Below are 55195 nucleotides of genomic sequence, written 5' to 3'. Positions count from 1 at the left end.
CCTGCGCGGCGGCCGTCGTCCTCGCCGCGTCCGGCTGCGGCGGGGCGGCCGACGTCATCGGCGGTCCCGACGGCGTGGTGCGTTCCTCCTGGGGTGATCCGCAGAATCCGCTGGAGCCCTCGAACACCAACGAGGTCCAGGGCGGCAAGGTCCTCGACATGATCTTCCGGGGGCTCAAGCGCTACAACCCGAAGACCGGAAAGGCCGAGAACGCCCTCGCCGAGAAGATCGACACGACGGACTCGACGCACTTCGCCGTCACCGTCAAGGACGGCTGGACCTTCAGCGACGGCGAGAAGGTGACCGCGAAGTCGTTCGTGGACGCCTGGAACTACGGCGCGTACCTCGACAACAACCAGAAGAACGCCTACTTCTTCCAGTACATCGACGGATACGACACGGTCCACCCGGCCAAGGGGCAGCCCACCGCCCGGACCCTGTCGGGGCTGCGGGTCACCGGCCCCAGGACGTTCACGGTCAGGCTGTCGCAGCGCTTCTCCACCTGGCCGGACACTCTGGGGTACCCGGCGTTCGCGCCGCTGCCCAGGGCGTTCTACGACCACCACGCCGCCTGGCTCGCCCGGCCCGTCGGCAACGGCCCCTACACGGTGCGGAACTACACCAAGGGCTCCCAGATGTCCCTGCGCACCTGGAAGGGGTACCGGGGCGCCGACAAGCCGCGCAACGGCGGCGTGGACCTCGTGGTCTACACGGACAACAACACCGCGTACACCGATCTGGTCGCGGGGAACCTCGATCTGGTCGACGACGTCCCCGCCTCACAGCTCAAGAACGTACGGTCCGACCTCGACGGGCGGTACATCAACAGCCCGGCCGGCATCATCCAGACCCTCGCCTTCCCGTACTACGACAAGGAGTGGAACACCCCGGGGGCCGCCCAGGTGCGCACCGGGCTCTCCATGGCGATCAACCGCAGGCAGATCACCGACACGATCTTCCGCGGGACCCGCACCCCGGCGACCGACTGGACCTCCCCGGTCCTCGGCGCGGACGGCGGCTACCGGGCGGGGCTGTGCGGCAGGGCCTGCGACTACGACCCGGCCGCGGCGAAGCGGCTGATCCGGCGGGGCGGCGGCATCCCGCGCGGCCGGCTGACCATCACGTACAACGCCGACTCCGGCTCCCACAAGGAGTGGGTCGACGCGGTCTGCAACAGCATCAACAACGCGCTGGGCAACGACAAGGCGTGTGCCGGCAGCCCGGTCGGCACCTTCGCGGACTTCCGCAACCGGATCGGCCAGCGGAAGCTGAGGGGGCCGTTCCGGGCGGGCTGGCAGATGGACTACCCGCTGATCCAGAACTTCCTTCAGCCGCTCTACTACACCAACGCCTCGTCCAACGACGGCAAGTGGAGCGACCCCCGGTTCGACCGGCTCGTCGACGAGGCCAACGCCGACGCGGACACGACGTCCGCGATCCGGAAGTTCCAGCAGGCGGAAGGCGTCGTACGGGACCGGATGGCGGCCATCCCGCTCTGGTACCAGAACGGCAGCGCCGGCTACTCGGACCGGGTCTCCCACGTCGAACTGAACCCCTTCAGCGTCCCGGTCTACGACGAGATCACGGTCAGCTGACGCCCGGGGCCCGCCCGCGCCCTCCCCCGAACCCCGGAGCCCTCCATGGGACGTTATGTGATCCGGCGTCTGCTGCAGATGATCCCCGTCTTCATCGGCGCCACCCTGCTGATCTTCCTGATGGTCAATGTGATGGGCGATCCCGTCGCGGGCCTCTGCGGCGAGCGGCAGTGCGATCCGGCCACCGAGGCCCGGCTGCGCCAGGAGTTCGGCCTCGACCAGCCGGTGTGGCAGCAGTACCTCACCTATATGGGACATGTCTTCTCCGGCGACTTCGGCACCGCCTTCAACGGCCAGAAGGTCATCGACCTGATGGCCTCGGCCTTCCCGGTCACCATCCGGCTCACGATCGTGGCCATCGTCTTCGAGATCATCATCGGGATCGCCTTCGGCGTGATCACCGGGCTGCGCCGGGGCCGCCCCGTCGACACCTCCGTGCTGCTGCTGACGCTGGTGGTCATCGCCGTACCGACGTTCGTCACCGGTCTGCTGGCGCAGCTCGTGTTCGGCGTGAACTGGCGGCTCATCAGGCCGTCGGTCTCCCCGGCGGCCCCGTTCGACGAGCTGATCCTGCCGGGGCTGGTGCTCGCGTCCGTCTCCCTGGCCTACGTCACCCGGCTGACCCGGACCTCGATCGCCGAGAACGCCCGCTCCGACTATGTCCGTACCGCCGTCGCCAAGGGCCTGCCACGACACCGGGTGATCACCCGGCATCTGCTGCGCAACTCGCTGATCCCCGTGGTCACGTTCATCGGTACGGACATCGGCGCCCTGATGGGCGGCGCGATCGTCACCGAGCGGATCTTCAATATCCATGGCGTCGGATTCCAGCTGTACCAGGGCATCCTGCGCCAGAACACCCAGACCGTCGTCGGCTTCGTGACCGTGCTGGTCATCGTCTTCCTGGTGGCGAATCTGCTGGTCGACCTCCTCTACGCCGTACTCGACCCGAGGATCCGCTATGCCTGAGCCGCAGTCCCCACGCCCCGACGACAACGGCGGAGCCATCGCCGCGACCGGGGCGGGCGGTGCGATGGACCTCGCCACCAGCGAGGGCGGCACCCTGGAGCGGCAGCGGGGAGGCCCGGACGGCGGACCCGACGGCGGACCCGACGGCGGGCACGGCGCCGGACCCGGGACCGGACCCGATGCCCGACCCGGCGGCGAGTCCACGGGGCGCCCGCGCAGCCTCTGGTCCGACGCCTGGCGCGATCTGCGCCGCAACCCCGTCTTCGTCCTCTCGGGGCTCGTCATCGTCTTCCTGGTCCTCATCTCCGTCTGGCCCTCGCTGATCGCCAGTGGCAACCCGCTCTCCTGCGATCTCGCCAGGGCCCAGGACGGCTCCCGGCCCGGCCACCCCTTCGGCTTCAACGGGCAGGGCTGCGACGTCTACACCCGTACCGTCCACGGCGCCAGGACGTCGGTCGTCGTCGGCGTCCTCGCCAGCCTCGGGGTCGCCGTCGTCGGCTCGGTCCTCGGCGGACTGGCCGGCTTCCACGGCGGATTCTGGGACGCGGCCCTCTCCCGGGTCACCGATATCTTCTTCGGCATCCCGGTGGTCCTCGGCGGTCTGGTGCTGCTGTCCGTGGTGACCAGCTCCACCGTCTGGCCGGTGATCGGCTTCATGGTGCTGCTCGGCTGGCCGCAGATCTCGCGGATCGCGCGCGGTTCCGTCATCACCGTCAAACAGAACGACTTCGTCCAGGCGGCGCGGGCGCTCGGCGCGTCCGGCCCCCGGCTGATGCTGCGCCACATCCTGCCCAACGCCGTCGCGCCGGTGATCGTCGTGGCGACCATCGCGCTCGGAACGTTCATCGCGCTGGAGGCGACCCTCTCGTACCTCGGCGTGGGCCTCAAACCGCCGACCGTCTCCTGGGGGATCGACATCTCCGACGCCTCGCCGTACATCCGCAACTCCCCGCACATGCTGCTCTGGCCGGCCGGAGCGCTGGCGATCACCGTGCTCGCGTTCATCATGCTCGGCGACGCGGTACGCGACGCCCTCGACCCCAAGCTGCGCTGAGGAGCCCGCCCATGTTGCTCGAAGTACGCGATCTACAGGTGGAGTTCCACACCCGGGACGGGGTCGCCAGGGCCGTCGACGGCGTCAGCTACTCCGTCGACGCCGGCGAGACACTGGCCGTACTGGGCGAATCGGGCTCCGGGAAGTCCGTCACCGCGCAGGCGGTCATGGGGATCCTCGACACGCCGCCCGGCCGGATCACCGGCGGTGAGGTGCTGTTCCGGGGGCGGGATCTGCTGAAGCTCAAGGAGGAGCAGCGGCGCAGGGTCAGGGGCGCCGAGATGGCGATGATCTTCCAGGACGCGCTGTCCTCGCTCAACCCGGTGCTCACCGTGGGCGCCCAGCTCGGCGAGATGTTCATCGTGCACCGGGGGATGTCCCGCAGACAGGCGCGGGCGAAGGCCGTCGAGCTGATGGAGCGGGTCAGGATCCCGGCGGCCGGGGAACGGGTCGACGACTATCCGCACCAGTTCTCCGGCGGGATGCGCCAGCGCATCATGATCGCGATGGCGCTCGCCCTGGAACCCTCGCTGATCATCGCCGACGAGCCGACCACCGCGCTCGACGTGACCGTCCAGGCCCAGGTGATGGATCTCCTCGCCGAGCTGCGGCGCGAGCTGAACATGGCGCTGATCCTGATCACCCACGACCTCGGGGTGGTCGCCGATGTCGCCGACCGGATCGCCGTGATGTACGCGGGCCGGATCGTGGAGACCGCGCCGGTGTACGAGATCTACCGGGCGCCCGCCCACCCGTACACCCGCGGTCTGCTCCGGTCGATCCCGCGTCTTGACCGGAAGGGCCGGGAGCTCTACGCGATCAAGGGCCTGCCGCCGAATCTGCTGCGCGTCCCGCCCGGCTGCGCCTTCAGCCCCCGCTGCCCGACCGCCCAGGACGTGTGCCGCCGGGAGGTGCCGCCGCTCTTCGAGGTGGGGGACGTGCCGGGGGCGGCCGAGGGGCGCCGGAGCGCCTGCTACTTCTGGGAGGAGACGCTCCATGGCTGAACCCCTACTGGAGGTCCGTGACCTGGTCAAGCACTACCCGCTGACCCGCGGCATCCTGTTCAGGAAGCAGATCGGGGCGGTACGGGCGGTCGACGGGGTCTCCTTCGCGCTGGCCGCCGGCGAGACCCTCGGCATCGTGGGGGAGTCGGGCTGCGGCAAGTCGACCGTCGCGAAGCTGGTGGTGAACCTGGAGCGGCCGACGTCCGGCGCGATCCGGTACAAGGGCGAGGACATCACCCGCCTGTCGGGCCGCGCGCTGAAGGCGGTGCGCCGCAACATCCAGATGGTGTTCCAGGACCCGTACACCTCGCTCAACCCCCGGATGACCGTCGGCGACATCATCGGGGAGCCGTACGAGATCCACCCGGAGGTGGCGCCGAAGGGCGACCGGCGGCGCAAGGTCCAGGAACTGCTGGATGTCGTGGGTCTCAACCCGGAGTACATCAACCGCTATCCGCACCAGTTCTCCGGCGGCCAGCGCCAGCGCATCGGCATCGCCCGGGGGCTGGCGCTCCGGCCCGAGATCATCGTCGCCGACGAGCCGGTGTCGGCCCTCGACGTCTCCGTCCAGGCGCAGGTCATCAATCTGATGGAGCGGCTCCAGGACGAGTTCGGCCTCTCGTACGTCTTCATCGCCCACGATCTGTCGATCGTCCGGCACATCTCCGACCGGGTCGGCGTGATGTATCTGGGGCGGCTGGCCGAGATCGGCTCGGACGCGGAGATCTACGAGCACCCCACGCATCCGTACACCCAGGCGCTGCTCTCGGCCGTGCCGCTGCCCGACCCCACGGCGCGCGAGCACCGCGACCGGATCATTCTGACCGGCGATGTGCCGTCCCCGGCGAACCCGCCGTCCGGCTGCCGGTTCCGTACGCGGTGCTGGAAGGCGCGGGAGCGGTGCGCGGTGGAGGTGCCGGAACTGGCGGTCCCGGAGGTCCTGCGCGGGCACCAGGGGCCCGCCGCGCACCTTTCCGCCTGCCACTTCGCGGAGGAACGGCGGATCGTGCCGGCCGGAGGCGGAGATATCCCGCAGGGTCGGGATTCGGGGGCCGAAGCGTAATAAAGCGCATCAATTTCGTTAACACGCAGGCAACTTCGCCGACCCGACACCGATATACGAACGCGTCAGGCTGGACAGCGTACGGCCGTGCGGGTGCCGTAGACCGGCCGGGACTCCCAGGGTCCCGGCCGGTCGCCCGTGCTCACTCCTCGCTCACTCCGGGCTCGGCCCGTCCTCTGCGCCTGCCTCTGCCTCTGCCCGGCTCATGCCCAGCGACCTCTTGAGGAAGTCGACCTGGAGCAGCAGCAGATTCTCGGCTACTTCCTCCTGCGGCGTCATATGGGTCACACCCGTGAGCGGCAGGACCTCATGGGGCCGTCCCGCCGCCAGCAGGGCCGCGGAGAGTCTGAGGGTGTGTGCCACGACCACATTGTCGTCCGCGAGCCCATGGATGATCATCAGAGGCCGCGCCGGACTCTCCGGCGCCGAGAGACCGTCGTCCGTGACCAGTGAGTGCCGGGCGTAGACCTCGGGGACCTCCTGCGGGCCGCCGCCGAAGTACCGCTCCTGGTAGTGGGTGTCGTAGAGCCGCAGATCGGTGACCGGAGCGCCGGAGACCGCCGCGTGGAAGACATCAGGGCGGCGCAGGACCGCGAGCCCGGCGAGATAGCCGCCGAAGGACCAGCCGCGCATCGCCACCCGCCCCAGATCGAGCGGGAACCGCTCGGCGAGCGCGTGCAGCGCCTCGATCTGGTCGTCCAGGCTGAGCAGCAGATTCTGCTTGACCGCCTTCTCCCAGGCCGGCGAACGGCCCGGAGTGCCCCGCCCGTCCGCGACGATCACCGCGAACCCCTGGTCGGCGAACCACTGCGAGGTGAGATACGCGTTCTGCGCGGCCACCACACGCTGCCCGTGCGGGCCCCCGTAGGGGTCCAGCAGCACCGGAAGCGGGCCGTCCGAGTCCTGGTAACCGGTCGGGAGCAGCACGGCGCTCGGAATCCGGTGCGCGCCCGCCTCGGTGAGCCGCGGCCGGGCGGTGAGCGACGGCCGCTCGGCGTACGACGCGACCGCGGCGAGCCGCTTGCCGTCCTTCAGGACCTGCGCGGACGTTCCGGGGGTGTCGGGCCGGGCCGACACCAGCACGGTCACCTCGCCGCTCCGTACGGCCGAGTGCACCCCCGCGCCCTCCGAGAGCCGCTCGACGCCCAGCTCGCTGACCCGGTACACATGGATCTCGCCGATCTCGGGATCGGCCGCCTCCTCGCCCGCCGACGCCGAGACCAGGACATCGTGCTCGCCGATGTCCAGCACGGCGCGTACATGCAACTGCGGCCCGGTCAGCGGCCGGTCGCCGACGACCAGGACCCGCGCGCCGCCCTCGTCGGCGATGCGTACCAGCCGTCCGTCCGGCGCCCAGGCGGGCAGCCCGGCGAAGAGCTCCAGCCAGGCCGGATCCTCGTCGCGGTGCACGGTCCGCGTCGCGCCGGTCGCCGTGTCCACCGCCAGATACAGCTGACCGCACTGGTCACGGCTCTGTACGAGCAGCAGGGGCGCGCCCGCGGCCGACCAGTGCACCCGGGCCAGATACGGGTAGCGTGCGCGGTCCCAGACGACCTCTGTACGCGCCCCACCGGGCCCCTCGGCGCCGTCCGCGCCCGCGGCCCCGCCGGACCCCTCCGCTCCCTCCACGTCGACCAGATAGAGCCGTACGTCCGCGTTGGGGGTGCCGGCCGCCGGGTAGGCGACTTCGACGGGCTCCCGCTCCGGGTGCGCGGGGTCGGAGATCCACCAGCGCCGTACCCGCGACGTGTCGGCACGGGCGACCAGCAGCCGGTCGGACTCGGGGGACCACCAGTAGCCGCGCGTGCGGCCCATCTCCTCGGCGGCGATGAACTCCGCCAGGCCGTAGGTGATGTCCTCGCCCTCGTCCGCCGAGCGCCCCGCCAGCACGCGGTCACGCTCCCCGTCCGCGCCGATCACGCGGAGGGCGCCGTCGGCCGCGTACGCGACATGGCGTCCGTCCGGTGAGGGCCGCGGGTCGATCACCGGGCCCCGTACGGGCAGTTCGCGGGTCGTCCCGGCGAGCAGCTCGGCGGTGAACAGCCGTCCGGAGAGCGCGAAGGCCGCCAGCTGCCCCGCACCGTCCAGCGCGTAGCCGACGATGCCTCCCGAGCCCTCACGGCTCCGCTCGCGCCGGGCCCGCTCCTCGGGGGAGAGCCGCTCGGCGGCGCCGCCCAGGAGCACGGCCGGATCCGCGGCGATCCGCTCACGGCCCTCGCCGGAACCGGCGGCGGAGTCCGCGAGATCCCGTACCCAGAGGCTGTTCACCCGGTCCGTGCCCGAGGCGGAGCGCAGGAAGATCACCCGCGCACCGTCGGGGGAGGCCGTGAACGCCCGTGGGGCGCCGAGGGTGAAGCGCTGGGTCCTGGCGTGCCGGCGCGGGAACGAGAGCTGTTGCCTCAAGGTCATGGAACGAACCTACTGGGCGATGGCCGTGCGCCCCCAGTGTGCTGCCGTGCACCGATCAATGCGTCCGCACGGATAGTTATGATCCGTAGCGTTAGGTGGGTATGAATCCGCCGGGCACATGCATGCTGCGATTTTCCGACTGAATATTTATGGAGGTGAACCGCCGTGGCACTCTCGATTTCGGCGGTGGTGCTGCTGGCGATCGTCGTCTTCCTGCTGATCCGGAAATCCGGACTGAAGGCCGGACACGCGGTGGTCTGCATGTTGCTCGGTTTCTACATCGCCAGTTCATCCATCGCTCCCACCATCAGCGAGCTGACCACGAACGTGGCAGGGATGATCGGCGGGATCAAGTTCTAGCCAACTTCCGCTCTCATCCGGTCAACTTCACCATGCCCTGAAGTCGGGCATATCCGGCGCTTTCCGCTGCCCGTCGCCCCTCGGCCGCCGTCGTCGCCCACTGGCCGAGGGGTTTCGGGTGCCGGCTCGTAGGCTGTCCCCATGACCGATCTACCCGCCCGCCGTCTGCTGCTGGTGCACGCGCACCCGGACGACGAGTCGATCAACAACGGCGCCACCATGGCCGCGTACGCGGCCGCGGGCGCCCTGGTCACGCTGGTGACCTGCACCCTCGGCGAGGAGGGAGAGGTCATCCCGCCCCGGCTCGCCCATCTGGCGGCCGACCGCGAGGACCGCCTCGGCGCCCATCGCGTCGGCGAACTCGCCGCGGCCATGAGGGAACTGGGCGTCACCGACCACCGCTTCCTCGGCGGCCCCGGCAGATTCCGGGACTCCGGGATGATGGGCCTGGAGCAGAACGAGCGCGAGGGTGCCTTCTGGCACACGCCCGTCGACGACGCCGCCGCGCACCTCGTCGAGGTGATCCGGGAGGTGCGTCCGCAGGTGCTGGTGACGTACGACCCGAACGGCGGTTACGGCCACCCCGACCACATCCAGGCCCACCGGGTCGCGATGCGCGGCGCGGCCCTGGCCGCCGAGCCCGGCTTCCGGCCCGGCCTCGGCGCCCCGCACGCCATCGACAAGATCTACTGGAACCGCGTACCGCGCTCGGTCGCCGAAGAGGGTTTCGCCCGGCTGCGGGCGGCCGGGGCCGGCTTCCCCGGTGTGGCCGCGATCGAGGACATTCCGGGAGTGATCGACGACGCGGAGATCACCGCCGTGATCGACGGCGCGCCGTACCGGGAGCGCAAGGCGGCGGCGATGCGCGCCCATGCCACCCAAATCGCCGTGGACGGGCCCTTCTTCGCGCTCTCCAACGATCTGGGGCAGCCCATCTTCGCGGCCGAGTACTACCAGTTGGCGCACGGCACGTCCGGGGCGCCCGCCGGGGAACGTGAGAACGATCTCTTCGCGGGAGTCGTCCAGGGGGACGGCGCGTACGGTGCGAACGGCGTGAACGGTACGAGTGGTGTGAATGGTACGAACGAGACGAATGACGTGAACGAGGCGAGCGGCGTGAACGAAGCGAACCACGTGAACGGGGCGAACGAATGAGCGGGCAGGGGCAGTCCGGCGGGATGTTCGCGAGCCGCCCCAGACCCGGACGCATCGCCGCGTACGTCGCGCTCTTCGTCCTCGGCGCACTCGTCGGAACGGCGGGTTCGCTCGTCCAGGGCGGCTGGGTCCCCGGCGGACTGCTGCTCGGCCTGCTCGCCACGGCCGGGCTCTTCTTCGGCGGGCTGTATCTCACCGGCACCCAACTGGGCGTGGGCGCACCCGCGGCCGGCTGGCTGCTCGCGGCCATCTTCCTGAGCCTGGGCCGCCCGGAGGGCGACGCGGTCTTCGCCGCGGGCATCGGACCGCTCGTCTTCCTCCTGGGCGGCATGTTGGTGGCTGTGATGTGTGCCACGATGACGCGGTTGCCGCAACCGGGCCCGAAGTCCGGCCGACTTGAGAAGTGACGCGCCCGGCTGCTGCTGAATTGACCACGTCCGTACGGTCGGCGGAGCATCGCTTCACATGGCCGTCGGGTGTCTGTCGGCCGAGGCCAGTATGGTGGTGCGCGCTCCGGGCCTTCCCCCCGCCTCCGGCATGGGGAACCTGAACAGTTTCGTACCAGTAAGAACGGGCGGCGGAGCCAACCGGGAGAACCTGCTTTGAGTCGTGAAACTGACAGTTCGTCCTCCGGGCCCCAGGGGCGCGGCGGAGCCGCGTACCCCTCGGGGACACCGCCGTACGGATCCCGCCAGTATCCGTCGCCGCACCCCCAGCAGGACGCTCCGGAGGAGACGGAGACCGCGCCCGTCCCACAGCCGGACGAGCCCAGAACCGAAACCACGCTGACCACGCGCATCAGGATCAACATCCCGGGCTCGCGGCCGATCCCGCCTGTCGTGATGCGTACGCCCATGGGCGAGGACAGCACCGACGGCCGGGGTGTCCCGGTCGGCGAGCGCACGGGCGGGATCCCCAGGCCCGACGCGTCCCAGGACGCCGCCGACGCGGCACCGGCCGGACAGGCCGAGGCGGCGGACGAGCCGCGGGCCGACGACAGGTCCACGAGCGACTGGTTCGCGCCACGCAAGTCGGCGACGTCGGGCACCGGTACGGCCGCGGGGATGAGCGCCGGTCTCGGCGCGGGCGCCGCTGCCTCGGGCGCCACCGCTCAGCGGCCGGCCGAGAGCGGCTCCCCGGAGTCGCCGTACTACCCGGGCGGCGGGCAGTCGCAGAACGGCGGCGGTCCGCGCAGCGCGCTCAGCGACCTCGCGTCCGGCGCCGGGTCCCAGAGCGCCGGCCCCCAGAGCGCCGGTCCTCAGGGATCCGGCTTCCAGGGCTCCGGCTCCACCGGCTTCGCGTCCGACGGTTCCGGTACGGACTTCACATCGGGCGGATCCGGCAGGGACTACACGCCGGGCGGTTCCGGTACGGACTTCGCGTCCGGCGGTCCCACCACACCGGCGCTCGGCATCCGGCCTCCCGGAGGCGGGCCCAGCGGTCCGACCAGCGGTCCGGTCACCGGCGGCGCGTCGCTCGGTACGCCGCCGTCGTCCCTGAGCACGCCGCCGTCGTCGCCCGGCACCCCGCCGGGGGCCGGCCGCGTCGGTCCGCCGCGGATGTCCGACGACACCGCCGTACTGACACCGCAGCAGCCCGCGCCCGAGCCCGGATCCGGCGGTCATGTCTCCGGGGACACGCTCACCAGCGGGATCCCCGTGGTGCCGCCGGAGCACCGCTCGCCCTTCCCCGGCTCGGGTCCGCAGGGCGGTCCGCACCCCGGGCCCGACGGCCCCGGCGCGCACGGCACCGGCCCGCTCGGCCAGGACCAGGACTTCTCGGCCCCCGACTTCCCCGGCCCCGTCGGCTCCCCGCAGGGAACCCCGCCGGCGGGCACGGCCCCGGCCCCGGAGCGTACGGCCGCCCCGGCCGCCAAGAAGAAGAAGGGCCGCTCCAAGCTCACGTCCCTCGCCGTCCTGATCGTCGTGGCCGCGGGCGGTGTCTACGGCGCCGGCCTTCTGATGAACTACTCCGATGTGCCGAAGGGCACCACGGTCCTCGGCGTCGACATTGGCGGCGGCACGCGCGACGAGGCGGTCAACAAGCTCGAGGCCGCCCTCGGCGAGAGGGCCTCCGCACCGCTGCGGCTCAGCATCGGCGGCAAGACCGAGGAACTCGCCCCGGACAAGGCCGGACTCAGTCTGGACACCCAGGCCACCGTCCGTGCCGCGGCCGGCAGCGACTACAACCCGGTGTCGGTGATCGGCTCGCTCTTCGGCGGCGCCAGGGTCGCCCAGCCGGTGATCCCCGTCGACGACGAGAAGCTGACCGCCGCGCTCACCGATCTGGCGGGCGTCTCGGGTTCGGCGAGCGAGGGCACGATCACGTTCGAGCCGGGCAAGGCCGTCGCCGTACCGGGCAAGGCCGGCAAGGCGCTGGACGTCAACCACTCGATCATCTCGACCCGGGACGCCTACCGCGCCCAGGTCCAGACGGGCAAGATCAACAACGTGGAACTGCCCGTCGTCACCCGCGAGCCGACGGTCGGTCAGGCAGAGCTGGACCGGGCGATGAACGAGTTCGCCAAGCCCGCGATGTCCGACCTGGTCACCATCAAGGCGGGCGGCAAGCAGATCCAGTTCGGCCCCGCCAAGTCGCTGCCCAAGATCCTCTCCATGAAGGCCGTCGACGGAAAGCTCATCGAGGTCTACGACAGGGCCGCCATCGACCAGCTGCTGGAAGGCGTCTTCGACGGCATCACGATCACGAAGGGCGACGGCAAGCAGTACCCCGTCTCCTCCGCCGACGTGGCGCAGGCCATGCAGACGGCGCTGCGCGGCAAGACCCCTGCCGAGCGCACCCAGGAGATCAACCTCAACCCCAGCTGACGCCCCTCCCGTCCCGGGGATGCCGCATCGCATCCCCGGGGCGGGAGGCACGTACGGGTCGGGTGGTACGTACGGGACAGGCAGGACGTACAGAACCGGCGCGGGCCGTCAGTTCAGCATCGCCCGTGCCGCCCGCGCCTTGCGCCGGATCGCCTCCGCCGTCGACGGCTCCACCGCGTCCACCACCTGGGCGTACTCGTCCATCTCCGCCGCCCCCCGCCGGAACTCCCCGCGCTGTACGAGCAGTTGGGCGCGGTCGTAGCGCAGTCTGGCCGGGTGCGAGGGCAGCAGCAGGGACAACTCGACCGCCCAGAGCGACACATCGGTGCGCTCCGGGCGGGTCGCGGCCCACGCGCGGATGTTGTTCAGTACGCGCAGGACGATGTCGAGCGGGTCGGCGGGGGCGAGCATGGCCGGTTCCAGTGCCTCGCCCGTCGTGCCGGTCACCAGCAACTCCGCGTCGGCGCCCGTCAGCAGCCGGCCACCGCCGAAGGGATCGGCGAGGACACGCTCCTCCGGGGCGCCGAAGCCGACCACGAAATGACCGGGCAGGGCCACCCCGTACACCGGCGCCCCCGCCCGTCGCGCGACCTCGATCCAGACCACCGAGAGCAGGATGGGGAGCCCGCGCCTGCGCCGCAGCACCACGGGCAGCAGCGAGGCGTCCAGCCGCTGGTACTCCGCGGGGGAGCCCTCGAAACCGCACCGCTCGGCCAGCAGCTCCGCCAGCGCGACGGCCCAGGCGCGTGCGCCGAGGACGCCGAAGGGCAGCATTCCGGCCAGCCGGTCCAGCTCGGCCTGGGCCGCGTCGATACCGGCCTCGCCCAGGGAGGGATCGGCTTCCGCGCCGACCAGCAGGCAGAGCGTGGCCAGGTCGGGGCGGTCCGCGCGGGCCTCCTCGGCGAACCGCCGGCGGATGTCGTCGGTTTCCCGGGGTTCCGGTTCTGGGGATTCCGGTCGCATATCGGCCTCGTACCCGCTCAGAGCGATCGGAAGTGGTGGTAGCGGTGGTGGACGGTGAAGCCCATCGCGTCGTACAGCGCCCGCGCGCCGTCGTTGTCCGACTCGACCTGGAGCCAGGCGGCGGACGCGCCCTCCTCCAGGGCACGCCGGGCGAGCGCGGTCATCACGGCGGTGGCCAGGCCCTGGCGGCGGCGGGCGGGGTCGACCTCCACCGCCATGAACCCCGCCCAGCGTCCGTCCACCACACACCGGCCGATCGCCGCCGGTACGCCGGGCTCGCCGCTCCCGCCGGGCTCTCCGGGCTCTCCGGGCACGGTGGCGAACCACACCGAAGGCCCGCTGTTCAGTACGTGGAGCACATGGGGGCCGGGCACACCGGACCGCTGGTAACGCCGGAGCCACGCCTCGTCGACGCCACGGCTGAGCACGACCCGGGAGACCTCGGCGTCCCGGTCCCCGAGCGGCGCGAGCGCGGCGATCCGTACCTCCGCCGTCACCTCCGACCGCCAGCCGCGCCGCTCCAGCTCCGCGCACAGCCGCTCCTGGGTGCCCTCCGCGCCGGTCGCGGTCTGGACGTACGGGGGCAGTCCCCGCTCCTCGTACCACCGCCGTACGCGCGTCAGCGCCTCGTCCAGCTCCACCCCGGGGTCCCCCAGGGGCAGCACGGAATTGGCCCGCCGCGTGAAGCCGGAGGCCGCTCTGAGCCGCCACTCTCCCAGCAGCTCGCTCTCCACCGGCTGCCAGGACCGGGCGCAGACCCCGGCCAGCTCCTCGAAGGACGCCGAGGGCCCCCGCCGCCTGGCCGGGGCGGCGGGCACCACCTTCCCCGCGACCAGGGCGGCCTCGGGGACGCGGACGCTCTCACCGGTGCGGCGTGTGATCAGCAGCACATCTCCGTCCCAGGATGTGAGAACGCCCACCGTGTCCGTGAACTTCTCGCCGCCGGCCCCGCTGCCGGTCAACTGTCTGACTGATACACGTTTGCCCACGTCAGCCCGTGTCAGACGGACCTCGAGCCGTCCGCCCGCAGTGAATTCCACAGCTCTGTACGCCCCTCCTGTTCGGATCGCGCCCAAGAACGGAGATACTAGATGCGGGCATCGACGACGCCGCGCTCCCGCGCGCCTGTGGACGGAGCCGCAGATCGGCCCGCCGCGCCCTATCGAGGAGGAACGACAGCGTGACCTACGTCATCGCGCAGCCTTGTGTCGACGTCAAGGACAAGGCGTGCATCGAGGAGTGCCCGGTCGACTGCATCTACGAGGGCTCCCGGTCCTTGTACATCCACCCGGACGAATGCGTCGACTGTGGAGCCTGTGAGCCGGTCTGCCCGGTCGAGGCCATCTTCTACGAGGACGACACCCCGGAGGAGTGGAAGGACTACTACAAGGCGAACGTCGAGTTCTTCGACGAGCTCGGTTCGCCCGGTGGCGCTTCCAAGCTCGGTCTGATCGAGCGGGACCATCCCTTCATCGCAGCGCTGCCGCCCCAGAACGGCTGACAGCGCGCCGCCCCGGTCCCGTACGGCCCGCCGCCGTACGGGACCGCGGTGTTTCGCCCGCGCGTCCGCACCGGGGGAACGAGCACCGTACGAGAGCATCCGTACGAGAGAGCAATCCGTACGAGAAAGAGTGAGCACGTGTCCGCAGTCTCTTCGCGTCTGCCCGTCTTTCCCTGGGACAAGCTGGAGCCCTACAAGGCCACGGCCGCGGCCCACCCGGACGGGATCGTGGACCTGTCCGTCGGGACCCCCGTCGACCCCGTCCCCGCGCTGATCCAGCGAGCGCTGGTCGAGGCCGCCGACTCGCCCGGGTATCCGACGGTGTGGGGGACGGCCGCGCTGCGGGACGCGCTGACCGGATGGGTGGAGCGGCGGCTCGGGGCGCGCGGCGTGACGCACGCGCACGTGCTGCCGGTGGTCGGCTCCAAGGAACTGGTCGCCTGGCTGCCGACGCAGCTCGGCCTCGGCGCGGGCGACCGCGTGGCCTTCCCGCGGCTCGCGTACCCGACGTACGAGGTGGGCGCGCGGCTCTGCGGCGCCGAGCCCGTCCCGTACGACCCGCGATCATTCGCGGCTGACGCCGGGGGGACGGACCTCGACCCCGCCGGTCTGAAGCTCCTCTGGCTCAACTCGCCGTCGAACCCGACCGGAGCCGTCCTGGCGCCGGACGAGCTGACCCGGATCGTCGCCTGGGCGCGCGAGCACGGCGTGCTGCTGTTCAGCGACGAGTGCTACCTGGAGCTGGGCTGGGAGGCCGAGCCCGTATCGGTGCTGCACCCGGACGTCTGCGGCGGTTCGTACGACGGGATCGTCGCCGTCCACTCGCTCTCCAAGCGCTCCAACCTGGCCGGCTACCGCGCGGCCTTCCTGGCGGGCGACGAGGCCGTCCTGGGCGAGCTGCTGAAGATCCGCAAGCACGGCGGGATGATGACCCCCGCGCCGGTGCAGGCGGCGACGGTCGCGGCGCTCGGCGACGACACGCACGTACGGGAACAGCGGGAGCGGTACGCGGCCCGCCGCGCCGCGCTGCGCGCCGCGCTGGAGGCGCACGGCTTCCGTATCGACCACAGCGAGGCGAGCCTCTATCTGTGGTCGACGCGGGACGAGCCGTGCTGGGACACCGTGGCGCACCTCGCGGAGCTGGGCATTCTGGTCGCGCCCGGCGACTTCTACGGTCCGGCGGGGGAGCGGCACGTACGGGTGGCGCTGACGGCCACCGACGAGCGCGTCGAGGCGGCGGTCAAGCGGCTGGGCTGAGGCCCGTGCCGCACGCGGATGGCATGGATGACACGGGAGGGGCCGGGAAGCGAGTGCTTCCCGGCCCCCTCGTCCGCGTCGCGACGCGGAGTGCGCCTGTGGCGGCGCAGGTCAGCCGAGCGGCAGCGACACCGGGAGCTTGCCGGTCGGCAGGCCGCCGCCGAGCGCGCCGGCCGGCGCGGCACCCTCGGTGGCGGAGGCGGCGGACGTGGCGGTGTCGCCCAGGAGCTGTCCGGCGCTGCCGGCGGCGGTCCCGGCCGTCTTCTGCGCGGCGGGCGCCGCCGTCTTGCCGACCTGGCCGACGGCCTTGCCCGCGGCCGGGACGCCCTTCTTGACGGCCTTGCTGCCCGCGTCGCCCACCACACCGGTCGTCGTCCGGGCGCCGTTGTCGACGGTGTCACCCAGGGCGGCGCCGTCCAGCGCGCTCACCGCACCCAGGTCGGTGGTCTGCGGGAGGGCGGCCGCGTTCGCCGCTCCGGCCGCACCGATCACCGGGGCCGCGCCCGCGGCGACGAGCAGGGCGGCACGGGCGATCCGACGGGTCAGGGGGAGGGACATGATGCTCCTTTGGAGGGAGAGAAACAGTGCTTGTCCGTCGATCGGACGTAGTGACAACCCCTCGAAGGGCGGCGGAGGTTGCGGCGGGCGAGGGTAAAGAGTTGGCAATCCGTCGCATTATCGGCTACGGATAAAAACGGGCAAACGGTCCCGTGGTGGCGAGCGTGGCGGTGCGTCCGCTGAACCGTTACTCCCCTTTGTTCCCAAGGGCCTTCCCAACGGAAGCGAGGGATCGGGGGTGCGCGGAACCATCATCGGAAGAAATGCGATGACGGGCGGCGCGGACTCGCCCGTCCGAGTGACGCCGCCGTACTACTGCGCAGTGCGAATTCGAACTTCCGCCAGACCTGAATCCGCGCCTGTCCACTCCGAGGCGCGGGTCCGCTGCCAGCCCTTGTTCGCCGTGCGCGTGTTCTGCGCGCTCCACACCCGGCCCGCGTAGCGCACCTCGTCGATCCGCAGGGCGGTGGACTGCGCCACGGCCCAGTGCGCCAGCTCCCAGCCGCGCAGCGACGAGGAGCCGTCGTTCTCCGAACCCCCGGTCGTGGCCGGTACCGGTACGGACACCTCCGCGGCCGTGCCCGAGGCTCCCGCCCGGCCCGCGGCGCCGACATCGGCGCCGGGCAGCACCCCGGCCCCGAAGTCCCGTACCAGCGCGGCCCGTACCTTCGCGGGGTCCCCGGGCTCGGTGCCGGTCGGCGCCGTACAGGTCAGCGTGGCGGCGGAGCGGCCGGTGAGGGCGGCGGCCAGCAGCGTGGCGTCCGGCTCGTGCTTCGCGTACGCCTGCGGGAAGCCGCTGCGCTGGACGCGCTGGGCCGCCTCGGTCAGCGGCAGCCGCGAGTAGCCCGGGACCTTGACGAGATGGTCGTAGAACTCGCCCGCCGAGTAGACCGGGTCCTGGATCTGCGCCTCGGTGCCCCAGCCCGTCGAGGGGCGCTGCTGGAACAGACCGAGCGAGTCGCGGTCGCCGTGGTTCAGATTGCGCAGCGCCGACTCCTGGAGGGCGGTGGCCAGCGCGATCGTGACGGCGCGCTCGGGCAGTCCCCGCGTGGTGCCCACCGCCGAGATCGTCGCGGCGTTCTCGGCCTGCTCCGGGGTCATCTCGTACGTGGGGCTGTCACCGCCCGACGCGTCCGAGGCGCGCACCAGGCAGCGCGGGGGGCCGCCGCCACCACTCACGTACTGGACCACCACGTACGCGGCCAGGGTCAGCAGCACGACGAGGGCGGCCCCGATACGCGGGCGACGACGGCCGCGACGGAGGGGAGAGGCGGTCTCGGACACGAGGCCACCGTACTGGAGAGGCCGATGACGGACGGCGCCGACGCCAGGGTCCCGGCCGTCGGCGCGGGGCCGGCCCTTCCGGCGCTCCCGGGTAGGGTCGAAACCATGTCTGAGAACGTGCTCGACCTCACTCTCGACGGCCCGGCGCTCACCGCACGCCTGGTCGACTTCCCCTCGGTCAGCGGCGAGGAGAAGCCGCTCGCCGACGCGATCGAGGAGGCGCTGCGGACGCTGCCGCATCTCACCGTCGACCGCCACGGCAACAACGTGGTGGCCAGGACGCGGCTGGGCCGCGGCGAGCGGATCGTGCTCGCGGGACATATCGACACCGTCCCGATCGCCGGCAACGTACCCTCCCGGCTGGACGACGACGGAGTGCTGTGGGGATGCGGTACGAGCGACATGAAGTCGGGTGTCGCCGTCCAGCTGCGGATCGCGGCGACCGTCCCCGAGCCCAACCGCGATCTCACCTTCGTCTTCTACGACAACGAAGAGGTCGCCGCACACCTGAACGGTCTCGGGCATGTGGCCGAGGCCCATCCGGACTGGCTGGAGGGTGACTTCGCGGTACTGCTGGAGCCCTCCGACGGCGAGGTGGAGGGCGGCTGCCAGGGCACGCTCCGGGTCTTCCTCCATACGACGGGCGAGCGGGCACACTCCGCGCGTGGCTGGATGGGGTCCAACGCCATTCACGCCGCCGCGCCGATCCTGGCCCGGCTCGCCGCGTACGAGCCGCGCCGGCCGGTCATCGACGGGCTGGAGTACCGCGAGGGCCTCAACGCCGTACGGATCGAGGCGGGCGTCGCCAACAACGTCATCCCGGACGCGTGCACGGTCGTCGTGAACTACCGCTACGCACCCGACCGCGGCGAGGAGGAGGCACTCGCCCACGTCCACGAGGTCTTCGCGGACTGCGGGGTGACGGAGTTCACCGTGGACGACCACTCGGGGGCGGCCCTGCCGGGTCTCTCGCACCCCGCCGCCGCCGCGTTCATGGCCGCCGTCGGCGGCACGGCACGGCCCAAGTTCGGCTGGACGGACGTGTCGCGTTTCGGCGCGCTCGGGGTGCCCGCGGTCAACTACGGCCCCGGGAACCCGCTACTCGCCCACAAGCGCGACGAGCGGGTGGCGGTCGAGCGGATCACCCACTGTGAGAACCGTCTCCGCGACTGGCTCACCGGCTGACGGACGCCGGGGCCGGGGCCCGCGGCGGTCCGTCTTCCCCCAAGTCCCGCCGGGCGTACGCGAGCGCGAGGCCGATGAGGCGGGAAACGGGACACCCGGCTGGTCGGGCCATGGACCTCAGACGCGGACCATGGTCATACCGCGGTTCGCGCCGCCCAAGACACCGACGAGGGCATCCGGTGCCTGCTCCAGCCCCTCGATGACGTGGTAGAAGGGCTTGATCCGGCCGTCTTCGAGCCAGGACGAGTAAGCGCGATCGGCTTCGCCGAACCGGTCCCCGTAGGTGCCGACGGCGAACCCCTTCATGGTGAGGTCCTTCAGGATCAGGGTGAGCGGCACTCCCTTGGGGCCGGTCATCGGCTTGTCGCTGTCGTACTGTGCCGTGTTGCCGCAGAGCACGATGCGGCCCCCGTTCTTCATGGCGTCCAGGGCGGCTTCGAGCACGGGCCCGCCCGTGTTGTCGAAGAACAGGTCGACGCCCTCCGGGCAGGTCCGCCGCAACTGCTCGGCCGGCTCGCCGGCCTTGTAGTCGATGGTCGCGTCCGCCCCGACCTCCTGTTCCAGCCACGCGCACTTCTCGGGTCCCCCCGCGATGCCGACCACGCGGCAGCCCGAGATCTTGCCGAGCTGGACGACCGCGGATCCGACGCCGCCCGCCGCCGCGGAGACCAGCAGCGTCTCGCCGGCGCGTGGCCGGCCGGCGTGGAGGAGCCCGAAGTAGGCCGTGTAGCCCGACTGGCCCAGCAGGCCGATGTAGTGCTCCACGGAATGAGCGCCGTCACGCTTGAAGAGGTTCTGGGCGGGCATGGCGACGTAGTCCTGCCACGCCGACATCGCCTGCACCACGTCTCCGGGTACGAATGCCGGATCGCTGGAACGGACGACCTCGCCCACGGCGGTGCTCATCATCGGCCTTCCCGCCTGGAGCCCGCTCGCCCCGTATATGGGGTTGGCGTGCATATAGGCCCTGTTGCCCGGCATGATGTTGAAGTACCGGTTGCGGACCAGGACCTCGCCGGGACCCGGCTCGGGGACGTCGGTCTTTCGCAACTCGAAGATGTCCGTCGTCAGCTTGCCTTCCGGCGCCGCTGTGTAGATCCACTGCCTGTTCATCGCTGTTCCTCCTGGTGACCTTGTGTGTGTGGCGCGCCGCTGAGGCGCGGTCTCCGCCGAGTCGACGGAAAGCCGGGACTTCGACCGGCTGAAGCGGTGGTGCGGCCGGGGAGGGGGTCAGCCGGCCTCGATCTGATCCGTGCCGTGCCCGATGTGAGCGGTGAGCAGGCCCTCGGTCTCGACGACCTCGACCCTTCCGGGGGCGGTCACCATGACGGCCCTCATCTCCGGCATCTCCGGCATCTCCTGAATCGGACAGGCGGCGCGTGCCGGGCGGGTAGTCCTCGGGGTTGGTCAGGTGGTGGCGGGGGCGTGGAAGTAGTGGCCCTTGGCGAGGTCTTCGAGCAGATCGGGGCGGGCGGGCCGCCAGTCGAGGAGTTCGCGGGTGAGGGCGTTCGACACCGGGACGTCGAGGCTCATGAAGGGGCTCAGCCAGGTGAAGTGCTCCTCCGCGGCCTCGGGGGACACGGAGATCACCGGTACGTCGAGGTGGCGGCCGATCACCTCGGCGATGTCGCGGAGCGCGACGCCCTCCTCCGCGACGCCGTGCAGCGCCGATCCGGCGGGCGCCTTCTCGACGGCCAGGCGGAACAGCCGTGCGATGTCGAGGCGGTGGACCGCCGGCCAGCGGTTGGCGCCGTCGCCGACGTAGGCGGATACGTTCCGGGCGCGGGCGGTGGCGACCAGGTGCGGCACCCAGCCGTAGTCCCCCTCGCCATGGACGGTCGGAGAGACCCGCACGACCGACGAGCGGACGCCACGCGAGGCGAACGCGAGCGCGGCCTGGGCGGTGGCCGACCGGATCACATGCGGCGAGCCGTCGAGGGTGGGCGTGTCCCGCTCGGTCACCGCGCGCTCCGTCGGGAAGCCGATGAAGCCGCTGGCGAGGACGAGCGGGTGATCAGTGGCGGCGAGCGCGTCGCCGAAGGTGTCGACGACGCGGCGATCGGCATCGGCGGCGCCCTGGTAATCGCCGGTGAACGCGCGCCCGCCGTCGAAAGCGAGGTGGATCACCCCGTCCGACGCGGCGGCCGTGTCCCGCAGGACCTCCAGGTCGTCGAGGGTGCCGCGGACGATCTCGACGCCGGCGGCGGTGAGCGCGGCGGCGGAGGCGTCGGAGCGGGCGAGCCCGACGACCTGGTGCCCCGCGCCGATGAGCTCGGGTACGACGGCGGAGCCGATGAAGCCGGACGCGCCGGTCACAAAGATGCGCATGAGGAACCCAACACTTGATTACAGCGACTGCAATCAACCGTAACATCTGATTGCAGTCGCTGTAATCACGTAGGATCCGCCCATGGGCAGATGGGAGCCGAACGCGCGCGGGCGCCTGGCGACAGCGGCGCTGGACCTCTACAGCGAGCGCGGATACGAGCAGACAACCGTGGCGGAGATCGCCAAACGCGCCGGGCTCACGGAGCGGACCTTCTTCAACCACTACGCCGACAAGCGCGAGGTACTGTTCGTCACCGCCGCCGAGTTCCAGGACCGGTTCGTGGGGACGGTCTCCGGGGCCCTCACGTCCGTCGCGCCGATCGACGCTCTGGCCGCGGGTCTCGACGCGATCGCCGACATGCTCGCCGGCCAACGCGACTTCGCACGCACTCGGCAGGCTGTGATCATGTCGAACCCCGAGCTCCAGGAGCGCGACCTGATCAAGCTCGCCTCGACGTCGACCGCGCTCGCCGACACCCTGCGCCGGCACGGCGTCACGGAACCGGAGGCGAGCCTGACCGCCGAGGCGGGGATCGCCCTCTTCAAAGTCGGCTTCCATCGCTGGATCGCGGCGGACGAGGAGCGCGAGCTGTCCGTGCTGTTGCGGGAGGCACTGGACGCGCTCAAGGCCGTGACCGCGGGCGGCTGAGGGCTGTCCGGCCGGTCCTCGCGGGCCCGCTACGCCGCCGTGACATCAGCCGCCGCCGCGGCGCACCCTCCGGTCCCGGCAGTTCCCTCACGGAGTGAGGGCCTGATCGACTGCCGGAATTTCGTCGTTTGTCACGTGCGTGGACCTACCCTTGCCCAGAACAAACGCACAGCAGCGGAGGGAGCAGCTCATGGGCATGCCTGACGGAGAGCGGAAGCCGGAGGAACAGCGGCTCGGACCGGTGATCCGCCGCCGGGAACAGGTGCAGGCGGGCACGACCGATCAGCGGCTGCTGGACACCGAGGGCGACTCGGAGTGGGTGCACACCGATCCCTGGCGGGTGATGCGCATCCAGTCGGAGTTCGTGGAGGGCTTCGGCGCCCTCGCCGAACTGCCCAGTGCCATCAGCGTCTTCGGCTCCGCGCGCACCCCGGCGGGCTCCGCCGAGTACGAGGCGGGCATCCGGATCGGCGGCGCGCTGGTCGACGCCGGATTCGCGGTGATCACCGGCGGCGGGCCCGGCGCCATGGAGGCGGCGAACCGGGGCGCGCGCGAGGCCCAGGGCGTCTCCGTCGGACTCGGCATCGAGCTGCCCTTCGAGCAGGGGCTCAACCCGCATGTCGACATCGGCGTGAACTTCCGCTACTTCTTCGTCCGCAAGACGATGTTCGTCAAGTACGCGCAGGGCTTCGTGGTCCTGCCGGGCGGTCTCGGCACGCTGGACGAGCTGTTCGAGGCGCTCACGCTGGTCCAGACGCGCAAGGTCACCCGCTTCCCGATCGTCCTGTTCGGTACGGCGTACTGGGGCGGTCTCGTCGACTGGCTGCGGGACACCGTCGTGGCCCAGGGCAAGGCGTCCGAGAAGGATCTGCTGCTCTTCCACGTCACGGACGACGTGGACGAGGCGGTCGCGCTCGTCACGAAGGAGACGCGCAACTGACCTGGGGGTCCGCCGACAGCTGCGACCGGAAAGCACTGACCATCTTTCCGGCGTGCAGCAGCCCGATCCGCGCCACCTCGCGCTCCAGACCGTCGAGATCACGCAGCGTCAGCGCCCGCGGCCGGTGCAGGAAGTGCCGGGACTTGACCAGACCCAGCCGGGACAGCACGGCGCCCCGCCGTTCGTCGATCGCCCGGAACTCCGCCAGCGCCCGCGCGTACATCCGCCGCGCGCTCGCGTACCGGGCCGCCCGGTAGAGGACATTGCCGCGCATCTTGTGGTTGTAGGCCAGGGCGCTCGCCAGATCCATACGGCGGCAGATCGCCTCCGCCTCGGACAGCAGCGTCAGGGCCCGTTCGGTGTGGCCCTGGGCGGAGAGGATGTCCGCGACACCGCGCAGTGACCAGGCACGGCCCCGGGCGTCGTCCGCGTCGGCGGCTATCCGTACCGACTCCTCGAACATCTCCAGGGCCGTGTCCAGCTCACCGGTGTTGCGGTGCATCTGCGCGATGCCGGACAGGGCCCAGACGATGTGCCGGGCCTCGCCGTGGGCCCTGGCCTCCGCGAGAAGCTCCTCGTGCAGACCGGCCACGGCCTCGTAGTCGCCCTGGATACGGCCGGTCTCGGCGAGGCCCGCCAGACAGTAGCCGCGCGCGATCCGGTCGCCGCTGCCGGCCGCGAGATCCGACGCGTGGGCCAGCAGCCGGCGCGCCAGCGGGAGCGTGCCGCACTGCCTGGCCAGGGTGCCGCCGCTCCACAGGGCCCACGCCATGGCGCCCGGTTCACCCGCCCGCCGCGCGCTGCGATAGCTCTCGCGCCAGGCCCCGCCCGCCTCGGCCACCCTGCCGAGCCGCCGGCTGGCCTCGGCCACGGCGAGCGAGGCGCGCGCCTCCTCCAGCGGGGTGGCGGCCGTACGCCGCAGCGCGCCCGCCGTGGCCAGCACCTCCTCGTACGAGGAATTCACCCCCAGCGCCGACTTCAACTCGCCCTGGTATTCGGGTGCGAACGCCTTGCCGTACATGTTCCCGCGGCCTCCTGATCATGTGCTGCCCTGATCACGAAGCTACGGCGGGGGGAGGGCGCGGCGAATCCAACGGCATGGGGGTTCTGGAGTCCGTCCGGAGGGCTACGCGGGAACCTCCGGTCATCACCGGGACGGACGGGCCGGGCCGGCCCTCAGGACGGACCAGGCCGGGCTTCAGGACGGGCCGGGCTTCAGCACGGACGGGTCAGGCCTCAGGACGGACGGGTCAGGCCAGGCCTCGGCGCGCCACCGCGGGGGGACGGTGGCCCGCGATGGCCGCCACCATGTCCAGGACCTGCTTCGTCTCCGCGACCTCATGGACGCGGTAGACCCGGGCCCCGAGCCACGCCGAGACGGCGGTCGTCGCCAGGGTGCCGGTCAGCCGCTCCTTGACCGGCTTGTCGAGCGTCTCGCCGACGAAGTCCTTGTTGGAGAGCGAGACCAGTACCGGCCAGCCCGTCTCCGCCATCTCGCCCAGCCTGCGGGTCGCTTCGAGGGAGTGCCGGGTGTTCTTGCCGAAGTCATGGCCGGGGTCGATCATGATCCGGTCCCGGCGGACGCCCAGCTCCAGGGCGCGCTCGGCCAGCCCGAGTGTCACGCGCAGGATGTCCGCCATCACGTCGTCGTACGCGATCCGGTGCGGCCGGGTCCTGGGCTCCGCCCCGCCCGCGTGCGTACAGACCAGACCCACGTCGTACCGCGCGGCGACCTCGGCCAGCCGGGGGTCCACCCCGCCCCACGCGTCATTGAGCAGATCCGCGCCCGCCTCGCAGACCGCCTCGCCCACGTCGTGCCGCCAGGTGTCGACGCTGATCACCACATCCGGATGACGGCGGCGCACCTCGGCGACGAAGCCGACCGTACGGCGGGCCTCCTCCTCGGCCGTGACCTCCTCGCCGGGCCCCGCCTTCACCCCGCCGATGTCGATGATGGCGGCCCCTTCGGACACCGCACGCTCCACCCGGTCGAGGGCGGGCTGATCGCGGAAGGTCGCGCCCTGGTCGTAGAAGGAATCCGGGGTCCGGTTGACGATCGCCATGATCACCGGCTCGCGCGCGTCGAATTCCCGACGTCCCAGCCGCAGAGTCCCGCTGCGCATCCCCTGATTCCTCCTCGTGTTCGTCCGCCTGTGACCTTAGGGCCTCTCGCCGTCGCGGAGCGGACGGCCCCGGCTGTCGGTGGGGCATGGCACGATCGGCACCGGACGTTTTCCTGCCCCGGGAGAAGCTCGTGTTCTTGTTCTTGCTCATCGCGATGGTCGTGGTCGTCGCCGCGGTCACGCTCGCGGTCGTCGGCGGCGGCGACCGCGAGGTCCTGCCGGAGGCCGCTCCGGAACGGCTGGTGGATCCCCTGCCGCTGACCCGCCCGGTCGGCCGTGCCGACGTCGAGGCGCTGCGGCTGCCGGTCGGGGTGCGCGGCTACCGGATGGCGGAGGTGGACGAGGTGCTCGGCCGGCTCGGCGCGGAGCTGGCGGAGCGGGACGTGCGGATCGCGGAGCTGGAGTCGGCGCTCGCCGGGGTCCAGGCCACCGCCGTCTCCTCGCCCGACCTCTTCAAGAAGCCCGGAGATCTCTTCGACAGCCCCGGAGACCTCTTCGACAAGCCCGGAGAGGAGACCGGCCGGTGAGTGACGGCTCGGTGGTGACGGGTCCCGACGGGAAGCCGCGTTGCCCCTGGGGCCTGTCGGCCGAGGACTACGTCGCGTACCACGATTCCGAGTGGGGCCGCCCGGTCCACGGCGACGACGCCCTCTTCGAGCGGCTGAGTCTGGAGGCGTTCCAGTCCGGGCTGTCCTGGATCACGATCCTGCGCAGGCGCGAGACCTTCCGCGACGCCTTCGGCTCGTTCAAGATCGCCTCGGTGGCGGAGTTCACCGACGCGGACAGGGAGCGGCTGCTCGCCGACCCCGGCATCATCCGCAACCGCGCCAAGGTCGATGCCACGCTGGCCAACGCGCGGGTTCTCGCCGACTGGTCCGCGGGCGAGCTGGACACGCTGATCTGGTCGTACGCACCGGACGCGGCGAAGCGCCCGGCCCCTCGGACGAACGCCGACGTCCCGGCGGTCACCGACGAGTCCACGGCGCTCGCCAAGGCCCTCAAGAAGGCCGGCATCCGCTTCGTCGGCCCCACGACCGCCTATGCCCTGATGCAGGCGTGCGGTCTGGTGAACGATCATCTGGCGGACTGCTTCGTACGGGACAGCGTCGCGGGCGCGGGGGCGGCGCGGGGCTGACGGGGCCGGGCCCTGTCACCAGCCGGGCACGGCCACCGACGCCCGCGACGGCTGACGCCCGGCGGCTAGCGTCCGACGTACCGCGGCTTCTCCTTCGCCAGGAACGCGCGCACCGCGATGGCGTGGTCCTCCGACGCGCCCGCCCGCGACTGGAGTCCGTCCTCCTTCTCCAGCGTCTCGGCCAGCGAGTGCCCCGCTCCGTACGCCAGTGACTCCTTGATCGCCGCGTACGCGAGCGTCGGACCCGAGGCCAGGGCGCGGGCCACGGCGGCGGACTCGGCCGCCAGGTCGGCGGCGGGCACCAGCCGGTTCACCAGGCCCCACTCCCGCGCCTCACGGGCCGGCACCGACCGCGGGAAGAGCAGCAGATCCGTCGCCCGGCTCCGGCCCACCAGCCGCGGCAGCGTCCAGGAGACCCCGGAGTCCGCGGTCAGCGCGACCCCCGCGAAGGACGTGTTGAACGCGGCCGTGTCCGCCACCACCCGGTAGTCCGCCGCGAGGACGAACCCGAGGCCCGCGCCCGCCGCGACCCCGTTGACACCGGCCACCACCGGCTTGGGCATCTCGGTGATCGCCCGCAGGATCGGGTTGTAGTGCTCGCGCACGGTGCTCATCGTGTCGCCGGTGCCCGCCGCCCGGTCCGCTTCGAGCAGCGCGGTGTGCTCCTTGAGGTCCTGTCCGACGCAGAACGCCCGGTCGCCCGAGGCGGTCAGCAGCACTCCCCGTACGGCCGGGTCGGCGGCGGACGCCTCCAGCGCGTCCCGGAGCGCGACCTTGGCGGCGATGTTCATCGCGTTCATGGCCTCGGGCCGGTTGATCGTGATCGTTGCGAGTCCGTCGTGCACCTCGTACAGCACGGTGTCGGCCATGATCGGTCCCCTTAGCGGCTCGGGCGGTCCTGTCCGGCCCCAGCATGGCGGAGATCGTCGGCGCCGGGCATGTGACCTGCGTCTAAGAAAGTCGGGCCCCTGTGGAGCGCGGGGCGGCGAAGTATCGCAGGCGGATCGCCGAATTGAGGGGTTTTGCGAGAGCGCGTTGCGCAAGCGATGCCGTCCGATGTTGGTCATCGGGTCCCGCCATGCGGGATAATGGGCTGGAAGCAATGTGTTCGATGCCGGTGACACAGCGCCTGTCATGGGGCCGCCGGCTGCGATGAGCTGGTTTCAGGAAGGGGAACGAGCATGGCGGCCATGAAGCCGCGAACGGGCGACGGCCCGCTCGAGGTGACCAAGGAGGGGCGGGGCATCGTCATGCGCGTTCCGCTCGAAGGCGGCGGTCGGCTTGTCGTCGAGCTGACTCCGGACGAGGCGGATGCGCTCGGCGACGCGCTGAAGAAGGTCGTCGGCTGAGCGGAGCGCTCACAGTCTCCGGGGTGTTCGGTCACCTCTGGACAGACGGAACTCTGCCCCGGTACGGACAGGTCCGTGCCGGGGCAGAGCTCTGTTCCGGGGAAATCACCACGTCGTGGGCACGTCAGCCGGATTCAGGGACGTCGGCGGCGCTCCGGGACGTCGGCGGCGCTCCGGGACGTCAGCCGCACTCCGGGACGTCAGCCGCACTCCGGACGTCAGCCGCACTCCGGACGTCGGCCGCGCTCCGGGACGTCAGCCCCGCCGCATCGCGCAGAGCAGTCCGTCGCCCACCGGCAGCAGCGTCGACTGGAGCTCCTGGCTCTCCCGTACGGTCCGCAGCAGCTCCCGCAGCCTCAGCACCTCCGCGGGCTGGGCCGCCGAGTCCACCGTCCGGCCGCCCGCGAAGACGCCTTCGAAACAGACCAGGCCACCGGGGCGCAGCAGCCGCAACGATTCAGCGAGATAGTCGAGGCACTCCAGCCGGTCGCCGTCACAGAAGACGAGGTCGTAACCGCCGTCCGCGAGCCGGGGCAGAACGTCCAGGGCGCCGCCGGGGATGAACCGCGCGCGGTTCCCCGCGAAGCCCGCGGCCCGGAAGGCCTGCCGGGCGAACTGCTGGCGCTCGGGCTCGGTGTCGACCGTGGTCAGGACGCCGTCCGGCCGCATGCCCTGGAGCAGATACGTACCCGAGACGCCGGTACCGGTGCCGATCTCGGCGACCGCCTTCGCGTCCAGGGTGGCGGCGAGCAGACGCAGCGCGGCGCCGGTGCCTGGTGACACCGAGCGGAGCCCTGTCTCCCGGGCCCGGTCACGGGCCCAGCGCAGTGCTTCGTCCTCGGCGACAAAGGCGTCGGCGAACGCCCAGCTCGTCTGCCGGTTGGCGGTAATGACCCTCTCCTTGTCCCCGTTGGCGGCGCAACGGTGACTGTATCCGCTGCGCCCGGGAACCCGCAGATGGGACCGGACGTTATGAAGAAGCGGGGAACACCCGGATCAAGACCTGCGACCGGGCCTAATTTGACGTAAAGATTCTTATCCGGAGCTAACGGGCGGAGTGGCTATGGTAGGGGCTCCACTGGACACCACCAGAGCCGATAGGGGAGGTGCGGCTGAGCCTGTGGATCGGGGAGGAGTGCTGACGCGCTTTCTCAGGTCGGCCGGCAAGCCGAAATCCGTGACCAACACCGCTGACCGTTCTCGCTCCACCGACTCCGCAGTTACCGCGACCTTCGCATCGGATGCGGAATCGCAGGCGTGGACGCCTCCCAGCTGGGAGGAGATCGTCAGCACGCACAGCGGACGTGTCTACCGCCTCGCCTACCGCCTCACGGGCAACCAGCACGACGCCGAGGACCTGACCCAGGAAGTCTTCGTCAGAGTCTTCCGCTCGCTGTCGACCTACACCCCCGGCACGTTCGAGGGCTGGCTGCACCGCATCACCACCAACCTCTTCCTCGACATGGTCCGCCGCAAGCAGCGGATCCGGTTCGACGCGCTCGGTGACGACGCGGCGGAGCGGCTGCCCAGCCGTGAGCCGTCGCCGCAGCAGGTCTTCCACGACACGCACTTCGACGCGGACGTCCAGCAGGCGCTGGACACCCTCGCGCCCGAATTCCGCGCGGCCGTGGTGCTCTGCGACATCGAGGGGCTCTCGTACGAGGAGATCGCGGCCACGCTCGGAGTCAAGCTCGGCACCGTGCGCAGCCGGATCCACCGCGGGCGCTCGCATCTGCGCAAGGCTCTCCAGCACCGTTCCCCCGAGGCAAGGGCCGAGCAGCGCGCCTTCGTGAGCGTGGCCGGGGAGGGCGGAGCGGCGTGAGTGGCACGAGCCCCACCCCCGCCGAGCAGCATCTGGGGGACAGACTCGCCGCCCTGGTGGACGGAGAGCTGGACCATGACGCGCGCGAGCGTGTGCTGGCCCATCTCGCCACCTGTGCCAAGTGCAAGGCGGAAGCCGACGCCCAGCGCCGGCTGAAAAGTGTGTTCGCCCAGTCCGCTCCGCCGCCGCCCTCCGCCGGTCTGCTCGCCAGACTGCAGGGGCTGCCGGGCGGCCTTCCCGGATCCGGGGGCGGTGACGACGACAACGGAAAAGGGCTCTTCGACGGGGGGCGCTTTGGTGAGGGCGTTTTCGGCGTCCGCACCGACGGCTTCGGTTATGTCCCGGCGGGCGCCCATGCCGCCGTACTGCCCAGCGGCTCCGGCTTCCGGATCCACGAGGTGGGACGCCAGGAGGCCGAGCGGTCGCCGTGGCGCGGCAAGCGGTTCGCCTTCGCCGCCGCCAGCGCGGTGTCGTTCGCCGCGATGGCCCTCGGCGGGACGATGCCGCTCGGTACGGCAGCCGACGCCCTGCCCCGGGGTGGCGCGGGCAACAACGTGACTCCCATGCGGGCCCCCGGCACCGCGGGCCCGTCGGCCGTCGGCGGTGAGTCCTCCCGGCGCCAGGGCGGCGGCAGCGGAGCGCTGTCACGGTCCGCCGACCGCCCGACCCCCGCGGCCCCTCCCGGCATGTTCCAGGCGCAGACGCTCTCGGAGCGCCCGTTCGCGCCGGGCGCCCTGGTGAGTCCGTCCCCGGCGCTGCTGATCCGGCCCACGGGCTCGGCCCTCCAGATCGACGAGGCGTCAGGGGTCAGCCCCACGGCCACGCCCAATCCGACCCGGCTGGCCGCCCCGACGCTGCCCGGCACGCCGCTTTCCGCCCGGCGCTAGGCCCAGTCTCGCCAGGCCCAGTCTTCGAAGTCCCGTCCGCCCGGCGGCCCCCTGCGCGGAAAACCGTAAACCTGGTTGAATCCTTGGCAGGGTGCCCATCGGGGCGCGGAACGGCAGTTGCGGGGAGAGCATGGACGACGGGAAGCCGACCGGACCCACGGCGAAGTGGTGGAGCCGTCCCTCAGCCGAGGGCGCGGTGCCGCAGGGGCCCGGGGTGCCGCCGGCCCGGAGCGACGAGGTGACGGCGCAGTCGCCGCCTGTCGCTGACGAGCCGTCAGCGGTGGCGGACCCGGCCCCGGTCTCCGCCGACCCGGCTCCCGTACCCGCCGACCCGGCCCCGGCGCCCGCCGACGCGGCCCCCGTGCCCGCTGACGCCGTTCCCGGGCCTCCCGACGTGGCTCCGGCCCCCGTGCCCGCCGACGCGGCTCAGGCGCCTCAGGGGCGCCCGCGGCCGCTGCACGAGCCCGACGCCTACAGCACACCGCCCTACGGCGAGCCCGGCCCCTGGGCGCTCGCTCCGCCCGTACAGCGACCCGCGCCCACCCCCGCGCACGGCACGCCGCTGCCGTCGGCCGCGCACGCGGCGCCGCCGCAGGTCCAGATCCCGCAGCAGCCGCACGGGCAGCCGCACCACCCCCAGCCGCACCACCACCCGGTCCCGGGGCCCCAGCCTCTGCCCCCGCCCCAGCCACACGCCCAGGCGCCCGGCGGGCCCGAGTCCTCGCAGTGGCTCCGGTACGACCCCTGGAACGCGCCAGGCCCCCAGCCCCTGACCCAGTACGGCGAGCCGCCCAAGCGGCGCGGCCTGCGGCGGGCCGGGCTCGTCGCCGCCGGGGCGCTCGTCCTCGCCGCCTGTGTCCTCGGCGGCGCGGTCGGCGCGTACATCGAACGCAACGGCGGCTTCACCAGCGTCGAACTCCCGCAGGCCGACGCGGAAGCGGGCGGGCGCGCGCCCGACAGTGTCGCGGGCATCGCGGCCAGGGCGCTGCCCAGCGTCGTCACCCTGCATGTCAGCGGCAGTGATGAGCAGGGCACCGGCACGGGCTTCGTCCTCGACCGGCAGGGCCACATCCTGACGAACAACCATGTCGTCCAGCCGGCCTCCTCCTCCGGCGAGATATCCGTCACGTTCAGCGACGGCCAGACCGCCAGGGCGAAGCTCGTCGGCAAGGACAGCGGCTACGACCTGGCCGTCGTCAAGGTCACCGGCGTCTCCGGGCTGGAGCCGCTGCCGCTGGGGAACTCCGACAGCGTCCAGGTCGGCGATCCGGTGGTGGCCATCGGCGCCCCCTTCGACCTGTCCAACACGGTGACCTCCGGGATCATCAGCGCCAAGCAGCGCCCCATCACCGCGGGCGGCGAGAAGGGCGACGGCAGCGACGTCAGTTATGTCGACGCGCTCCAGACGGACGCCCCGATCAACCCCGGCAACTCCGGCGGCCCGCTGGTGGACACCCGCGCCCGGGTCATCGGCATCAACAGCGCGATCCGCGCCGCGGACAGCGGCACCGGTCTCACCGGCGGCCAGTCGGGCTCGATCGGCCTCGGCTTCGCGATACCGATCAACCAGGGCAAGCGCGTCGCCGAGGAGCTGATCAACACCGGGAAGGCCACGCACCCGGTGATCGGCGTCAGCCTCGACATGGAGTACGCGGGCGACGGCGCCAAGGTCGGCGCCAAGGGTGCCGACGGCGGTCCCGGGGTGACCGCGGGCGGGCCCGGCGCCAAGGCCGGCATCAAGGCGGGGGACGTCATCACGGAGGTGAACGGCCAGCGGGTGCACAGCGGTGAGGAGCTGATCGTCAAGATCCGCGCCCACCGTCCCGGCGACCAGCTGGAGCTGACACTGGACCGCGGAGGTAAAGAGCGGACCATGAAGTTGACTCTCGGCTCCGCAGACGGCACCTGACGGCCACCGGAAGGTACCGCCCGGACAGTTCCGGCAGGTACCGTGGAGCGGCCCGGACCTCGCCCGACCTTCGACCCACCCCGAGGAGCAGCACGTGTTCAATGACATTGGCGCCCTTGAGGTGATCGCGATCGCGGTTCTCGCCGTGATCGTCTTCGGTCCCGAGAAGCTGCCCAAGGTCATCCAGGACGTCTCCGGCTTCATACGGAAGGTCCGCGCGTTCTCCGAGAGCGCCAAGGAGGACATCCGCTCCGAGCTGGGTCCCGAGTTCAAGGACTTCGAGTTCGAGGACCTCAACCCCAAGACGTTCGTCCGCAAGCAGCTGATGGACAACGACGATCTGGGGCTGAAGGAGATCCGCAGCAGCTTCGACCTCCGCAAGGAGATGAACGAGGTCGCGGACGCGGTGAACGGTCACGAAAGCGTGTCCGAGGCGGACACCTCCGCGACGCCGGTCTCCCCGAATGGCTCCGCTGCGATCGGGTCGTCCGCGACCGGCGCCTCCACCATTCCCGACCTGCTCAAGAAGCCGGAAAAGGCCACTCGGCCCGAACGTCCGCCCTTCGACGCAGACGCCACCTGAGTACGATCAATCCCATCGGGTCGGGACCTGGTGGCTATCCTCCAAGTGTTCGGTAGTGGGGCGCCCGTCGGGGGCGGGCCGCTCCGTAACGCTCACGATCGAGGAGGCGCCGGCAGATGGAGACGACGAGTCGGGCGGGTACGCGGGACGCGGCCAGCTCAGCCAAGGCCGGGGGCGGGGCAGCCGCCCTGCGTTCGGTCGAGGGCTATCTGCGGGCGCCTTTTCCCTGGTACGGACTGGATGACGCCTTCACCGGGCCGCGCTGGCTCATGCAGGTCGGCGCGACGGCCGACGGAACGGTACGGCACGGCGCCACGGGCCATGGTGAAGAGCCGTCGATAAGACCGGAGGCTCCGGCCGCCGACAGGGAACGCTTCGCGGTGGTCGTGACGGTGGCCACGAGCCCCGAACGGCGCACCGGTGACGGTACCGGGCACCTGGACGCCACCACGGCCTCCTCGGCGGCCTGGCTGGCCGGTTCGGCGCTGCTGGCGTTCACCTGGCCCCCGCAGCTGGACCACTCGCTGCGCGACAACTGGCTGGAGCAGCAGACGGAGGCCGCGTTCGAGCTGGCCGACGATCTCGACGGACCCGACTGGACGACGCTCTCGCTGCCCGTCGACGCGGAGCCGACGCCGTTCCACTACCGCGAGTCCGAGTTCGGCTGGGTGCTGGCCGGTTCGACGCGCCGCGGGGTGCACCTGGGGGCGTACGGGCGCGGGATGAGCGCCTACGGCCTCGGCTTCTCGGTGATCGAGGACATCAGGACGTACGCGTCCTAGGAGACGGGTAAGGGGCGGCCGCAATGGGCGGTCGCCCCTTACCCGTTGACGCTGCCGAGGTGGCGCGCCGTCGTCCCGGCCCGTCTCAGAACTTGTTGCGCGGGGTGATCCCCAGCGACATGCCCGACAGACCGCGCTGCCGGCCGCCCAGCTTGCTCGCGATCCCGCGCAGGGCGGCGGCGGCCGGTGAGTCGGGGTCGGAGAGCACGATGGGCTTGCCCTCGTCGCCGCCCTCCCGCAGCCGTACGTCGATCGGGATCGCGCCCAGCACCGGCACCTCGGCGCCCGTCGTCTTCGTCAGCCCCTCGGCGACCAGCTTGCCGCCGCCGGTGCCGAAGACGTCGATCATCTCGTCGCAGTGCGGACAGGGCAGGCCCGACATGTTCTCGACCACGCCGACGATCTTCTGATGGGTCTGTACGGCGATGGAGCCGGCCCGCTCGGCGACCTCGGCCGCGGCCTGCTGCGGGGTGGTGACCACCAGGATCTCGGCGTTCGGCACGAGCTGCGCCACCGAGATCGCGATATCGCCTGTCCCCGGCGGCAGGTCGAGCAGCAGCACGTCCAGATCGCCCCAGTAGACGTCCGCGAGGAACTGCTGGAGCGCGCGGTGGAGCATCGGACCGCGCCAGACGACCGGCGAGTTGCCCGGGGTGAACATCCCGATGGAGATCACCTTCACGCCGTTCGCCGACGGCGGCATGATCATGTTCTCGACCTGCGTGGGCTTGCCGTCCGCGCCGAGCATCCGCGGCACGCTGTGCCCGTAGATGTCCGCGTCGACCACACCGACCTTCAGCCCGTCGGCCGCCATCGCGGCGGCCAGGTTGACCGTCACCGAGGACTTGCCGACACCGCCCTTGCCCGACGCCACCGCGTACACCCGGGTCAGGGAGCCCGGCTGGGCGAAGGGCACCTCGCGCTCGGCGGTGCCGCCGCGCAGCGAGGCCGCCAGCTCGCGCCGCTGCTCGTCGCCCATCACGTCCAGCGTGACGTCCACCCGCGTGACCCCCGCGACCCGGGCGACCGCTTCGGTCACGTTCCGGGTGATCGTGTCGCGCATCGGGCAGCCGGAAACCGTCAGATAGACCGTGACGGTCACCGCTCCGTCCGGACCGATGTCCACCGATTTGACCATGCCGAGGTCGGTGATCGGCCGGTGGATCTCGGGGTCGTTCACCGTCGCCAGCGCTTCGCGCACCGCTTCTTCCGCGGGGACGGCGGTTCCGTACGTATCGGTAGCCATACCGAGATGGTACGGCGGTCCGTACCGGCTCGGGAAAGCCCGTCAGCGGTCGGGTTCCTCACGCCCGGGTTCCGCCCGGGGCGGCGCGTGCTGCTCCGTCATGTCCCGCATCAGATCCTGGAGCTCCGACCGGATCCAGTCGCGGGTGGCGACCTCGCCGAGGCCGATCCGCAGCGCCGCGATCTCGCGCGTCAGGTACTCGGTGTCGGCGATCGAGCGCTCGTTCTGCTTGCGTTCCTGCTCCTGTGTGACCCGGTCCCGGTCGTCCTGGCGGTTCTGCGCCAGCAGGATCAGGGGCGCGGCGTACGACGCCTGGAGGGAGAGCATCAGCGTCAGAAAGATGAACGGGTACGGGTCGAAGCGCAGTTCACGCGGGGCGGTGACGTTCCAGACGAGCCAGACGATGATGATCAGCGTCATCCAGACGATGAAGCGGCCTGTCCCCAGAAAGCGGGCGATACGCTCCGAAAGCACCCCGAAGGCCTCGGGGTCGTACTCGGGCAGCAGCCGGCGCCGCGGCGGGGCGGGCTGATCGAGCCTGACCCGGCCACCCCGCATCAGCGCGGTCGACCCGGCCCCCGAGCTGGTCCTCGCGCGCTCCCGGCCGGGCTCCCTGTCGGGGCGCTCACTCACCACGGGCCGCCTCTTCCATGCCGTGGTAGCCGGTCTCCCGCCAGTCGTCGGGCAGCAGGTGATCGAGCACGTCGTCGACGGTCACGGCGCCGAGCAGCGACCCGCCCTCGTCCACCACCGGCGCCGAGACCATGTTGTACGCCGCGAGATGGCTGGTGATCGCGGGCAGCGGGGTGTCGGGCGCGAGCGGCGGCAGATCGCTGTCGACGATCGAGCTGACCAGCGTGTACGGCGGATCCCGCAGCAGCCGCTGGAAGTGCACCGTGCCCAGGTACTTGCCCGTCGGCGTCTCGTCCGGCGGCCGGCAGACATAGATCTGCGCCGCGAGCGCGGGGGAGAGGTCGGGGAGCCGTACCCGGGCCAGCGCCTCCGCCACCGTCGCGTCGGGCCGCAGCACGATCGGGTCGGTCGTCATCAGACCGCCCGCCGTGCGCTCCTCGTACGCCATCAGCCGCCGCACATCGGCGGCGTCGTCCGGCCGCATCAGCGTGAGCAGCCGCTCCTTGTCGTTCTCGGGCAGCTCGGAGAGGAGGTCGGCCGCGTCGTCCGGGTCCATGGCCTCCAGGACATCGGCCGCGCGCTCCTCCTTGAGCTTGCCGAGGATCTCCACCTGGTCGTCCTCGGGCAGCTCCTCCATGACATCCGCGAGCCGGTCGTCATCGAGGGCGACGGCCACCTCGCCCCGCCGCTTCGGGGTCAGATGGTGCAGCACATTGGCGAGATCGACCGGGCGCAGGGTCTCGAAGGTGGCGACAAGGCTCTCCGCGCCCTGCCCCTCCTCCTCCAGCGAGAAGCCGGTGATCGCGGACCAGTCGACGGTCAGGGTCTCCCCGCGCCGCCGCAGGGCGCCGCCCTTCCTGCCACGCCGTACGAAGACCTTGTCGATCTCCCAGTCACGGCGGGCCGGCAGCTGACGGACGGCGACATCGAGGACCGTCACCTCCTCGCCGCTCTCCACGAGCCGCACGCGGCGGTCCAGCAGCTCGCCGAGGACGAGGCGCTCGGTGGGCCGCTGCTCGAAGCGGCGTACGTTGAGCACGCCCGTGGTGATCACCTGGCCGGACTCCACCCCGGTCACCCGGGTCATGGGCAGAAAGATCCGGCGCCGGCTGAGCACCTCGACGACCAGCCCGAGCAGCCGCGGCGGACGGCCGCCGACCCGCAGCATCGCCACGAGATCGCGGACCCGGCCCACCTGGTCGCCGACGGGATCGAAGACGGCCACACCGGCGAGGTGCGAGACAAAGATCCGGGGGGCGCCTGCCGCCATTTCCCAGCGCCTCCTTCGTCCGCGGTTGTCCTTCTATCCAGCGGGATAACGGGTTCAGGCTAGCCCGTACCGCTGCGGTACGCCCTGACGGATCCGTCCGTACAGCCTTCCTACGATGTCTGTGCGGTCTCTGTCGAGAGGTATCTCCGGCCCGGGTACGCTGCGGTCTGCCATCCCCAGCTGCGTTTGAGAGGCAGTGCGTCTGTGACCGTTCTCCTGTCGTCCGGCCGTGCCCGCAGGGTCGCTCTCCCCGTCGCGTTCTGCGTGGGGCTGGCCGCGGTTCTCACGGCATGCGGTGAGGATCCGGACGAGGGTACGAACGGGGTCGGCAAGCTCTCCGCCACCGAGATCGAGAGAAAGGCGCAGACCGCGGCGAACGCGGCGGGCGCGGTCAGGCTCGCCGGCACGCTGGTCACGCAAGGGGAGACCTACAAGCTCAACATGCGGCTCAAGGCGAACGGCGGGACGGGCACCGTCACGTCGAAGAACAGCACCTTCCAGCTGCTGCGCATCGAGGACGCGCTCTTCCTGAAGGCCGACGCCGGTTTCTGGAACCACGCGGACGATGAGGGCGGCGACGGCGACGGCGGCAAGGAGAGCGCCAAGCCCAGCGCTTCGGACGCCGAGGCCGCGGACAAGCTCCAGGACAAGTATGTGAAGGTCCCGGAGGACGACCCCTCGTACGAACAGCTGAGCGGCTTCACGGACATGAAGGTGCTGCTCGCCGGGATACTGACGCTGCACGGCAAGCTGAACAAGGGCGACCGCGACCGGATCGGCGGCGTGAAGACCATCAAGATCAACGGCGGCGAGGGCGACGGCGGGACGCTGGACGTCTCGCTGGAGGGCGCACCGTACCCGCTGCAACTGGTGCGCGCGGGCGGCGCGGGGACGCTCTCGCTCGCCGACTGGGGCCGTGACTTCGAACTGGCGGCGCCGGCCAAGGGCGAGACCGTCGACTACGGCAGCCGGCTCCCGGCCACCAGCGACTAACTCCGCTTGCCCTTGCCTGTGCCTTCGCCCTTGCCAGTGCCTTTGCCCTTGTCGCGCTTGAGGAGGAGCCGTCCGAGCGAGGCCGGCAGGGGCTGACGGGTCGTCGCGCCGGTCGGCAGCGGCGCCGCCGCCAGCGAGGAGTCCGGCAGATCGGTGATCGCGTCCTGGGGCGTCAGCCGCAGCACCCGGCACTCACGCGCCCAACGGTCCGTCATCACCTCGGCGTCGGGCGCGTTCAGCCGCTTGCCCTTGAGCTCGGCGACGGCCGTCTCCCAGCCCTCAGAGTGCGGCGCCAGCTCCACGACGGCCGCCGTCCAGGCGACGAGCCGGCCGCCCTTGTCCTTGCTCCGTACGGTCACCTCGGCCACCGAGCCGTCCGCGAGCCCCGGCAGAGGCTGCTCCCCGGGGCCGTCCCCGACCAGCAGCGCCGCGCCCTCGTGCCATACGTGCCACAGCGCGCGGTCGGGACCCGAGCCGCGCACCCAGATGAGGCCGGACTTCTTCGTGGCCTCTTCGACGAGGACCTGTCCGAGGTCGGGCCCGAGGTCTGCTTCTGTCATGCCCGCAGCCTATCCAGCCGCCGGGACGGCGGCCGGACAGGACGTACTCGGCGACAGGACATCGGCGGCGGGACGTACTCGGCGGCAGGGCCTACCCGGTGGCGGGACAGCCCTCAGAGCCAGCCGTTCCGCTTCAGGGTGCGGTGGATCGTCAGACAGATGGTGGCGATCGCGGCGAGCACCATGGGATAGCCGTACTTCCAGCCCAGCTCCGGCATGTGCTCGAAGTTCATGCCGTAGATCCCGCACACGGCCGTCGGTACGGCGATGATCGCCGCCCAGGACGTGATCTTGCGCATGTCCTCGTTCTGCGCGACCGTCGCCTGCGCCAGATTCGCCTGGAGGATCGAGTTCAGCAGCTCGTCGAAGCCGATGACCTGCTCGTGCACCCGGGCCAGATGGTCGGCGACATCGCGGAAGTACTTCTGGATGTCCGGGTCGACCAGCCGCATCGGCCGCTCGCTCAGCAGCTGCATCGGCCGCAGCAGCGGGGAGACGGCCCGCTTGAACTCCAGCACCTCGCGCTTGAGCTGGTAGATCCGCCCGGCGTCCGCGCCGCGCGAGCTGCCTTTCTCCGGTGCCGAGAACACATCGATCTCGACCTCGTCGATGTCGTCCTGCACGGCCGCCGCCACCGCGACGTATCCGTCGACGACATGGTCCGCGATGGAGTGCAGTACGGCGGAGGGCCCTTTGGTGAGCAGTTCGGCGTCGCTCTCCAGCCGGTGGCGCAGCGCGCGCAGCGAGCCCTTGCCGCCGTGCCGGACGGTGATCACGAAGTCCCGGCCGGTGAAGCACATGACCTCGCCGGTGTCGACGACCTCGCTGGTCGCGGTCAGCTGGGTGTGCTCCACGTAGTGGATGGTCTTGAAGACGGTGAACAGGGTGTCGTCGTACCGCTCCAGCTTGGGCCGCTGGTGCGCGTGCACGGCGTCCTCCACCGCCAGCGGGTGCAGCCCGAACTCGGCCGCGATACCGGCGAATTCCTCCTCCGTCGGCTCGTGCAGGCCGATCCAGGCGAAGCCGCCGCCCTCGCGCACCCGCAGCATCGCCTCGTGCGGGGTGACGCAGGGGTTCTCGGTGACCCGCCGGCCGTCGCGGTAGACCGCGCAGTCGACGACCGCGCTCGACGCGGAGGGGTCACGGGTGGCGTCGTACGTGTCGTACTTCCCGTACACGGGCTTGGTCTTGCGCAGGGACGGACGGACCGCTGCGCGCAGGTCACGGATCATCGACATGGCGGGCTCCTTCACGGAGAGGCCGTCGGCGAGGCGTGGCACAGCCCGGAATGGGGACGTGATGCGTACGTCCGCAAAGCGGGCGGCACCGGAGGGTCGCGGTGACGGCGTTCGCTACAGACAGGCAGAGAGTCAGATACTGCTCAGGCACTGCTCAGATACAGCTCAGGCACTGCTCAAGTACTGAGAGACGTGCTCTTCCGTCGTGCGATATGCCGTGGGCCCGGGGGACGGGGCGTCAGATCACCGGACACGAGGTCCGTACGGAAGAGCGGTTGGTACTGGCCGGGTGACTTCGATCCACCGCAGCCCCACCTCCTCCGGCCGGTCCCCCGTAGGGGATGACGTCGTCGGGACAAGAGAGCAACGCTTCTGCGTGCTGTCCCTACCAGCGGCCAAGACTATCAGCACACTGAGGGCCAACTCTGACCCTTGCCCAATCCTTACGGGATCTATGCTCGCCGGATGGGAGAAATTCTTGATCTGGTCGAGGCCCGGCTCCGCACGGCACTCGGCGAGCCGGACGCGCGCGCCGCGGTGACGTTTCTCGGGACGGACCGCTTCGAGGTGCTGCGCTTCGTGGACTCCCAGGGCGGCTCCGGTGTGGTGCGCTACGCCACGCTCGGGATGTCGGCGCAGCCGATGGCCGACCCGTCGGCGCTGCTCGCCGACCCCGTGAAGGGACCGCGCGCCGAACTCGTCCTGTCGGTGCGCGCCGGGCTCGCCGATACCGATCAGGTCCTTCGCCCGCTGGCCGTGCTGGCCGCGTCTCCGCAGGTCGAGGGCGTGGTCGTGGCCCCGGGCAGCTCGCTCGACCTCGGTGAGCCGCTGTGGCCGGGGGCGCCCTTCAGCTCCGTACTGGTCGGTGAGCCGGGCGGGCTGGTGACGGATCTTGAGCTGGACGCGCCGCTGGAGCCGGTGCGGTTTCTGCCGCTGCTCCCGATGACGCCCAATGAGGCGGCGTGGAAGCGGGTCAGGGGCGCGCGGGAGCTGGAGGAGCGCTGGCTCGCGCGGGGCACGGACCTGCGCGACCCGCTGCGCGCCTCCGTGCCCCTGGACTGAGGAGCCGCGCCGGCCAGCCGGTCGGCCGGTCAGCCCGTCAGCCCGTCAGCCCGTCGGCCGGTCGGCCGGTCAGCCCGTCAGCCCGTCAGCCCGTCGGCCGGTCGGCCGGTCAGCCGGTCAGCGGCTTCAGTCGGCGAAGACCGTGACGCCGTCCTCCGTGGCGTGCGCGGGCCGCAGCTCCTCGGCATTCTGGCTCAGCGCGCCGCGCCGTACGCCCACGATGACCGCTCCCACGACGGCCGCGAGCGCGGCGACCACGAACGGGATGTGGACGTCGCTCCACTCCTCGATCTTCGGTGCGAGGAAGGGCGCCGCCGCCGCGGCGAACCAGCGGACGAAGTTGTAGCCCGCGCTCGCCACCGGCCGGGGCGCGTCGGAGACCCCCAGCGCCAGTTCGGTGAAGACGGTGTTGTTCAGGCCGATGAAGGCGCCGGAGACGATCGTGCCGACGACGGCCACGGTGTGGTTCCCGTATCCGAGCACCAGCAGATCGACGGCGAGCAGCACGAGTGAGCCGCCCAGCACCTGGAGCGAGCCGAAGCGCCGCTGGAGCCGGGGCGCCACCAGTACCGAGAAGACCGCGAGCAGCAGCCCCCAGGCGAAGAAGACGGCCCCCGACGCGTACGGGGTCATGTTCAGCACGAACGGCGTGAAGGCCAGCACCGTGAAGAACGCGTAGTTGTAGAAGAACGCCGAGGCCGCCGCGGACGCGAGCCCGCCGTGCCCCAGGGCCCTGACCGGATCGAGCAGCGACGTCCTGCGCGCGGGCCTGGGCTGTTCCTTGAGGAACGCCGTGATGCAGACGAAGCCGATGGCCATCAGGGCCGCGGTGCCGAAGAACGGATAGCGCCAGCTGGCGTCGCCGAGCAGCGCGCCGAGCAGCGGTCCGCAGGCCATACCGAGGCCGAGCGCCGACTCGTACAGCAGGATCGCCGCCGCGCTGCCCCCGGCCGCCGCGCCGACGATCACGGCGAGCGCGGTCGAGACGAAGAGGGCGTTGCCGAGCCCCCAGCCGGCCCGGAAGCCGACCAGTTCGGTCACCGACGACGACGTGCCCGACAGGGCCGCGAAGACCACGACGAGCGCCAGACCGGCGAGCAGGGTCTTGCGGCCCCCGATGCGGCTGGAGACCCAGCCCGTGAGGAGCATGGCGACCGCGGTGATCAGGAAGTACGAGGTGAAGAGCAGCGAGACCTGGCTCGGGGTCGCCGCCAGGCCCTTGGCGATGGACGGCAGGATCGGGTCCACCAGGCCGATCCCCATGAAGGCCACGACCGACGCGCCCGCCGTGGCCCAGACGGCCTTCGGCTGACGCAGCAGGCCGCCCGCGCCCCCGTCTCCCTCGTCGAACGGATCCTCTCCGCGCATGAGGCGTGCCTCCACTCTCCCGCTGGATCGATGCAATAGGCAGACAATAAGTTAGGTAAGCTAATAAGTGCAAGTTACATCTATCTCTCCGTGCTCGGACTCTGACCGGACGGGTGATCGTCCTTGACGCGGCGTCGGCCGGGGAGGACCGTGGGGCGCTATGAGGGGCGAACCCAGTTGCCCGAAGTGCGGTGGCCGAGTCAGGGCGCCCGGCCTCTTCGCCGACTCCTGGCAGTGCGATGTACATGGCACGGTGCATCCGCTACAGCCCGTGATACCGCCCAGCGTCGAAGCCCTCGGTGTCGTGGTGCACCGTGCCCAGGTGCCGGTGTGGATGCCCTGGCCGCTGCCGGTCGGCTGGCTCTTCACCGGCGTGGCGTACGCGGGCGACGACCGCAGCGGGGGCCGTGCCACCGCCGTCGCCTGCTCGGGACCGGGGCCGCTCGGCGGAATGGGGGAGCTGCTGCTCGTCGCCGAGGAGCTGGGCGTCGGACTCGGCGCGCGCTACGCGGGGATCGCCGGCCCGGACCCGGGCCCCGCCATATGCGTCGACAAGCCACCGCCGACCAAGGTGCTCGCGGCCGGCCGGCCCACCCCGCTCTGGCATGTCGCGGACGCCCCGGAGGACCGCGCGGTCTTCGCGGGCGAGGCGCTCGGCCTGTGGCTGTGGGCGATCGTCTGGCCCGAACAGTCGGGGCTGCTGCTCTACGACGAGGTGGTGCTGACCGATCTGCGGGACGTGGGCGCGGAGATGGAGCTGCTGCCCTGCGGAGCGCTGTCGCCCCGGCTGCTCTCCTGAGCCACCGACCGCCCGTGAGCCTCTGTGACTCCCCCCGAGGGGCCTGAGGTCAGCATCGCGGTATCAGTCCGTCAGGGCCACCCTCCTGGCTCCGCCCGTCCCGGCCCGCGTGCGCGCCCGGCGCGTCCTGGGCCGCCCCCGCGTGCCGTTATCCTTGACCGTCCCCCTGTCCGCGCCGAACCTCCGGAGTGACGCGCCGTGCGCATCGATCTGCACACCCACTCCACGGCCTCGGACGGTACGGACACCCCCGCCGAGCTGGTGCGCAACGCGGCCGCCGCCGGGCTCGACGTCGTCGCGCTGACCGACCACGACACCACCCGCGGCCACGCCGAGGCGATCGCCGCGCTCCCGGCACTCGGCCGGGACCTCACCCTCGTCACCGGTGCGGAGCTCTCCTGCCGGCTCGACGGCATCAGCCTGCACATGCTGGCGTATCTCTTCGACCCGGACGAGCCGGAGCTGCTGGCCGAGCGCGAGCTGGTACGGGACGACCGCGTCCCGCGCGCGCGGACGATGGTCCGCAAGCTCCAGGAGCTGGGCGTCCCCATCACGTGGGAACAGGTGTCGCGCATCGCGGGCGACGCCTCGCTCGGCCGTCCGCACATCGCCACCGCCCTCGTCGAACTCGGCGTCGTCGAGACCGTCTCCGACGCCTTCACCGCGGACTGGCTCGCGGACGGCGGACGCGCGTACGCCGAGAAGCACGAACTCGACCCCTTCGAGGCGATCCGCATGGTCAAGGCCGCCGGAGGGGTCACCGTGTTCGCGCATCCGCTGGCCGCCAAGCGGGGCCGCGTCGTGCCCGAGTCCGCCATCGTCCGGTTCGCCGACGCCGGTCTCGACGGCATCGAGGTCGACCACATGGACCACGACGAACCGACCCGGGCCCGGCTGCGCGGACTGGCCGCCGAACTCGGCCTGCTGCCCACCGGATCCAGCGACTACCACGGCAGCCGCAAGTCCGTGGAACTCGGCGGCTGTACCACCGACCCGGAGATCTACGGCGAGATCACCCGGCGGGCCTCCGGCGCCTTCCCGGTGCCGGGTGCGGGCGGACGCGCGTAAGTCCGGCCGTACCGCGCGCCGTCTCCGTACCGCGCCGTCTCCGTACCGCTTCCCCTTTCCCGTACCGCTTCTCCGCAGCGCTTCCCCGTGCCGCTTCCTCATGGCACGGTCGCGCCCTCACCTCGTCGCGCCTCCGCGCGCGTCCGTTCCCGCGCCTCCCGTCTCTACGTCCCGCAAGGCCCTCACTGTGTTCGACTTCGCCGTCTTCGGCTCCCTCTTTCTCACACTCTTCGTGATCATGGACCCTCCCGGGATCACCCCGATCTTCCTCGCCCTCACCTCCGGCAGGCCCGCCAAGGTCCAGCGCGCCATGGCCTGGCAGGCGGTGGCCGTCGCCTTCGGGGTGATCACCGTCTTCGGGCTGCTGGGCCAGCAGATCCTGGACTATCTGCATGTCTCCGTACCGGCGCTGATGATCGCCGGCGGGCTGCTCCTGCTGCTCATCGCGCTGGATCTGCTGACCGGCAAGACCGATGAGCCGAAGCAGACGAAGGACGTCAATGTCGCGCTCGTCCCCCTGGGCATGCCGCTGCTCGCGGGACCCGGCGCGATCGTGTCCGTCATCCTCGCCGTCCAGCACGCCGAGGGCACCTCGGCGCGGATCTCGGTCTGGGCGGCGATCGTCGCGATGCATGTCGTGCTCTGGCTGACGATGCGCTACTCGCTGCTGATCATCCGGCTGATCAAGGACGGGGGAGTGGTGCTGGTGACCCGGCTGGCCGGGATGATGCTTTCGGCCATCGCCGTTCAGCAGATCATCAATGGCGTCACCCAGGTGATCCAGGGCGCCTGACATGGGCAGCGCCCCCGTACGAGTGATCCGTACAGGGGCGCTTCGTCGGTTCGCGGTCGGTCGCTGTCGTACGCGTCGCGAAGGGATACGGGGTTACGAGGCCGAGGTTTCGGCCGGGCGGATATAGATGCGCTGGCCCATCGCGGCGGCCTGCTGCACGATCCGATTGACGGAGGCGGCGTCCACAACGGTGCTGTCGACAGCGGAGCCGTCAACATCGTCGAGTCGCATGATTTCGAAGCGCAAGGCTTCTCCCTTCGTCTGATCCTCCTGCTGGAGAACTATGGGGTGACGGACTGAGCCGTCGGCAGTTACATCCAGATGCAACGGCTTGCCCACTGCAAACATTCCCTACGCTAAGGAAAATTTTCGGATGACTAACTTCTGGCGGGTACCGTCGCGTCCGCAGAGAATGAACGGTGTATGAGCGAGGCAGAGATCAACCCAGAGATCGCCGACATCGGCGCCCGTCTGGAGCGCACCAACGAGCTGCTCCAGCGCATGCTCGCCGAAGTCGCCAAGACCCCGTCCACACATGCCATCTTCGTCGACGCCGGTTACGTCTATGCTGCGGCCGGATTGCTGGTGGCGGGCACCGAGGACCGGCGCGCCTTCGATCTGGACGCCGAAGGGCTCATCGAGGCCTTCATCGACAAGGCCCGGATCATCTTCGCGGACAGCCGGCTGCTCCGCGTGTACTGGTACGACGGCGCCCGACGCCGCATCCACACCTCGGAGCAGCAGTCCATCGCCGAACTGCCCGACGTCAAGGTCAGGCTGGGCAATCTGAACGCCAACAATCAGCAGAAGGGCGTCGATTCCCTGATCCGCACGGATCTCGAATCGCTCGCCCGGCACCGCGCCATCAGTGACGCGGCGCTGGTCGGCGGCGACGAGGACCTGGTGTCGGCCGTCGAGGCGGCGCAGGGGTACGGCGCGCGCGTGCACCTCTGGGGCATCGAGGCGGGCGAGGGCCGCAATCAGGCCGAGCCGCTGCTGTGGGAGGTCGACAGCCAGCGCACCTTCGACCTGGACTTCTGCAAGCCGTATGTCACCCGCCGCCCGGTCACCACCTACGAGCACGAGGGTGAGCCGCCGCCCTCCCGCGACCAGGTGCGGTTCATCGGCGCGCAGATCGCCGCGACCTGGCTGGCGGAGCGCGGCCGGGAAGCCATGGCCGAGCTGCTGCCGGGCCACCCGTATCTGCCGGGCCCGGTGGACCAGGACCTGCTGATCGAGGCGGAGAAGCTGCTCCAGCGGTCGCTACGGGGCCACGCGATACTGCGCCGGTCGCTGCGGGACGGCTTCTGGCACCACTTGCAGTCGCAGTACTGACAGTCCGGTCCGGCCTCTCCAGCCCGGCGGTCGGCCGTGGGGGTCGCGGTGAGCGGGGTCAGACCGTGAGTCGGCCCTGGGCGTCCCAGAAGTCCCTGAGCGCGGCGGCGGTCTCCCGCGGCCGGTCGGTGTTGGGCGAGTGCTGGGCGCCCTCGATGACCGTCCGGCGGGCGCCGAGGCGCACGGCCATCTCGTCCAGCAGCGGCACCGGCCAGGTGTCGTCCCGCTCGCCGGACATCACATGCTTGGGGAGAGGGCGTACGGCGGCCAGCTCGTCCACCCGGTCCGGCTCCACGCTCAGCTGCCGGCCGGTGGCGATCAGCTGGGCCGGCTGGGTGAGGAGCCAGCGCCTGCGCAGATCCTCCCCGTCGATGGCGGTCTCCTCGGGGGGATCCATCGAGCGCATGATCTCCCAGACCTGCCCCATCGTCATGGCCCTGAGCGCCCCGCTGAGCAGCTCGGCCCGCTCCCGCTGGACCTGGGTGACCCGCGCGGGCCCGGAGGACAGCAGCGTCAGCGTGACGAACGGGCCGGGGTCGAGCAGCACGGCGGCACGGGCGATCAGACCGCCGAGCGAGTGCCCGACCAGATGTACGGGGGAGCCGAGCGCCTCGGTCTGCGCCAGGACGTCGGCGGCCAGCTCGCTCTGCGCGTAGCCGTCCTCGGTCTCCGGGCCCGCGGTCTCGTACTGGCCGCGGCCGTCCACGCAGACGACCCGGTAGCCGGCGTCCGTGAGGGGCTCCAGCAGCGCGATGAAGTCCTCCTTGCTCCCGGTGAACCCGGGGAGCATCAGCGCGGTGCCGCGCGGCTCCCCGGCCGGCCTCGCGTCGAGCGTGGCGAAGGGCCCGCGGCGGGTCGCGAGCGTACGGGCGCGGGCACAGGAAGGCGGGACGAACGTGGGCGGCCGACTCATGCGAAGAGGCTAACCGCGCCTCGGAAAGCCGATGGCCCGGCACCCCCCTCTGGGGGCGTCGGGCCATCCGGCTGTGGTGCGCGCGTACGTCAGCTCTCGGTCTTCGCCGCTGTCGTGCGCGTACGGCGGCGGCGCGGCTTGGGCAGCGCCTCCCCCTCCGCTTCGGGTGCCTCCGCGGTCGCGGCGGCCTCGACGGCCTCGGCGGCCGGCTTGGCGACGCGGGTACGGCGACGGGGCTTGGTCTCCGCGACGGGGGCCTCGGCCGTGCCGTCCACCGGCTCCGCCGCCACCGGCTCCGCGGCCTCGGCCACGGGCTTGGCGACGCGGGTACGGCGGCGCGGCTTGGTCTCGGCGACCGGCGCCTCGGGGGCGTCGGCCGGCTCCGTCACCGCGGCGGCCTCCACCGTCGCGGCCGTGTCGGCCGCGGGCTTCGCGGCCCGGGTACGGCGGCGGCGCGGCTTGGCCACGGGCTCCGCCTCCGGCTCGGGAAGGACGGGCTCCGCGACGACGGACTCCGCGGCGACCGGCTCGGAAACGACCGGATCCGCCGTGGTCTCCACGGCCGGTGCCCCGGACACGGCCCCTGACCCGGCTCCGGAGCGGGTACGCCGGCGACGGCGCGGGGTACGCGCCTCGGCGGGCCGCTCCACGCTCGCGGGCACGTCCATCGGCACGGCGGTCTGGAACTGCGGCTCCGCGGTCTGGAACTGCGGCTCGGCGCTCGGGGGCAGCGGCGCCGCCACCGTCGCGGCGGCCTCCAGCGGGGTCCCGCCGCGGGTACGGCGGCGCTGGCGCGGTGTGCGCGTACGGGCCGGGCGCTCTTCCCGTACCGCCGCCGCTGCCGCGGGAGCGGCGGACTTGCGGCCGCGACCGCCCGTCTCGCCGAGGTCCTCGACCTGCTCGGCCGACAGACCCGCGCGCGTACGCTCCGCGCGCGGCAGGACGCCCTTGGTCCCGGCGGGGATGTTCAGCTCCTCGAACAGGTGCGGGGACGTGGAGTACGTCTCCGGCGGGTCCGGGAAGCCGAGGTCCAGCGCCTTGTTGATCAGCTGCCAGCGCGGGATGTCGTCCCAGTCGACGAGCGTGACGGCGGTACCGGACGCGCCCGCCCGGCCCGTGCGGCCGATGCGGTGGAGGTAGGTCTTCTCCTCCTCCGGCGACTGGTAGTTGATGACGTGCGTCACGCCCTCGACGTCGATACCGCGCGCGGCGACATCGGTGCAGACGAGGACGTCGACCTTGCCGTTGCGGAAGGCGCGCAGCGCCTGCTCGCGGGCGCCCTGGCCCAGGTCGCCGTGGACCGCGCCGGAGGCGAAGCCGCGCTGGGCGAGCTGGTCCGCGATGTCGGCGGCCGTGCGCTTCGTACGGCAGAAGATCATCGCCAGGCCGCGGCCCTCGGACTGGAGGATGCGGGCGACCATCTCCGGCTTGTCCATGGAGTGGGCGCGGTAGACGCGCTGCGTCGTGTTGGCGACCGTCGCGCCCGCGTCGTCCGGCGAGGTGGCGCTGATGTGCGTGGGCTGCGACATGTACCGGCGGGCGAGGCCGATGACCGCGCCCGGCATCGTCGCGGAGAACAGCATCGTCTGCCGCTTGGGCGGCAGCAGCTGGATGATCTTCTCGACGTCGGGCAGGAAGCCCAGGTCGAGCATCTCGTCGGCCTCGTCCAGGACGAGCGCGCGCACATGGGAGAGATCGAGCTTCTTCTGGCCCGCCAGGTCGAGCAGCCGGCCCGGGGTGCCGACAATCACATCGACGCCCTTCTTGAGGGCCTCGACCTGCGGCTCGTAGGCCCGGCCGCCGTAGATCGCCAGGACCCGGACGTTCCGCACCTTGCCGGCCGTCAGCAGGTCGTTGGTGACCTGCGTGCACAGCTCGCGGGTGGGGACGACGACGAGCGCCTGCGGGGCGTTGGTGAGCTTCTCGGGCACGGCCCGGCCGGACTCGACGTCCGCGGGGACCGTGACGCGCTCCAGGAGCGGCAGACCGAAGCCGAGCGTCTTGCCCGTGCCGGTCTTGGCCTGTCCGATGACGTCCTTGCCGGAAAGCGCGACGGGGAGCGTCATCTCTTGGATGGGGAACGGAGACAGGATGCCGACGGCTTCTAGCGCTTCGGCTGTCTCGGGGAGGATTCCGAGGTCTCGGAAAGTCGTAGTCAGGGTGCTGCCTCTTCTGTGAGACGCGGCGCGAGGCGAACGCTGGGGGTCGTACCGCACCTGGGTACTCGGCCGGCCGTGGATTGGCCGGATGGCGCGGGACCACTGCCGTCGCTCGAGCGCTCGAACCGCTGAGGGGGCCCCTCATCTGCGGCCGTACGCTGCTGTGCGTACGATCCGCGCGGAGGGCGGTCGGGTCGGAGCCGATCGGGCCACCGACCGGGCATCCTCATGGGGCCTGCACGAGGGACTACCCTCGTTCAAACACTGTCTAACACTGCGATCGCCCGCCGAATATTCGGCAGGCGCATTACCACTGTACCCCGGAATCGCGCATGTGTGTTGGGCGAATTCGTCGGATCGGTGTGACCACGGTGTCTGACCAGGCCCTTACGCGGCGCGAAGAGCGGGCTATTGTGCGGTCCATGGAGACGCCCGACACCGCCACCACGCCCGCATCCGCAGCCGAGGAACCCACCGGGATCGCCGCCCAGGACTGGGACACGGCCTCCGCCGAGCCGCAGTACCGCGCCGCGGTCGTGGATCTGCTGGGAGCGCTCGCCTATGGGGAGCTGGCGGCCTTCGAGCGGCTCGCCGAGGACGCCAAGCTCGCGCCGACCCTCGCCGACAAGGCGGCCCTGGCGAAAATGGCCGCCGCCGAATTCCACCACTTCGAGCGGCTGAACGACCAGCTGCGGGCGATCGACGCCGAGCCGACCGGTGCGATGGAGCCGTTCGCGAAGGCGCTCGACGACTTCCACCGCCTCACCGCGCCGTCGGACTGGCTGGAGGGCCTCGTCAAGGCGTACGTGGGCGACTCGATCGCCAGCGACTTCTACCGCGAGGTGGCCGCGCGGCTGGACACCGACACCCGCGCGCTGGTGCTCGCCGTACTGGACGACACGGGACACGGCAACTTCGCCGTGGAGAAGGTCCGCGCCGCGATCGAGGCGGAGCCGCGGGTCGGCGGGCGTCTGGCGCTCTGGGCGCGCCGGCTGATGGGCGAGGCGCTCTCACAGGCGCAGCGGGTCGTGGCCGAGCGCGACGCGCTCTCCACGATGCTCGTGGGCGGGGTGGCGGACGGGTTCGATCTCGCGGAGGTCGGCCGGATGTTCTCCCGGATCACCGAGGCGCACACCAAGCGGATGGCCGCCCTCGGGCTGGCCGCCTGATCCCCCTCGGACGGGCCGTTCGATCCCCCGGGCCGACCGCCTGATTCCCCGGGCCGGCCGCCTGACCGGCGGCCCCTCCGGGGAACGGCTCAGGGGGTGGACGTCTGGGGCCGGCGCAGCCCGCGACGCGTGGGGCGGAGCAGCAGCGACAGCAGCACCGCTCCCACCAGCAGCGCACCGACGAGCGTCGCGAGAACATGGCCCGCGCCCAGCGCCATATGCGTCACATAGGCGCCGACGAGCGCGCCGACCGGGCCGGCCGTGAACACCGTCCGGTGAGCCGGGAGCCGGTGGGAGAGCCGGCTGGCGGCCGCCCACGAAAGACCGAGTCCGAGCAGGACCGATCCGAGAACTTCCCAGATCACTGCTGATCACCTCACGACGCCGGGAGTGACATGTGGTCAGGGCCTTGGGCCCAGCACGTCACTACCCGGAGTGCACGGAACGCAACCCTCGACAGACCCCCGGGAGAGGGCGGCTACGCGCATAGCGGAACTCACGGGTAACAGACCGGGGAGGGGACAGGGGAACGGACGGCGGACGGACAGCGGAGCGGCCCGGCGGGGGTGTCCCGCCGGGCCGTTCCGTGCACGAGTGCGCGTGACTACAGAGCGCCGAAACCGACGCGTCGTGTGGCCGGCTCACCGATCTCCACGTACGCGATCCGCTCGGCCGGTACGAGCACCTTGCGCCCCTTGTCGTCCGTGAGACTGAGCAGCTGCGCCTTGCCGGCCAGCGCGTCGGCGACGGCGCGCTCGACCTCCTGGGCGGTCTGCCCGCTCTCCAGAACGATCTCGCGGGGCGTGTGCTGCACGCCGATCTTGACCTCCACGGCTATGTCCCTCCGAACGGTCTGCGTTGCGCGGCCAGCCGCGCGGTACGCAGCACACATTAGCCCGGAGCGACCATCCGGAAGACGCCGCGGGGAACGCCCGCAGCGAACACCCGTCGTTCAGTGCTGCTCACTGCCGTGCAGCGGGAAGCCGGCGATCCCGCGCCAGGCCAGCGAGGTGAGGAGCTGGACCGCCTGATCGCGGGGGATCGCGGACTCGCTGGAGAGCCAGTAGCGCGCCACCACCTGGGAGACGCCGCCGAGCCCCACGGCCAGCAGCATGGACTCCTCCTTGGAGAGCCCGGTGTCCTCGGCGATCACGTCGGAGATGGCCTCCGCGCACTGGAGCGCGACCCGGTCGACGCGCTCGCGGACCGCGGGCTCGTTCGTCAGATCCGACTCGAAGACCAGGCGGAACGCGCCGCCCTCGTCCTCGACATAGGCGAAGTACGCGTCCATCGTGGCCTCGACGCGCAGCTTGTTGTCCGTCGTGGACGCGAGCGCTGTACGGACCGCCTGGAGCAGGCTCTCGCAGTGCTGGTCGAGCAGGGCGAGATAGAGCTCCAGCTTTCCGGGGAAGTGCTGGTAGAGGACGGGCTTGCTGACACCGGCCCGCTCGGCGATGTCGTCCATCGCGGCCGCGTGATAGCCCTGTGCGACGAACACTTCCTGAGCCGCGCCCAGCAGCTGATTGCGTCGGGCGCGACGCGGCAGGCGCGTGCCTCGCGGGCGCGCCGCCTCTGTCTGCTCTATGGCTGTCACGCCGCCTCCCAAAAATTCGTTCCGTGCGCGCTGTGCGCCGCCTGGCCATCGTACTTTTGGGTAACCCGGCTGTGCGTGGTGAGGACCTGTTTTTTTGGCGCCCGGTCACGTCCGGCGGGCGTACCAGGGCCTTTGCGGCACGAGCCCGACCGCCCGGTCACGGACGGTAGTCGTCGTCCTCGTCGGTCCCGACCGCCCGCGCCTGATCGGCCGCGTCCGCTTCGTCCGCCCTGTCCGGGTCGATACGTGTCAGGGGTTCGTCGCCCCCGGGCCGTACGTCCGTGTGCTGTTCCGCGGCGTCGGCCTCGGGGACCTCCTCGTCCAGCTCGGCCGTCCCGTCCTCGCCGTCCGTCTCGAAGGTTTCGGGATCCGTGGGGTCAACCGCCATGGCGTGCCCTCTCTCTCCCAGCGCTCTCCTTAGAGCCTAGGCCCTGTCCTCGGACTCCCGCCTGCTCTGGAAGCGGGGGACGCGCGGCGCCATGCGGCCTGTGATCGCGAACACACGGGCCGGGGCGTGATCGTCTCGTAACATTGCGGCATGTCGTCGACCGAGCTGCCGGAAACCATTGCCGCCGCCGTGGCGCCGAAGGTGAGTCCCGTACGGGTCGCGGACGGGGAGCGGCTCCGTTCCGTCGCGCTGCCGGGACTGACGCTGACCGTACGAGCGCGGCCCGCGTCCCGGGCCGGCGCGCCGCCCGCGCTGTATGTGCACGGGCTCGGCGGCTCCTCGCAGAACTGGTCGGCGCTGATGCCGTTCCTGGAGGACATCGTCGACGGCGAGGCCGTCGATCTGCCCGGGTTCGGGGACTCGCCGCCGCCGGACAACGGCAATTACTCCATCACCGGCCATGCCCGTGCGGTGATCCGGCTGTTGGACGCGGGGAGGCGCGGCCCCGTGCATCTCCTCGGCAACTCCCTCGGCGGCGCCGTCGTCACGCGCGTCGCCGCTGCCCGGCCCGATCTGGTGCGGACCCTGACGCTGATCTCGCCCGCGCTGCCGGAGATCCGGGTGCAGCGCACCGCGTTGCCGACCGCGCTCCTCGCGGTGCCCGGTGTCGCCTCGCTGTTCGGCCGGCTCACCCGGGACTGGACGCCGGAGCAGCGCACCCGCGGCTCGATGGGGCTGACCTACGGCGATCCCTCGTCGGTCCGCGAGGAGGATCTGCGCCACGCCGTGCGGGAGATGGAGCGCCGGCTCCAACTGCCGTATTTCTGGGACGCGATGGCCAACTCGGCGCGCGGTATCGTCAACGCGTACACCCTGGGTGGTCAACACGGGTTGTGGCGGCAGGCCGAACGGGTGCTGGCGCCGACGCTGCTCGTCTACGGCGGGCGGGATCAGCTCGTTTCGTACCGTATGGCCCGCAGGGCGTCGGCCGCTTTCCGCGGTTCCCGGCTGCTTACCCTCCCCGAGGCCGGACATGTTGCCATGATGGAGTACCCCCGGCAGGTCGCGCAGGCGTGCCGGGAACTCATCGATGACTACGACAGGAGCTGATCCGGGGCGTGGGACGACACAGCCGCAAGGGCCCTGTACCCCAGGGCGCGCGGTCCACGGCCGCGGTCGCGGCGGAGGAACCCGACCCGGCACAGGCCGGATCCGGCAGGAGTTGGCGCAGGCGCGCCGCGGAAGGCCGGGGCGCGGAGGGCCGGGACGCGGACGCGGAGCAGCAGCACGGCGGACCCGCGCACGCCACCCCCGCGCACGGCGTGCCGCAGGTGCGCGGCGGTCACCCCGAGCAGCGTGAGGCCGGCGGCGGCTGGGGCGGTGAGCGGCACCACGGTGATACGCGTCACCCCACCGAGTCCGCCGACACGGCGCGGCGCGACGCGTCCCCGCCCAAGCAGCCGCGTACGCCCGGGACTTCGGCGCCCACGCCGTCGTCCCCCGCCGCTCCGGCGCCCGCGGCTCCGCGTATCCCGGGACCGCGGCGCGAGTTCATCGAGGCGTTCGACGACGACGCGTTCGACGCCTTCCGTGCCCCGTCCTCCCGTACCGCCGTCTCGGAGGACGGCGCGCCCGGCCCGCAGCCCACCGGTGACCGGGACGGCGGCGCCGACGGCCCCGGCGGCGGGGACACCGAGCAGGACCCGGCGGAGCCCGCCAGAGGCGGCAAGGGACGTGCGCTCACCGGCATCGCCGCGGCGGCGGTGACCACCGTCCTCGCGGTCGTCGTGGCCGGGCAGGTCACCGAAGGCGGGACGAGAACGGCCGACGCGCGGTCCGCCGACGGCGCCGAGCGCGCCGTCGAGGCCGAGGACACCTCGCGCTCCGAGGGCCGGCCCACCCCCTCGCGGTCCGCGGCCGGTGCGTCCGCCCCGGCCGCCACCTACGCGCAGCTGATGACACGACAGTTCCCGCTCGATCCGGAGCTGACGGCCTCGGGCGACTTCACCGCCGTACCTGGTCTCGCCAAGGCGCCCGGCAAGGGGCAGAAGTTCCGCTACCGCGTGGACGTCGAGAAGGGGCTCGGGCTGGACGGCGGGCTCTTCGCCGACGCCGTCCAGAAGACCCTGAACGACGACCGGAGCTGGGCCCACAACGGCGCCATGACCTTCGAACGGATCTCCAGCGGCGAGGCCGACTTCGTGATCACGCTGGCGAGTCCGGGGACCACCGGCGTCTGGTGCGCCAAGTCCGGCCTGGACACGACCATCGACAATGTGTCCTGCGACTCGGCCTCGACCGACCGCGTCATGATCAACGCCTTCCGCTGGGCGCAGGGCGCGAAGACCTTCGGTGACAAGGCGATGTTCAGCTACCGGCAGATGCTGATCAACCACGAGGTCGGACACCGTCTCGGACACAATCACGTGAGCTGCCGCACGCCCGGGTCGCTCGCGCCGGTGATGCAGCAGCAGACGAAGTCGCTGGACATCGAGGGGATCACGTGCAAGCCGAACCCCTGGGTCTTTCCCAGTAGGTGAGATGCCCGTCTGTTGAGATGCCCGTCTCATGAACGCCCCCGCGCCGCGTTGACATCGCACGCGGGGTGGGGCCGCTCGATCCCGGGCGGTGCGGCCGACGCTCGATTCCGGCGCTCGCCGCGGCCCGCCGCGCGGCCCGGAGAGCCCTCCGCGCGCCCGCCGGGGGCGTGGCCATGGACTGACGCCGTGTAGCCGGTCTGTTCCGTAGCGCGACAGAACGCTACCGGTACGGGAAAGTTACGTGCATTCACCCCTTCCGGTGGTGGGGGGGGGGGGGGGGGGGGGGGCCGCCCGCCGGGGCGGGGGGGGGGGGGGGGGAATAATCCGACTGAGAGGGGGCTTGTTGGGAGGAAACAGAAACCGAAACCTGCGGGC

At 71.5% G+C, this 55195-nt stretch carries 54 protein-coding genes and 1 pseudogene (1 of these 55 cut by a window edge); 31 read left to right on the top strand and 24 right to left on the bottom strand.

All coding sequences use genetic code 11. The annotated features are described in order from the left end of the window. The 5 genes in view from ACIOGX_RS23820 to ACIOGX_RS23800 are tightly spaced (at most 45 nt apart) and all read left to right on the top strand, a layout consistent with a single transcriptional unit that may run on beyond the window. On the top strand, nt 1–1595 hold the 3' portion of the coding sequence (locus ACIOGX_RS23820; protein ID WP_401915996.1) for an ABC transporter substrate-binding protein. It extends 31 nt beyond the left edge of the window; 1595 of the gene's 1626 nt are visible here — the last part of the coding sequence; its start codon lies beyond the left edge, outside the window; the stop codon is at nt 1593–1595. Nucleotides 1596–1640: 45 nt separating this feature from the next. Next, the gene (locus ACIOGX_RS23815; RefSeq protein WP_356514620.1) at nt 1641–2564 is read left to right on the top strand and encodes an ABC transporter permease; all 924 of its coding nucleotides are present in this window, start codon (nt 1641–1643) and stop codon (nt 2562–2564) included. Then, nucleotides 2557–3618 (top strand): ABC transporter permease, encoded by a 1062-nt coding sequence (locus tag ACIOGX_RS23810; RefSeq protein ID WP_401915993.1) that lies wholly within the window; start codon nt 2557–2559, stop codon nt 3616–3618. Before ACIOGX_RS23815 ends, ACIOGX_RS23810 begins: the two co-directional genes overlap by 8 nt. An 11-nt stretch (nt 3619–3629) precedes the next feature. Next, nucleotides 3630–4622 carry an ABC transporter ATP-binding protein gene (locus ACIOGX_RS23805; RefSeq protein ID WP_401915990.1) on the top strand — a complete coding sequence of 331 codons (993 nt, stop codon included), beginning with the start codon at nt 3630–3632 and terminating at the stop codon, nt 4620–4622. After that, nucleotides 4615–5685: an ABC transporter ATP-binding protein gene (locus ACIOGX_RS23800; RefSeq protein ID WP_401760849.1), complete on the top strand. Its 1071-nt coding sequence runs from the start codon at nt 4615–4617 to the stop codon at nt 5683–5685. The genes ACIOGX_RS23805 and ACIOGX_RS23800 overlap by 8 nt, the downstream gene beginning before the upstream one ends. Nucleotides 5686–5838: 153 nt before the next feature. Here the strand turns inward: ACIOGX_RS23800 and ACIOGX_RS23795 are convergent, their stop codons facing one another. After that, nucleotides 5839–8094: a prolyl oligopeptidase family serine peptidase gene (locus ACIOGX_RS23795; RefSeq protein WP_401915987.1), complete on the bottom strand. Its 2256-nt coding sequence runs from the start codon at nt 8092–8094 to the stop codon at nt 5839–5841. 165 nt (nt 8095–8259) lie between these two features. On the opposite strand from ACIOGX_RS23795, the gene ACIOGX_RS23790 reads away from it, so the two are divergent. The 4 genes from ACIOGX_RS23790 (at nt 8260) to ACIOGX_RS23775 (ending at nt 12437) form a co-directional block, all read left to right on the top strand. Continuing rightward, the gene (locus ACIOGX_RS23790) at nt 8260–8454 is read left to right on the top strand and encodes a hypothetical protein (RefSeq protein ID WP_129770505.1); all 195 of its coding nucleotides are present in this window, start codon (nt 8260–8262) and stop codon (nt 8452–8454) included. Between the two features lie 141 nt (nt 8455–8595). Then, nucleotides 8596–9609 (top strand): N-acetyl-1-D-myo-inositol-2-amino-2-deoxy-alpha-D-glucopyranoside deacetylase, encoded by a 1014-nt coding sequence (mshB, locus tag ACIOGX_RS23785; RefSeq protein ID WP_401915984.1) that lies wholly within the window; start codon nt 8596–8598, stop codon nt 9607–9609. Beyond that, nucleotides 9606–10016: a DUF6113 family protein gene (locus tag ACIOGX_RS23780; protein ID WP_356514633.1), complete on the top strand. Its 411-nt coding sequence runs from the start codon at nt 9606–9608 to the stop codon at nt 10014–10016. The genes mshB and ACIOGX_RS23780 overlap by 4 nt, the downstream gene beginning before the upstream one ends. Before the next feature lie 195 nt (nt 10017–10211). Further along, entirely contained in the window at nt 10212–12437 is a 2226-nt protein-coding gene (locus tag ACIOGX_RS23775) for a hypothetical protein (protein ID WP_401915981.1), read from the top strand. 108 nt (nt 12438–12545) lie between these two features. Here ACIOGX_RS23775 and ACIOGX_RS23770 read toward each other — a convergent pair whose 3' ends face one another. Both ACIOGX_RS23770 and ACIOGX_RS23765 read right to left on the bottom strand, forming a co-directional pair. Further along, entirely contained in the window at nt 12546–13400 is an 855-nt protein-coding gene (locus tag ACIOGX_RS23770; RefSeq protein WP_401915979.1) for a tetratricopeptide repeat protein, read from the bottom strand. A gap of 17 nt (nt 13401–13417) precedes the next feature. After that, nucleotides 13418–14440, bottom strand: a complete 1023-nt coding sequence (locus ACIOGX_RS23765) for a GNAT family N-acetyltransferase (protein WP_401915977.1) — start codon at nt 14438–14440, stop codon at nt 13418–13420. 140 nt (nt 14441–14580) lie between these two features. Between ACIOGX_RS23765 and fdxA the strand changes: the two genes are divergently transcribed. Both fdxA and dapC read left to right on the top strand, forming a co-directional pair. After that, the gene (fdxA, locus tag ACIOGX_RS23760; RefSeq protein WP_003985062.1) at nt 14581–14901 is read left to right on the top strand and encodes a ferredoxin; all 321 of its coding nucleotides are present in this window, start codon (nt 14581–14583) and stop codon (nt 14899–14901) included. A 138-nt stretch (nt 14902–15039) separates the two neighbouring features. Beyond that, nucleotides 15040–16158: a succinyldiaminopimelate transaminase gene (dapC, locus tag ACIOGX_RS23755; protein WP_401760858.1), complete on the top strand. Its 1119-nt coding sequence runs from the start codon at nt 15040–15042 to the stop codon at nt 16156–16158. 111 nt (nt 16159–16269) lie between these two features. Here the strand turns inward: dapC and ACIOGX_RS23750 are convergent, their stop codons facing one another. Together ACIOGX_RS23750 and ACIOGX_RS23745 are read right to left on the bottom strand one after the other, a co-directional pair. Further along, nucleotides 16270–16716, bottom strand: coding sequence for an ATP-binding protein (locus tag ACIOGX_RS23750; protein WP_356514643.1), 447 nt, complete (start codon nt 16714–16716; stop codon nt 16270–16272). Between the two features lie 312 nt (nt 16717–17028). Next, the gene (locus ACIOGX_RS23745; RefSeq protein WP_401915973.1) at nt 17029–18000 is read right to left on the bottom strand and encodes a hypothetical protein; all 972 of its coding nucleotides are present in this window, start codon (nt 17998–18000) and stop codon (nt 17029–17031) included. 105 nt (nt 18001–18105) lie between these two features. Here ACIOGX_RS23745 and dapE point away from each other — a divergent pair, with 105 nt between their 5' ends. Further along, nucleotides 18106–19185: a succinyl-diaminopimelate desuccinylase gene (dapE, locus tag ACIOGX_RS23740; RefSeq protein ID WP_387012303.1), complete on the top strand. Its 1080-nt coding sequence runs from the start codon at nt 18106–18108 to the stop codon at nt 19183–19185. Between the two features lie 117 nt (nt 19186–19302). Here dapE and ACIOGX_RS23735 read toward each other — a convergent pair whose 3' ends face one another. Further along, complete coding sequence (locus ACIOGX_RS23735; RefSeq protein ID WP_356514649.1) at nt 19303–20298, bottom strand: NADP-dependent oxidoreductase; 996 nt, start codon at nt 20296–20298, stop codon at nt 19303–19305. A 294-nt stretch (nt 20299–20592) separates the two neighbouring features. Next, on the bottom strand, nt 20593–21513 hold the full coding sequence (locus ACIOGX_RS23730) for an SDR family oxidoreductase (protein WP_401915970.1): 921 nt from the start codon (nt 21511–21513) through the stop codon (nt 20593–20595). A gap of 82 nt (nt 21514–21595) precedes the next feature. Here ACIOGX_RS23730 and ACIOGX_RS23725 point away from each other — a divergent pair, with 82 nt between their 5' ends. Both ACIOGX_RS23725 and ACIOGX_RS23720 read left to right on the top strand, forming a co-directional pair. Continuing rightward, complete coding sequence (locus ACIOGX_RS23725) at nt 21596–22162, top strand: TetR family transcriptional regulator (protein ID WP_356514653.1); 567 nt, start codon at nt 21596–21598, stop codon at nt 22160–22162. Nucleotides 22163–22352: 190 nt separating this feature from the next. Continuing rightward, entirely contained in the window at nt 22353–23102 is a 750-nt protein-coding gene (locus ACIOGX_RS23720; protein WP_129770496.1) for a TIGR00730 family Rossman fold protein, read from the top strand. Here ACIOGX_RS23720 and ACIOGX_RS23715 read toward each other — a convergent pair. Both ACIOGX_RS23715 and folP read right to left on the bottom strand, forming a co-directional pair. Next, nucleotides 23080–24123, bottom strand: a complete 1044-nt coding sequence (locus ACIOGX_RS23715) for a tetratricopeptide repeat protein (RefSeq protein WP_356514655.1) — start codon at nt 24121–24123, stop codon at nt 23080–23082. The two genes, ACIOGX_RS23720 and ACIOGX_RS23715, sit on opposite strands and share 23 nt — an antisense overlap. Before the next feature lie 229 nt (nt 24124–24352). Continuing rightward, nucleotides 24353–25225: a dihydropteroate synthase gene (folP, locus tag ACIOGX_RS23710; RefSeq protein WP_129770494.1), complete on the bottom strand. Its 873-nt coding sequence runs from the start codon at nt 25223–25225 to the stop codon at nt 24353–24355. Between the two features lie 86 nt (nt 25226–25311). Between folP and ACIOGX_RS23705 the strand changes: the two genes are divergently transcribed. Together ACIOGX_RS23705 and ACIOGX_RS23700 are read left to right on the top strand one after the other, a co-directional pair. Then, nucleotides 25312–25752, top strand: a complete 441-nt coding sequence (locus ACIOGX_RS23705) for a DivIVA domain-containing protein (protein ID WP_401915965.1) — start codon at nt 25312–25314, stop codon at nt 25750–25752. Beyond that, nucleotides 25749–26360, top strand: a complete 612-nt coding sequence (locus tag ACIOGX_RS23700; RefSeq protein WP_356514659.1) for a DNA-3-methyladenine glycosylase I — start codon at nt 25749–25751, stop codon at nt 26358–26360. The genes ACIOGX_RS23705 and ACIOGX_RS23700 overlap by 4 nt, the downstream gene beginning before the upstream one ends. A 65-nt stretch (nt 26361–26425) precedes the next feature. Here ACIOGX_RS23700 and ACIOGX_RS23695 read toward each other — a convergent pair whose 3' ends face one another. Further along, on the bottom strand, nt 26426–27229 hold the full coding sequence (locus tag ACIOGX_RS23695) for an enoyl-CoA hydratase-related protein (protein ID WP_356514661.1): 804 nt from the start codon (nt 27227–27229) through the stop codon (nt 26426–26428). A gap of 312 nt (nt 27230–27541) precedes the next feature. Here ACIOGX_RS23695 and ACIOGX_RS23690 point away from each other — a divergent pair, with 312 nt between their 5' ends. After that, nucleotides 27542–27709 carry a DUF3117 domain-containing protein gene (locus ACIOGX_RS23690; RefSeq protein ID WP_003966491.1) on the top strand — a complete coding sequence of 56 codons (168 nt, stop codon included), beginning with the start codon at nt 27542–27544 and terminating at the stop codon, nt 27707–27709. A gap of 255 nt (nt 27710–27964) precedes the next feature. Here the strand turns inward: ACIOGX_RS23690 and ACIOGX_RS23685 are convergent. Further along, a pseudogene (locus tag ACIOGX_RS23685) lies at nt 27965–28631 on the bottom strand (O-methyltransferase). Between the two features lie 141 nt (nt 28632–28772). On the opposite strand from ACIOGX_RS23685, the gene sigE reads away from it, so the two are divergent. From sigE to ACIOGX_RS23660, 5 genes are all read left to right on the top strand, one after another. Further along, nucleotides 28773–29531 carry an RNA polymerase sigma factor SigE gene (sigE, locus tag ACIOGX_RS23680; RefSeq protein WP_193564040.1) on the top strand — a complete coding sequence of 253 codons (759 nt, stop codon included), beginning with the start codon at nt 28773–28775 and terminating at the stop codon, nt 29529–29531. Further along, nucleotides 29528–30418, top strand: coding sequence for an anti-sigma factor family protein (locus tag ACIOGX_RS23675; protein WP_383971310.1), 891 nt, complete (start codon nt 29528–29530; stop codon nt 30416–30418). The genes sigE and ACIOGX_RS23675 overlap by 4 nt, the downstream gene beginning before the upstream one ends. A gap of 130 nt (nt 30419–30548) precedes the next feature. After that, nucleotides 30549–32327, top strand: coding sequence for a trypsin-like peptidase domain-containing protein (locus tag ACIOGX_RS23670; protein WP_401915961.1), 1779 nt, complete (start codon nt 30549–30551; stop codon nt 32325–32327). Nucleotides 32328–32421: 94 nt separating this feature from the next. Next, a complete protein-coding gene (locus tag ACIOGX_RS23665; RefSeq protein WP_356514667.1) occupies nt 32422–32910 on the top strand; it encodes a sec-independent translocase in 489 nt (162 codons plus the stop codon). A 116-nt stretch (nt 32911–33026) separates the two neighbouring features. Beyond that, the gene (locus ACIOGX_RS23660) at nt 33027–33692 is read left to right on the top strand and encodes a hypothetical protein (protein WP_356514669.1); all 666 of its coding nucleotides are present in this window, start codon (nt 33027–33029) and stop codon (nt 33690–33692) included. A gap of 85 nt (nt 33693–33777) precedes the next feature. Here ACIOGX_RS23660 and ACIOGX_RS23655 read toward each other — a convergent pair whose 3' ends face one another. The 3 genes from ACIOGX_RS23655 to ACIOGX_RS23645 form a co-directional block, all read right to left on the bottom strand. After that, the gene (locus ACIOGX_RS23655) at nt 33778–34938 is read right to left on the bottom strand and encodes an Mrp/NBP35 family ATP-binding protein (RefSeq protein WP_401915957.1); all 1161 of its coding nucleotides are present in this window, start codon (nt 34936–34938) and stop codon (nt 33778–33780) included. Nucleotides 34939–34980: 42 nt separating this feature from the next. Then, entirely contained in the window at nt 34981–35496 is a 516-nt protein-coding gene (locus tag ACIOGX_RS23650) for a DUF1003 domain-containing protein (RefSeq protein WP_356514733.1), read from the bottom strand. A 67-nt stretch (nt 35497–35563) separates the two neighbouring features. Then, the gene (locus ACIOGX_RS23645) at nt 35564–36841 is read right to left on the bottom strand and encodes a magnesium transporter MgtE N-terminal domain-containing protein (protein ID WP_356514673.1); all 1278 of its coding nucleotides are present in this window, start codon (nt 36839–36841) and stop codon (nt 35564–35566) included. Nucleotides 36842–37045: 204 nt separating this feature from the next. Here ACIOGX_RS23645 and ACIOGX_RS23640 point away from each other — a divergent pair, with 204 nt between their 5' ends. Further along, complete coding sequence (locus ACIOGX_RS23640; protein ID WP_129770484.1) at nt 37046–37834, top strand: hypothetical protein; 789 nt, start codon at nt 37046–37048, stop codon at nt 37832–37834. Here ACIOGX_RS23640 and ACIOGX_RS23635 read toward each other — a convergent pair. Both ACIOGX_RS23635 and ACIOGX_RS23630 read right to left on the bottom strand, forming a co-directional pair. Continuing rightward, entirely contained in the window at nt 37831–38394 is a 564-nt protein-coding gene (locus tag ACIOGX_RS23635) for a hypothetical protein (protein WP_401915954.1), read from the bottom strand. The two genes, ACIOGX_RS23640 and ACIOGX_RS23635, sit on opposite strands and share 4 nt — an antisense overlap. A 113-nt stretch (nt 38395–38507) precedes the next feature. Continuing rightward, nucleotides 38508–39632: a magnesium and cobalt transport protein CorA gene (locus ACIOGX_RS23630; RefSeq protein ID WP_129770482.1), complete on the bottom strand. Its 1125-nt coding sequence runs from the start codon at nt 39630–39632 to the stop codon at nt 38508–38510. A gap of 465 nt (nt 39633–40097) precedes the next feature. Between ACIOGX_RS23630 and ACIOGX_RS23625 the strand changes: the two genes are divergently transcribed. Continuing rightward, the gene (locus tag ACIOGX_RS23625; protein WP_401915952.1) at nt 40098–40694 is read left to right on the top strand and encodes a suppressor of fused domain protein; all 597 of its coding nucleotides are present in this window, start codon (nt 40098–40100) and stop codon (nt 40692–40694) included. A 126-nt stretch (nt 40695–40820) separates the two neighbouring features. On the opposite strand, the gene ACIOGX_RS23620 is transcribed toward ACIOGX_RS23625, so the two are convergent. Further along, nucleotides 40821–42062: an MFS transporter gene (locus ACIOGX_RS23620; protein ID WP_401915950.1), complete on the bottom strand. Its 1242-nt coding sequence runs from the start codon at nt 42060–42062 to the stop codon at nt 40821–40823. Between the two features lie 160 nt (nt 42063–42222). Between ACIOGX_RS23620 and ACIOGX_RS23615 the strand changes: the two genes are divergently transcribed. The 3 genes from ACIOGX_RS23615 to ACIOGX_RS23605 all read left to right on the top strand — a co-directional run bounded on the left by ACIOGX_RS23615 (nt 42223) and on the right by ACIOGX_RS23605 (nt 44722). Then, a complete protein-coding gene (locus ACIOGX_RS23615) occupies nt 42223–42861 on the top strand; it encodes a DUF6758 family protein (protein WP_356514683.1) in 639 nt (212 codons plus the stop codon). 198 nt (nt 42862–43059) lie between these two features. After that, complete coding sequence (locus tag ACIOGX_RS23610; RefSeq protein ID WP_356514685.1) at nt 43060–43929, top strand: PHP domain-containing protein; 870 nt, start codon at nt 43060–43062, stop codon at nt 43927–43929. A 187-nt stretch (nt 43930–44116) separates the two neighbouring features. Then, complete coding sequence (locus ACIOGX_RS23605; RefSeq protein ID WP_401915947.1) at nt 44117–44722, top strand: MarC family protein; 606 nt, start codon at nt 44117–44119, stop codon at nt 44720–44722. 93 nt (nt 44723–44815) lie between these two features. Here the strand turns inward: ACIOGX_RS23605 and ACIOGX_RS23600 are convergent, their stop codons facing one another. After that, nucleotides 44816–45061 carry a hypothetical protein gene (locus tag ACIOGX_RS23600; protein ID WP_129770476.1) on the bottom strand — a complete coding sequence of 82 codons (246 nt, stop codon included), beginning with the start codon at nt 45059–45061 and terminating at the stop codon, nt 44816–44818. An 84-nt stretch (nt 45062–45145) separates the two neighbouring features. On the opposite strand from ACIOGX_RS23600, the gene ACIOGX_RS23595 reads away from it, so the two are divergent. Further along, nucleotides 45146–46057: an NYN domain-containing protein gene (locus tag ACIOGX_RS23595; protein WP_129770475.1), complete on the top strand. Its 912-nt coding sequence runs from the start codon at nt 45146–45148 to the stop codon at nt 46055–46057. A 58-nt stretch (nt 46058–46115) separates the two neighbouring features. Here ACIOGX_RS23595 and ACIOGX_RS23590 read toward each other — a convergent pair whose 3' ends face one another. Together ACIOGX_RS23590 and ACIOGX_RS23585 are read right to left on the bottom strand one after the other, a co-directional pair. Next, on the bottom strand, nt 46116–46970 hold the full coding sequence (locus ACIOGX_RS23590; protein ID WP_401915944.1) for an alpha/beta fold hydrolase: 855 nt from the start codon (nt 46968–46970) through the stop codon (nt 46116–46118). A gap of 89 nt (nt 46971–47059) precedes the next feature. Continuing rightward, the gene (locus ACIOGX_RS23585) at nt 47060–49036 is read right to left on the bottom strand and encodes a DEAD/DEAH box helicase (RefSeq protein WP_401915941.1); all 1977 of its coding nucleotides are present in this window, start codon (nt 49034–49036) and stop codon (nt 47060–47062) included. A gap of 515 nt (nt 49037–49551) precedes the next feature. Between ACIOGX_RS23585 and ACIOGX_RS23580 the strand changes: the two genes are divergently transcribed. Next, nucleotides 49552–50298 (top strand): ferritin-like fold-containing protein, encoded by a 747-nt coding sequence (locus ACIOGX_RS23580; RefSeq protein ID WP_401915938.1) that lies wholly within the window; start codon nt 49552–49554, stop codon nt 50296–50298. An 89-nt stretch (nt 50299–50387) separates the two neighbouring features. Here the strand turns inward: ACIOGX_RS23580 and ACIOGX_RS23575 are convergent, their stop codons facing one another. The 4 genes from ACIOGX_RS23575 to ACIOGX_RS23560 all read right to left on the bottom strand — a co-directional run bounded on the left by ACIOGX_RS23575 (nt 50388) and on the right by ACIOGX_RS23560 (nt 52280). Next, on the bottom strand, nt 50388–50663 hold the full coding sequence (locus ACIOGX_RS23575; RefSeq protein ID WP_356514693.1) for a hypothetical protein: 276 nt from the start codon (nt 50661–50663) through the stop codon (nt 50388–50390). Between the two features lie 239 nt (nt 50664–50902). Then, on the bottom strand, nt 50903–51130 hold the full coding sequence (locus ACIOGX_RS23570; protein WP_030352887.1) for a DUF3107 domain-containing protein: 228 nt from the start codon (nt 51128–51130) through the stop codon (nt 50903–50905). 120 nt (nt 51131–51250) lie between these two features. Further along, nucleotides 51251–51892 (bottom strand): TetR/AcrR family transcriptional regulator, encoded by a 642-nt coding sequence (locus tag ACIOGX_RS23565; protein ID WP_356514695.1) that lies wholly within the window; start codon nt 51890–51892, stop codon nt 51251–51253. Nucleotides 51893–52049: 157 nt separating this feature from the next. Continuing rightward, a complete protein-coding gene (locus tag ACIOGX_RS23560) occupies nt 52050–52280 on the bottom strand; it encodes a hypothetical protein (protein WP_129770470.1) in 231 nt (76 codons plus the stop codon). A 150-nt stretch (nt 52281–52430) separates the two neighbouring features. Here ACIOGX_RS23560 and ACIOGX_RS23555 point away from each other — a divergent pair, with 150 nt between their 5' ends. After that, nucleotides 52431–53390, top strand: coding sequence for an alpha/beta fold hydrolase (locus tag ACIOGX_RS23555; RefSeq protein WP_401915933.1), 960 nt, complete (start codon nt 52431–52433; stop codon nt 53388–53390). 8 nt (nt 53391–53398) lie between these two features. After that, nucleotides 53399–54820: a DUF3152 domain-containing protein gene (locus ACIOGX_RS23550; protein WP_401915931.1), complete on the top strand. Its 1422-nt coding sequence runs from the start codon at nt 53399–53401 to the stop codon at nt 54818–54820. Nucleotides 54821–55195: the final 375 nt, after the last annotated feature.

It is taken from the genome of Streptomyces sp. NPDC088147 (genome assembly GCF_044741565.1).
GTDB lineage: Bacteria > Actinomycetota > Actinomycetes > Streptomycetales > Streptomycetaceae > Streptomyces.
The sequence above is the reverse complement of the archived record's forward strand: the minus strand, read 5'-3'. Positions and strand labels throughout refer to the sequence as shown.

What these genes read in the sequence shown, in the direction of transcription:
- ACIOGX_RS23780 (WP_356514633.1), top strand. Translation starts at nt 9,606, where the DNA reads ATGAGCGGGCAGGGGCAGTCCGGCGGGATGTTCGCGAGCCGCCCCAGA.
- ACIOGX_RS23725 (WP_356514653.1), top strand. Translation starts at nt 21,596, where the DNA reads ATGGGCAGATGGGAGCCGAACGCGCGCGGGCGCCTGGCGACAGCGGCG.
- ACIOGX_RS23660 (WP_356514669.1), top strand. Translation starts at nt 33,027, where the DNA reads ATGGAGACGACGAGTCGGGCGGGTACGCGGGACGCGGCCAGCTCAGCC.
- ACIOGX_RS23730 (WP_401915970.1), bottom strand. Translation starts at nt 21,513, where the DNA reads ATGCGCATCTTTGTGACCGGCGCGTCCGGCTTCATCGGCTCCGCCGTC.
- ACIOGX_RS23650 (WP_356514733.1), bottom strand. Translation starts at nt 35,496, where the DNA reads ATGCGGGGTGGCCGGGTCAGGCTCGATCAGCCCGCCCCGCCGCGGCGC.
- ACIOGX_RS23735 (WP_356514649.1), bottom strand. Translation starts at nt 20,298, where the DNA reads ATGAACAGGCAGTGGATCTACACAGCGGCGCCGGAAGGCAAGCTGACG.
- ACIOGX_RS23800 (WP_401760849.1), top strand. Translation starts at nt 4,615, where the DNA reads ATGGCTGAACCCCTACTGGAGGTCCGTGACCTGGTCAAGCACTACCCG.
- ACIOGX_RS23695 (WP_356514661.1), bottom strand. Translation starts at nt 27,229, where the DNA reads ATGGCCGACACCGTGCTGTACGAGGTGCACGACGGACTCGCAACGATC.
- ACIOGX_RS23670 (WP_401915961.1), top strand. Translation starts at nt 30,549, where the DNA reads ATGGACGACGGGAAGCCGACCGGACCCACGGCGAAGTGGTGGAGCCGT.
- ACIOGX_RS23705 (WP_401915965.1), top strand. Translation starts at nt 25,312, where the DNA reads ATGGCACGATCGGCACCGGACGTTTTCCTGCCCCGGGAGAAGCTCGTG.
- sigE (WP_193564040.1), top strand. Translation starts at nt 28,773, where the DNA reads ATGGTAGGGGCTCCACTGGACACCACCAGAGCCGATAGGGGAGGTGCG.
- ACIOGX_RS23580 (WP_401915938.1), top strand. Translation starts at nt 49,552, where the DNA reads ATGGAGACGCCCGACACCGCCACCACGCCCGCATCCGCAGCCGAGGAA.
- ACIOGX_RS23770 (WP_401915979.1), bottom strand. Translation starts at nt 13,400, where the DNA reads ATGCGACCGGAATCCCCAGAACCGGAACCCCGGGAAACCGACGACATC.
- ACIOGX_RS23795 (WP_401915987.1), bottom strand. Translation starts at nt 8,094, where the DNA reads ATGACCTTGAGGCAACAGCTCTCGTTCCCGCGCCGGCACGCCAGGACC.
- ACIOGX_RS23690 (WP_003966491.1), top strand. Translation starts at nt 27,542, where the DNA reads ATGGCGGCCATGAAGCCGCGAACGGGCGACGGCCCGCTCGAGGTGACC.
- ACIOGX_RS23595 (WP_129770475.1), top strand. Translation starts at nt 45,146, where the DNA reads ATGAGCGAGGCAGAGATCAACCCAGAGATCGCCGACATCGGCGCCCGT.
- ACIOGX_RS23555 (WP_401915933.1), top strand. Translation starts at nt 52,431, where the DNA reads ATGTCGTCGACCGAGCTGCCGGAAACCATTGCCGCCGCCGTGGCGCCG.
- mshB (WP_401915984.1), top strand. Translation starts at nt 8,596, where the DNA reads ATGACCGATCTACCCGCCCGCCGTCTGCTGCTGGTGCACGCGCACCCG.
- ACIOGX_RS23560 (WP_129770470.1), bottom strand. Translation starts at nt 52,280, where the DNA reads ATGGCGGTTGACCCCACGGATCCCGAAACCTTCGAGACGGACGGCGAG.
- ACIOGX_RS23750 (WP_356514643.1), bottom strand. Translation starts at nt 16,716, where the DNA reads ATGTCCCTCCCCCTGACCCGTCGGATCGCCCGTGCCGCCCTGCTCGTC.
- ACIOGX_RS23815 (WP_356514620.1), top strand. Translation starts at nt 1,641, where the DNA reads ATGGGACGTTATGTGATCCGGCGTCTGCTGCAGATGATCCCCGTCTTC.
- ACIOGX_RS23655 (WP_401915957.1), bottom strand. Translation starts at nt 34,938, where the DNA reads ATGGCTACCGATACGTACGGAACCGCCGTCCCCGCGGAAGAAGCGGTG.
- ACIOGX_RS23715 (WP_356514655.1), bottom strand. Translation starts at nt 24,123, where the DNA reads ATGTACGGCAAGGCGTTCGCACCCGAATACCAGGGCGAGTTGAAGTCG.
- ACIOGX_RS23585 (WP_401915941.1), bottom strand. Translation starts at nt 49,036, where the DNA reads ATGACGCTCCCCGTCGCGCTTTCCGGCAAGGACGTCATCGGACAGGCC.
- ACIOGX_RS23635 (WP_401915954.1), bottom strand. Translation starts at nt 38,394, where the DNA reads ATGACAGAAGCAGACCTCGGGCCCGACCTCGGACAGGTCCTCGTCGAA.
- ACIOGX_RS23645 (WP_356514673.1), bottom strand. Translation starts at nt 36,841, where the DNA reads ATGGCGGCAGGCGCCCCCCGGATCTTTGTCTCGCACCTCGCCGGTGTG.
- ACIOGX_RS23615 (WP_356514683.1), top strand. Translation starts at nt 42,223, where the DNA reads ATGAGGGGCGAACCCAGTTGCCCGAAGTGCGGTGGCCGAGTCAGGGCG.
- folP (WP_129770494.1), bottom strand. Translation starts at nt 25,225, where the DNA reads ATGCGCAGCGGGACTCTGCGGCTGGGACGTCGGGAATTCGACGCGCGC.
- ACIOGX_RS23590 (WP_401915944.1), bottom strand. Translation starts at nt 46,970, where the DNA reads ATGAGTCGGCCGCCCACGTTCGTCCCGCCTTCCTGTGCCCGCGCCCGT.
- ACIOGX_RS23720 (WP_129770496.1), top strand. Translation starts at nt 22,353, where the DNA reads ATGGGCATGCCTGACGGAGAGCGGAAGCCGGAGGAACAGCGGCTCGGA.
- ACIOGX_RS23630 (WP_129770482.1), bottom strand. Translation starts at nt 39,632, where the DNA reads ATGTCGATGATCCGTGACCTGCGCGCAGCGGTCCGTCCGTCCCTGCGC.
- ACIOGX_RS23805 (WP_401915990.1), top strand. Translation starts at nt 3,630, where the DNA reads ATGTTGCTCGAAGTACGCGATCTACAGGTGGAGTTCCACACCCGGGAC.
- ACIOGX_RS23810 (WP_401915993.1), top strand. Translation starts at nt 2,557, where the DNA reads ATGCCTGAGCCGCAGTCCCCACGCCCCGACGACAACGGCGGAGCCATC.
- dapE (WP_387012303.1), top strand. Translation starts at nt 18,106, where the DNA reads ATGTCTGAGAACGTGCTCGACCTCACTCTCGACGGCCCGGCGCTCACC.
- ACIOGX_RS23625 (WP_401915952.1), top strand. Translation starts at nt 40,098, where the DNA reads ATGGGAGAAATTCTTGATCTGGTCGAGGCCCGGCTCCGCACGGCACTC.
- ACIOGX_RS23620 (WP_401915950.1), bottom strand. Translation starts at nt 42,062, where the DNA reads ATGCGCGGAGAGGATCCGTTCGACGAGGGAGACGGGGGCGCGGGCGGC.